This window comes from Polaribacter sp. ALD11 (assembly GCF_002831685.1).
In the GTDB taxonomy this organism is placed as follows: Bacteria; Bacteroidota; Bacteroidia; order Flavobacteriales; family Flavobacteriaceae; genus Polaribacter.
The window spans coordinates 265,687-323,357 of record NZ_CP025119.1 but is presented as its reverse complement, the minus strand read 5'-3'; the positions used below and the strand labels follow the sequence as shown (position 1 = coordinate 323,357).

Sequence of the window (57,671 nt, the reverse complement as noted above, 5' to 3'; positions counted from 1 at the left end):
CTGTAGTAGGTTTTCATGATTTCTTATCGGTTTTAATTTCTGGTCACTCCGTTTTGGTAAAACAATCTTCTAATGATAAACACTTGTTGCCTTTTTTAGCTAAATATTTAGAATATATAGATGAGTATTTTAAGGGAAAAATTACTTTTACTGAACAAAAAATAGAAAATTTTGATGCTGTAATTGCCACTGGAAGCGATAATACCGCGCGTTATTTTGAATATTATTTTAAAGACAAGCCTAATATCATCAGAAAAAGTAGAAATTCTGTTGCTGTTATTACAGGTAAAGAAACAGAAGAAGATTTACAGAAATTATCGGATGATGTTTTTACCTATTTCGGCTTGGGGTGTAGATCTGTTTCTAAAATCTATGTACCAAAAGAGTATGATTTTAACAATTTCTTTAATGGAATGTTCGTTAAGAAAGACATTATAAATAATGCAAAATATGCCAATAATTACGATTATAACAAGGCTGTTTATTTAATGAGTTTGTTCGATTTGTTGGAAAACGGATTTTTAATGATCAAAGAAGATGAGAGTTACTCCTCGCCTATTGCTACGATTTTTTATGAATATTATGACAATGAAATCGATTTAAAAATAAAATTACATCAAGACAAAGAAAAAATTCAATGTATTGTTGCCAAAAACTTTATAGAAAATGAAGTTGGTTTTGGTCAAACTCAAAATCCTAATTTATGGGATTATGCAGACGGAGTGAATACGTTGGAATTTTTATCAAAAATATAACCCTCGCAGCGGGATTTTTAAATTAATCGCGAAAACTCAATATTTTTCGCAAAGTTCACTAAGCTATTCAACGTTGAATTAAAATATTAAATTTTGAACTTAATACTATGAAAAAACATAATTTTAGTGCAGGACCTTGTATTCTTCCGCAAGAAGTGTTACAAAAAGCATCTGAAGCAATTCTTAATTTTAATAATGACGATTTATCTTTAATCGAAATTTCTCACAGAAGCGAATCTTTTGTGGCGGTTATAGAAAAGGCAAGATCTTTAGCGTTAGAGTTGTTAGGTTTAGAAAATAAAGGCTATCAAGCAATTTTTTTACAAGGTGGCGCAAGTTTACAGTTTTTAATGGTTGCTTATAATTTATTAAATAAAAAAGCAGCGTATTTAAACACTGGTACTTGGGCAGACAAAGCCATTAAAGAAGCAACAGCTTTTGGTGAAGTGCTAGAGGTTGGTGCTTCTAAAGACAAAGGGTACAATTACATTCCTAAAGGATATGCAATACCAAAAGACGTAGATTATTTTCACTGTACTAGTAACAATACCGTTGCAGGAACACAGATGAAAGAATTTCCAGAAACAACCGTTCCTTTGGTTTGCGACATGAGTTCAGATATTTTTTCTCGTCAGTTAGATTTCGAAAAGTTCGATTTAATTTACGCGGGTGCACAAAAAAACATGGGGCCTGCAGGAGCAACTTTAGTGATTATTAAAGAAGAAATTTTAGGAAAAGTAGAAAGACACATTCCTTCTATGTTGAATTATCAAATTCATATCGACAAAGACAGTATGTTTAATACACCTTCCGTTTTTGCTGTATATGTTTCTATGTTAACGCTACAGTGGTTAAAAGATACAGGCGGAATTCAATTTATTGAAGAAGTCAACAACAAAAAAGCGGCACTTTTATATGCAGAAATTGATAGAAATCCGCTTTTTAAAGGAATTGTAGCAAAAGAAGATAGAAGTATCATGAACGCTACTTTTACATTAACAGATGCTTCTTTAACAGAAACGTTTGATAAAATGTGGACTGCAGCAGGAATTAACGGTTTAAATGGCCACAGAAGTGTAGGTGGTTACAGAGCAAGTATGTACAATGCGCTACCTTTGTATAGTGTACAAACTTTGGTGGATGTAATGCAAGAATTAGAAAGAAAAAATTAAAATAATAATTTGAAGTTTTAAAAAATATACTATTTTTTTAAGGTTTCAATTTTTGAATGTATTGAACAGATGATGAAAATATTAGCAAACGATGGAATTTCTCAAAGCGGAATTGACGCTTTAGAAAAAGGAGGTTTTGAAGTAATTACAACAAAAGTTGCACAAAATCAGTTAGAAAATTATATCAATGAAAATAATATTGATGCAATTCTAGTAAGAAGTACAACACAAGTAAGACAAGAGTTAATTGATGCTTGCCCAAGCATAAAGTTAATTGGTTGTGGTAGCAATGATATGGATAATGTAGATGTAGATTATGCAGAAGACCAAGGTTTACACGTAATAAACACACCAACCGCTTCCTCTAATTCTGTTGCAGAATTGGTTTTTGCACACTTATTCGGAATGGCACGATTTTTACATTCTTCTAACAGAGAAATGCCTTTGGAAGGAGATTCTCGTTTTAAAGATTTGAAAAAAGCATATTCTCAAGGAATCGAATTAAGAGGTAAAACGCTAGGTATTCTTGGCTTTGGAAAAGTAGGACAAGAAGTCGCTAAAATTGGTTTAGGTTTAGGAATGAACGTAATTGCAACCGATAAAGTAATTACGAGTGCACCAATTGCTGTTGAATTTTTTAACGGACAAAAAATTACAATTAATATCGATACCGTTTCTAAAGAAGAATTATTAAAAGAAGCAGATTTTATAACATTACACGTATCTGAACAAGAAGATTACATTATTACAAAAGATGAAATCGACAAAATGAAAAATGGTGTAGGAATTGTAAATACTGCCAAGGGAGGAATTTTACATGAAGTAGATTTGGTAAAAGCCATTGAAACCGGAAAGGTACAATTTGCTGGTTTAGATGTTTTTGAAACAGAACCAACACCAGCCGTACAATTATTAATGAATCCAGAAATTTCTTTAACACCTCACATTGGCGCAGGTACAAAAGAAACAGAAGAAAGAATTGGTAAAGAATTAGCACAACAAATTATTCAGCTTTTAAGCTAAAATATGGCAATTGTAAAACCTTTTAAAGCAATTAGAGCAACAAGAGATAAAGTAGCGATGGTTTCCTCTAAATCATACGAAATTTATACTTCAGAAATGCTAAATTCTAAGTTAGCTTTTAACCCGTATACATTTTTACATGTAATTAACCCTGGTTATAAATATCATAAACAAGATGTTAGCGGAGAGTTGCGTTTTAAATTGGTACACAATCGGTATTTAGAGTTTAAAGAAAATGAAATTTTTACGCAAGACAAAATCCCTGCTTTTTATATTTATCAGAAAACAACACCAACAAATTCTTTCTGCGGAATAATTTCTGCAACTTCCGTTGAAGATTATCATAATAATATCATCAAAAAACACGAAGGAACACTTAAAGAGAGAGAATTATTATTTGAAAACTACTTAAAAAACACAGGTTTTAATGCAGAACCAGTGCTTTTAACGTATCCTGATAATAACGTAATTGCTTCCATAATTAAAAAATACAAAGCACAAAGAGCAGAGTACGAATTTTCTACAACAGATAAAGATTCTCATTTACTTTGGGTTGTAAATAATGCCGTTGATATTGAAAAAATTACAGTAGCATTTAAAGAAATTGATACGTTATACATTGCTGATGGCCATCATAGATCTACGTCTTCTTGTTTGTTAGCAGAAAGATTGGCAAAGGAAAACCCGAATCATACGGGTGAAGAAGATTATAACTTTTTTATGAGTTACTTGTTGCCAGAAAGTGAATTAAGCATTTATGAATTTAATCGATTTATAAAAGACCTTAATGGCCTGACTCCGCATGAATTTTTAATAGAATTAGATACTTTTTTCAGAATTGAAAATCGTAGACAAGAATTATATAAACCTAAAGAAAAATATCACTTTAGCATGTATTTAGATGGTGAATTTTATGCTTTATACTTACGTAAATCTAATTATAATTTTACAGATGCATTAAGTAAATTAGATGCTCAAATTTTGTACAGTACCGTTTTAAAACCAATATTAGGGATAGAAGATATTAGAAATGATTCTAAGATTGTTTATTCCCAGGATAAATCTGATAGTTTCGAATTAAAAACTAAAGTTGACTCTGGAGACTTTAAGGTTTCTTTCGGAATGTTACCAACAACCATAAACGAGCTAAAAGAAATTGTAGATGCAGATTTGTTAATGCCTCCAAAAACAACGTACATAGAACCAAAACTAAGAAGTGCTTTAACTATTTATGAATTTTAACACATCGTGTTATTTTTAACTTATTCTATAAGCTAATAAAAAACGTAATTAATGGAAATACAAAAAAAAATACAGGAAATAAAAAATTCAATTCCTGAAAATGTAACCTTAGTTGCAGTTTCTAAAACCAAACCAGTTTCTGATTTACAGGAAGCTTATAATGGCGGTCAGCGTGTTTTTGGTGAGAATAAAATTCAGGAAATGGTAGATAAGTTTGATGTTTTACCTAAGGACATACAATGGCACATGATTGGCCATTTACAAAGTAACAAGGTAAAATACATGGCTCATTTTGTTAATCTGATTCACGGAGTTGATAAATTTAAAACTTTGAAAGAAATAAACAAACAAGCAAAGAAACACAATCGCGTTATTAATTGTTTATTACAAGCAAAAATAGCTAAAGAAGATACAAAGTTTGGCTTGTCTTTTGAAGAAATTGAAAACATCTTACAATCGTCTGAATTAGAAGCATTAGAAAATATAAAGATTGTTGGTTTTATGGGGATGGCAACATTTACAGACAATGAAGAACAATTACAAGAAGAGTTTTTATCATTAAAAGACTTTTTTAACAGTCAACAATTAAAAGCTAAAACAGATAATTGTAAGTTAGAAACTCTTTCTATGGGAATGAGTGCAGATTACAACTTAGCAATAAAAAATGGAAGTACTATGATTCGAGTAGGAAGCTCTATCTTTGGTAATCGAAATTATAATTAATAAATTACTCCTTAAGAAAAAGAATTTGTACGTAATATTAGACATCGAAACTACCGGAGGAAAATTTAATGAAGAAGGCATCACAGAAATTGCCATCTATAAATTTGACGGACATACCGTAGTAGATCAATTCATTAGCTTAGTTAATCCCGAAAAAGAAATTCAAAAGTTTGTTATTCAACTTACTGGAATCAACAATAAAATGCTTCAGAATGCGCCTAAATTTTACGAAGTAGCCAAAAGAATTATAGAAATTACCAAAGATTGTACTTTAGTGGCTCATAATTCAGCTTTCGACTATAGAATTTTAAGCACAGAATTTGATCGATTAGGTTATGATTTCAACAGAAATACACTTTGTACAGTAGAATTAAGTCAGAAATTAATTTTAGACCAACCTTCTTACAGTTTAGGGAAACTTACTAAAGCACTAGGAATTCCTATGACAGATAGACATAGAGCTTCTGGAGATGCCTTAGCAACAGTACAATTATTCAAACTCCTTTTAGAGAAAGATATTGGTAAAACAATTATTCAGAATTCTGTAAAATATCATGATAGAAGAATTGAAAAAGAAAGACTTCAAAAATTATTAGATGCTGTACCTAAAGAGCTAGGTTTGTTTTATATTCATGACGCTGATGGTAAAGTTATTTATATAGGCCGTGGAAAAAACGCAAAATCTGAAGTAAATAAACTGTTTTTAAAACAAACAAGAAGAGCTTTAAAAATTCAAGATAGAGCCATTTCTATTACTTTTGAAAAAACAGGTAATGATTTGTTAACGCGTTTAAAATACTATATAGAGTTAGAAACTTTGTCTCCAAAATACAACCTAAAGAAAAGAAGAAAACCTTTCTTGCTAGATTTTAATAATGAAGATTTTATAATTTTCGACAAAGGAAGAGAAATTGAAGAACGTGCAGTAATCCTTATTGAAAATAGAGAAGTTTTTGGTTACGGTTTTACCAATTTAGCATTTCAAGAAAACAAAATAGATGTTCTTAAATCTATTTTAACACCAATAGAAGATAAAGACTTAGCAAAAGCAATTGTAAAAGATTACTTAAATAAAAACAAAGTCCAAAAAATTGTGAGGCTTTAATTATCTTAAATAAAGATTTTTAATTACCCTACAATAACTTAATTCTCTTTAATTTTTTCAATCATAAAAAAGTGTTTATATGCTTCAAATTGAATATTAAAATTATATTTTAGCATTAAATATGGATAAACTGGATCAATTAATTTTACAATTTCAACAAAAAGATGTAAAAGCCTATGAAAAACTTTACAATATGTATTGTAATAGTATTTCTGGTGTTGTAAACACAATTGTTAAAAATGATGGCGTTGCGCAGGAAATTACTCAAGATGTATTTATAAAGGCTTGGAATAAATCTGATTCTTACTCCGCAAAAAAAGGTCGTTTTTTCACGTGGATTCTAAATATAGCAAGAAATGCAGCTATAGATTATACGCGTTCTAAGAAGTTTAAACAGTCTAAACAAAACCTTAACTCAGATTTTTTCGTAGATATATTAGAAACAAGTGATAACCTAGATAATTCTACAGATGCAATTGGTATTAAAGAGTTTGTAAAAAACCTTGGTGAAAAATGTAAATCTGTAATAGAATTATTATTCTTTAAAGGATATACCCAAAAAGAAGCCTCAGAAGAATTAGACATACCACTTGGTACAATAAAAACACGCAATAGAAACTGTATTGCAGAATTAAGAACAATGGTTGGAGTTTAAAATGAATAAAAAAAAATACATAGAATCCGGAATTTTAGAACTGTACATTGCAGGTTCACTCTCAGAAAAGGAGAATGAAGAAGTGTATGTTGCAATTAAAGAAAACCCAGAATTACTTGCAGAAGTTTTATCGATAGAAAGTGCTATTGTAAAACTAACCGCTGCTGCTAAAAAAGATTCTGAATATTCTTTTGCATCTATAATAAAAGAAATAGATAAAACAAAAGTAATTTCTATTACAAAACCGAAAACAAATTGGTTACAATATTCTGGTTGGGCAGCAACACTACTTATAGGCAGTACTTTAATTTGGTCTCTTTCACAGAACAATAAATTAAAAGAACAAATTGCTTCAGAGAAACAACAATTAGAACAGCAAATACAAAATGCTTCTAATAATTTAGCCGAAGCAGAAAAATTAATAACTGTTTTTAGAGATAGAGATATAATTTCTGTTCCTTTAGCAGGACAACAAGTATCACCAAATTCTTATGCAAAGGTTTATTGGGACAAGAAAACGAAAAGTATTTATTTAGATGCAAAAGGTTTACCAGAACCACCAAAAGGAAAAGTATACCAAGTTTGGTCTTTAAAAATGAGTCCGTTAACACCTACAAGTTTAGGTACAATAGATACGTTTACAGCAGATACTAATAAGATTTTTACAATTGAAAATGCAAACGAGTCTGAAGCATTTGGTATTACTTTAGAGAATGAAGGCGGTAGTAAGTCTCCTACTTTAGAACAATTATATACACTAGGTGCAGTTGCTGCAACTCCATAAAAAATAAAATAAATTTAGCTAATATTTGACCAAATCTTAGACGATTTGGTCATTTTTATGTAGGCTTTTTTAATTGGTGAATTTTCTTCTCTAGACAAATTATTGTCTTCTTGTAAAATAGATATTGCCGTGTTTCTTGCAGCTACTAAAATTTTAGAATCTTTTACAACATCTGCAATTTTTAGATTTAAGACACCACTTTGCTGTGTTCCCATGATATTCCCAGGACCACGTAATTTTAAATCTACCTCAGCAATTTTAAATCCGTCTGTAGTTTCTACCATTGTTTTTAGGCGTGTTTTTGCCTCTGCAGACAACTTATAACTAGATAATAAAATACAATAACTTTGGTCTGCTCCTCGCCCAACTCTCCCTCTTAATTGATGCAATTGAGAAAGCCCGAAACGTTCTGAACTCTCTATAATCATTACACTTGCATTCGGCACATTTACTCCAACTTCAATTACGGTTGTAGCTACCATAATCTGAGTTTTGCCTTTTACAAAGCGTTGCATTTCAAATTCTTTGTCAGCAGGTTTCATTTTTCCATGTACAATACTTATTTGATATTTTGGCGTTGGAAATTCTCGAGAAACACTCTCATAACCATCCATTAAATCTTTATAATCCATTGCTTCAGATTCTTCGATTAGCGGATAAACCAAGTAGATTTGTCTTCCTTTATCAATTTCATCTCTAATAAATTTAAAAACAGATAATCGATTGCTATCAAAACGATGAACCGTTTTTACTTCTTTTCTTCCTGGAGGCAACTCATCTATCACAGAAATATCTAAATCACCATAAACAGACATTGCCAAAGTTCTAGGTATTGGTGTAGCTGTCATCACTAAAATATGTGGTGGAAGTTCATTTTTAGCCCATAATTTTGCTCTTTGTTTTACTCCGAATCTGTGTTGTTCATCAATAATTGCAATTCCTAAATTTTTAAACTGTACTTTATCTTCCAATAACGCATGGGTGCCAACTAAAATATGTAAAGTTCCGTCTTCTAAATTTTCATGAATTTCTCTACGTTTTTTTATTCTTACAGAACCGGTTAAAATATCAACTTTAATATTCATTCCTTCAACTAATTCTGAAACCGCAGCAAAATGTTGATTTGCTAAAATTTCTGTTGGAGCCATTATTGTGGCTTGAAAACCGTTATCTATTGCCAGAAGCATCGACAAAATAGCTACAATTGTTTTTCCTGAACCTACATCTCCTTGTAAAAGCCTGTTCATATGTGCACCAGAAACAACATCTTTTCGAACTTCTTTTAATACTCTTTTTTGGGCGTTTGTTAAATCGAAAGGAAGTTTTTCTGCATAAAATTCATTAAAAATAGCACCTACATTTTCAAAAACGTATCCTTTATTTTTTGTTTTATTGATGAGTTTTCTACGTAATAATTGCAATTGAATAAAAAACAATTCTTCAAACTTTAGACGGTACTCTGCTCTTGATAAGTTTTCTTGACTTTTAGGGAAATGCGCATTTAATAAGGCATCTCGTTTAGACATCAACTTAAAATCGGCTACAACTTCTAATGATAAACTTTCTGTAATAGTTTCAAAAAATTGTTGGAATACATTCTGAACATAACCACGTATTAACTTATTGGAAATGCCTGAGTTTATTAACTTTTCTGTGGAATGGTAAACAGGTTGCATTTTAGTTTGCAGCTTCTTTTTGTACTCGGTAACCAATTCTAATTCTGGGTGGGGAATGCTAAAATTACCGTTATAATGGTTCAGTTTACCATATACCACATACGGTTCATTAATTTTAAGCGCATCTTTAATCCATTTTTGCCCTTTAAACCAAACTAATTCCATCGTTCCTGTAGCATCTTGAAAAGTAGCAACTAACCTACTTCCTCTTTTTTGCGCAACCGATTTTACGCGTGTAATTTTTCCAACAATTTGAACTTCAGAAGAATTTGGTTGTAAGTCTTTTATAGCATAAAAAGCCGTTTTATCAATATATCTAAAAGGAAAAAAATTGAGCAAATCATTACACGTCTTTATACCCAATTCCGCATACAAAAGCGCCGCTTTTTGTACACTAACTCCGTTTATATATGTAATAGGATAATCTAAATTCAACTTGAAAAATATATGAATAACGAAAATACAAAATACCTTTTATTTAACGTATATTTGAACCCGATTATAATAAAAAAAATGAGATTACACAGAAATTTAACTTTTGCAGTTATAGATAGTATTAGAGACATATTTAATGAAGGCGTTTACGCAGATAAAGCTGTAGAAAAAGCTTTAAAACGTGATAAACGTTGGGGAGCTAGAGATCGTAAATTTGTTGCAGAAACAATTTATGATATTGTTCGTTGGAACCGTTTATACGCAGAAATTGCAGAAGTAAAAGCCCCCTATGATAGAGATAATATCTGGAGGTTATTTTCTGTGTGGTGTATTTTAAGAGGAATCGCTTTACCAGATTGGAACCAAATTGGTGATGTACCAGAAAGAAAAATTAAAGGCCGTTTTGCTGAACTTTCAAAAACGAGAAAATATAGAGAATCTATACCAGATTGGATGGACGAAATGTGTGTTAATGAATTAGGTGAAGAAATTTGGACTAAAGAAATTGCTGCTTTAAATGTACAAGCTAGTGTAATTTTAAGAACCAATACTTTAAACATTTCTAGAGAAATTTTACAAAAGAAACTAAAAGCAGAAGGTGTTATTACAGAATTTGTTCCTAATCATCCAGATGCTTTAATTTTACCAGAGAGAGCAAATGTTTTTAAAACAGAAGCTTTTCATAGTGGTTATTTTGAAGTTCAAGACGCCTCTTCTCAATTAGTAGCAGCGTATTTAGACGTAAAACCTGGTATGAAAGTAGTAGATACTTGTGCCGGTGCTGGTGGAAAAACCTTACATCTATCTGCTTTAATGGAAAATAAAGGGCAAATTATTGCCATGGATATTTATGAAAGTAAACTCCGTAAATTAAAAGTAAGAGCAAAAAGAAACAAAGCACACAATATAGACATGCGTGTAATCGACTCTACAAAACCAATTAAAAAGTTACAAGGAAAAGCAGATAGAGTTTTGATTGACGCACCTTGTTCTGGTTTAGGTGTTATCCGTAGAAACCCCGATTCTAAATGGAAATTACAACCAGAATTTATAGAAAATATTAAAAAAGTACAACAAGAGGTTTTACAACAATATTCTACAATGGTAAAACCTGGAGGGAAATTAGTGTATGCTACATGTTCTATTTTACCCTCAGAAAATCAAGATCAAGTTAATAATTTCTTAACATCTGAGTCAGGAAAAGATTTTACATTTGTATCCGATAAAAAAGTGTTAGCACATATTTCTGGTTTTGACGGATTTTATATGGCACTTTTAGAGAGGAAATAAAATTTATACTTTTTCAATAAAAAATTTCATTGCTAGAAAAAGAAAGTAACTATTTTATTTAATTTTTAATTAATATTATGATAAAAAAACTACTTCTTTTAATTGCAATGTCTACTTGTGCTTTTACATTTTCACAAGCGCAACAATACTATGACGATGTAAATTTACAATTGTCTGGAACCAATTTAAAAGATGCATTGGCTTCAAAAATTATAAGCACGCATTCTAACATGCTTAGTTATACACCCGGAGTTTGGGAAGCATCTAAAATTACAGACAAAGATTCAGATGCCTCTAGAGTTGTTTTAATTTATGGTTGGGAAAATGGTTCTGACCAAGATGATACTAATGATAGAACTAGGGATAATAGTTTACAAGATAGAGGTAATGGACTAAATTTTGTTTGGAACAGAGAACACGTTTTTTCTAAATCATTAGCAAGCCCTAAATTATTAACCAATGATCCTGGTGCAGGAACAGATGCTCATAATTTAAGACCAGCAGATAAAAATAGGAATTCAGAAAGAAATAACTTTAAATTTGCTTTAGGAAGCGGTAATTCTAGTCGTTCTTCTATTACCTATAACGGCCCCGATGGAGCAAACACAAGAGGTTGGTACCCTGGTGATGAGTGGAAAGGGGATGTTTCGAGAATTATAATGTACATGTATCTTCGTTACGGTAATCAATGTTTACCTACAGCTGTTGGTGTTGGTGATAATCAATTTACAGGTGATGACATGATAAACTTATTCCTAAAATGGAATGTAGAAGACCCTGTTTCTGCAATTGAAATAGCTAGGAATACATATCATGAAAACACAAATAATACCTACGCACAAGGAAACAGAAATCCGTTTATAGACAACCCATATTTAGCGACAAGAATTTGGGGAGGAAACTCAGCTGAAGACAAATGGGATCTTTACAAAAAAACAGATACTCAAGCTCCTACTGCTCCTACAAGTGTTACTGCCAGTAATATTAATTTAACTACAATAGATATTTCTTGGACTGCTTCTACAGACAATATAAATGTAGCAGGTTATAATATATATGTAGATGATATATTAACAGCACAAACCTCTAGTTCTACTACAAGTACAACAATTTCAAACTTAGACACTAATACTTCTTACAAATTTACAGTTATAGCAAAAGATCTTATAAATAATTTTTCTACTCAAAGTACACCTGTAACAGAAAAAACATTACAAGATAGCACACCGCCTTCTGTACCTCAAAATGTTACAATAACGAATATTACAGATAGTTCTTTTAGTGTAAATTGGTCAACTTCTTCAGATAATAATGAGGTTAAGGGCTATGATATTTTTGTTGACGGAGCTTTTAAAGCTTTTACTTCAACAACCACATATACAGTAATAGGTTTAACTTCTGCTACCACTTATAATGTAACTGTTTTAGCAAAGGATCTTGATGATAACAAATCTGAAAAAACAACTCCTTTAAGTCTTAAAACAAACGATGGATCTACTGGTGGAGTAGCTTCAGAATTATTTTTTTCTGAATATGTAGAAGGTAATGATGGGGGTACTAATAAAATATTAGAGATTGTTAACTTAACAGGCACTACAGTTAACCTTGCTGGTTACGAAATTAAAATAGAACGTAATGGCGCAGGAGAGTGGACAACACCACTTGCACTAGATAAAGGCACTGTTAAAAACATTGTTCCTGGTGATGTCTTTGTTATTGGTAATGGAGATAATAACAATCCTATATTACAACCTAATTCCGCTAGTAACACACTCGGGCAAGTAGATTTAGTTCAACCTAGTAATAATGATACTCGTTATGGACAACCGGTAAACTTTAATGGAAACGATGCTGTTGCCTTATTTAAAGATGGTGTATTAATTGATATTATTGGAGTTTTTAATAATGATGATAATTTTGCAGCAAATACAACAATAAGAAGAAATAGAGATATTGCATCACCAAATACTACCTATGATGCTAGTGAATGGAAATCATTTCCTGCTAACACTTACGATGGTGTTGGAAGTCACACAACAACTTTAAGTACGAAAGATTTTATATTTGAATCTTTTAAAATGTTTCCAAACCCTACAAATGGAGACAGAATTTATTTTAGTGTAACAGAAGATGCTACAATTAATGTTTACAATGTTTTAGGCGAGCTGGTTCAATCCTCAGAAGTTACTAAAAGCAAGAATAGCATTGATATATCTAATTTTACAAAAGGTATTTATCTACTAAAAATTAATTCTGACAAACAATTTATCACTAAAAAACTAATTAAAAATTAATTAATTAAATTATACTTTAACAAAAATGACTCGTAATTGAGTCGTTAATAAATCCTAAAAATGAAAAAAACAGTACTTTTATTCTCTCTACTTCTAACATGCGTAATTACAGCACAAGAATCTTATTATGACGACGTAGATTTATCTGCTGAAGGTTTAACTTTAAAAGAAAACTTAGCAGTAAAAACAATAGCAGCTCACACAAACATCTTATCTTATGGTTGGAATGCTTTAAAAGGTTCGGATTTAAACCCAGAAAATAGTTCAGAAGTTTTGTTAATTTACGGATATACTTCTTCAGGTAAAACGGCAAGAACAAGAAGTGTAAATAAAAACGGTGGCGGTTCTACTGATTGGAATAGAGAACATACATATGCAAAATCTTTAGGAACACCTAATCTAGGAACTTCTGGCCCTGGTGCAGATGCACATCATTTACGTCCATCAGATGTAGGCTACAATAGTAATCGTGGAAGTCTAAAATTTGCAGATGGAAACGGAAACTCAGGTCGTGTTTCTGGGGGTTGGTATCCTGGTGATGAATGGAAAGGAGATGTTGCAAGAATGATGATGTATATGTACATTCGTTACGGAGACCGATGTAAACCAAATGGAGTTGGTAATGGAGATACTTCTTCAACTCCTGATAAAATGATTGATTTATTTTTAGAATGGAATGCAGAAGATCCCGTTTCTGATTTTGAAAGACAAAGAAATAGATATCATGTATCTAGCGATAATTATGCGCAAGGAAATAGAAACCCTTTTATAGACAATGCATACTTAGCAACAAAAATTTGGGGAGGAACTCCTGCAGAAGATTATTGGGGTATCTATACCTCAAACGATGCTGAAGCTCCTACTACTCCAACAAGTGTTACTTTAAGTAATAGCACACCTTCATCAATAGATGTAACTTGGTCTGCTTCTACAGATAATGTAGCAGTTACTAAATATGAAATTTATGTTGATGGTACTTTACATGGAAATACAACAAATACAAATTATACAATTTCTGGATTAAGCGCTAACACATCTTATGCTGTTACAGTATTAGCGAAAGATATAGCTAATAATAAATCGGCTAAATCTACTGCTGTAAATGGATCTACAACAATCGACAGTGAAGCACCAACTGTACCAACAAATGTTATAATTACAAATCAAACGGGTACTAGTTTTAAAGCTAACTGGACAGCATCTACTGATAATGCAGCTGTTGTTGGTTACGATATTTTTGTTGATGGAACATATAAAACATCTACAGTAAATACAAGTTATACTATTAATGGTTTAACAGTTTCTACAACTTACAATGTTACAATTTTAGCAAAAGATGGAGCTGATAACAAATCTGCTCAATCTGCCGCAGTAAATGCAGTAACAACAGATGGAAGTAACAATGTTGTAGAGTTATTTTTCTCTGAATATGTAGAAGGAGCAAGTAATAATAAAGCTATCGAGATTGCTAACTTAACAGATAACTCAATAGATTTATCTACATATAGTATAAAAAAACAATCAAACGGAGCAGGAAGTTGGGTAAATGAATTAACTTTATCTGGGACTATTAATGTAAATGATGTTTTTGTAATTATACATTTTGAAGCAGATGATGAAAATTTAGTTCAACATGCAGATTTAGTTGCTCCTGAAGGTTCTAACTATGGAGCTCCAATAAACTTTAATGGAAATGATCCTATTGGATTATTTAATAATGGAGTTTTAATTGATATTATTGGAGTTTTAGGTGAAACTGCTAAGAATCTAGAAAACAAAACACTTAGAAGAAAACTAACAATAACTAGCCCAAACACAACCTATACAGCTAGTGAATGGGATGAGTATGCAGTAGGAACTTATGATGGCATTGGAATTTACGATCCTGCAACTGCAAGTGTAGATACTTCAGACTTTACTTCTTTTAAAATGTATCCAAATCCTACAAATGGAAACAACATCTTCTTTAACCTTACAAAAGATGTAAATGTAAATATTTACAATATTTTGGGCGAATTAATTATAACAGACAAAGTAAATACAACTCGCAATAGTATAGATGTTTCTAAACTTTCTAAAGGAATATACTTAGTAAAAATCAATTCTGAAAATCAATTTATTACAAAGAAATTAATAAAAAAATAACAATCTTTTTTTTAATTGTTAAAAAGACGACTATAAATTTAGTCGTCTTTTTTTTGTTTCATAAATAAGTGAATAACTATAAATTTTCAATTAAAATAATCTTACGTATTAAATTGAAAAAAAGTAAATTTGCATTTTTACAACAACACCCAAATAAAACACTATAATGATTCATTTCTTTGGAAATAAAGACAGTAAAGTATTCGCTGTTCAAACAACAAAAAAGTTAACTGCTAAAACAGTTTCTAAATTGACTTGGTTATTCGCCAATCAACCTAAAATAGAAGAAACAACAATCGATGCTTTTTTTGTTGGTCCAAGAGCAGCAATGATAACTCCTTGGAGCACGAATGCTGTAGAAATTACTCAGAACATGGGTATCTCTGACATCATTAGAATTGAAGAATTTATTACGAGTTCGGAAGAGTTTTCTGATTTTGATCCAATGATTTCTGAGAAGTATAATGGATTAAATCAAGATTCATTCACAATCGAAATTAAACCAGAAGCAGTTTTAGAAATTGAAGATATTGCTGCTTACAATAATAAAGAAGGTTTATCTTTAAGTGATGAAGAAGTTGAATACTTAGAGAGTGTTGCTACAAAAATAGGACGAAAATTAACAGATTCTGAAGTATTTGGTTTTAGTCAAGTAAACTCAGAACACTGTAGACATAAAATATTTAACGGAACTTTTGTTATTGATGGAGAAGAAATGCCAACCTCCTTATTCAAATTGATAAAAGAAACGTCTAAAGAAAATCCGAATGAGATTGTTTCTGCATATAAAGACAACGTTGCTTTTATAAAAGGACCAAGAGTGGAACAATTTGCTCCTAAAACAGCAGACAAGCCAGATTTTTATCAAAAAGAAGATTTCGATTCTGTTATCTCTATAAAAGCAGAAACGCACAATTTCCCTACTACAGTAGAGCCTTTTAACGGAGCAGCAACTGGTTCTGGAGGTGAAATTAGAGATAGACTTGCTGGCGGAAAAGGTTCTTTACCTTTAGCAGGAACAGCAGTTTACATGACTTCTTATTCTCGTTTAGACGAAAAAAGATATTGGGAGAAAAAATTTGAAGCAAGAGATTGGTTATATCAAACACCAATGGATATTTTAATAAAAGCATCTAATGGAGCTTCCGATTTTGGAAACAAATTTGGGCAACCCTTAATTACAGGTTCTGTATTAACTTTTGAGCATGAAGAAAATTCTTCTTCTAGTACTTCGAAACCTAGAAAATTAGGTTTTGATAAAGTGATTATGCAAGCTGGTGGAATTGGGTACGGGAAAGCGGCTCAAGCTTTAAAAGACACGCCTAAAGAAGGAGATAAAATTGTAATTCTTGGTGGTGAAAACTACAGAATAGGAATGGGTGGCGCTGCAGTTTCTTCGGCAGATACTGGTGAATTTGCTTCAGGTATTGAATTAAATGCAGTACAACGTTCGAATCCAGAAATGCAAAAGCGCGCTGCAAACGCAGTTCGTGGAATGGTAGAAAGCGAAGAGAACTTTATTGTTTCTATTCATGATCATGGTGCTGGTGGACATTTAAATTGTTTGTCGGAATTAGTAGAAGATACCGGTGGTAAAATCGATTTAGATAAATTACCAATTGGCGACCCTACATTATCAGCAAAAGAAATTATTGGTAACGAATCTCAAGAAAGAATGGGATTGGTTATTGCAGAAAAACATATCGATACTTTACAAAAAATTGCAGATCGTGAGCGTTCTCCAATGTATACCGTTGGTGAAGTTACAGGAAATAACCGTTTTACTTTTGAATCTAAAAAAACTGGTGAAAAACCAATGGATTTAGCTTTAGAAGACATGTTTGGTTCTTCTCCTAAAACTGTTTTAACAGATATTACTGTAGAAAGAAAATATAAGAATCCTCGTTATAAAACGAAGAATTTAGAAATCTATTTAAAACAAGTTTTACAGTTAGAAGCTGTTGCTTGTAAAGATTGGTTAACAAATAAAGTAGACAGATGTGTTGGTGGTAAAGTTGCCAAACAACAATGTGTAGGTCCGTTACAAATTCCGTTAAACAACGTTGGTGTAATGGCATTAGATTATAACGGTAAAGAAGGGGTTGCAACTTCAATTGGGCACGCTCCTATTTCTGGGTTAATTAATCCTGAAGCTGGAAGTAGAAATGCAATTACAGAATCTTTAACAAACCTTATTTGGGCACCTTTAAAAGACAATTTAAAAAGTGTTTCTCTTTCTGCAAATTGGATGTGGCCTTGTAAAAATGAAGGTGAAGACGCACGCTTATACAAAGCTGTACAAGCTGTTTCAGAGTTTTCTATCGATTTAGGAATCAATATTCCAACGGGAAAAGATTCTTTATCTATGAAACAAAAATATACCGATAGTGAAGTAATTTCTCCAGGAACTGTTATTATTTCTGCTGCAGGAAACTGTAATGAAATTAGTAAAGTTGTAGAACCTCTTTTACAGGTTGATGGAGGAAATATCTACTACATTAATATTTCTCAAGATGAATATAAGTTGGGAGGAAGTTCTTTTAACCAAACTTTAAACGCAATTGGTAGTGAAGCACCAGATGTTACAAATGCTTCTTATGTTAAGAAAACTTTTAATACGATTCAAAAATTAATAAAGGGAGATAAAATTAAAGCAGGACATGATATTGCTTCTGGTGGTTTTATTACAACTTTATTAGAAATGTGTTTTGCTGATGTAAATTTAGGAGCCGATTTTGATATTTCTGAATTAAATGAAGAAGATTCTATTAAAGTATTGTTTTCTGAAAATGCTGGAATCGTTTTTCAAGCAGATGCTTCTGTCGAAGAAAAGTTTGAAGAAATGGGAATTACCATTTTTAATATTGGAGCCGCAAACAATTCTGGAACAGTAAACATTAAAAATAATGAAGAGACTTTCTCTTTTGATGTTACTGAGATGAGAGATGTTTGGTACACAACTTCTTTCTTATTAGATCAAAAACAAACAGCTAATAATTTAGCACAAGACAGATTCGATAATTACAAAAAGCAGCCTTTAACCTATAAATTTCCTGAGAATTTTACTGGAAAAATTCCTGTAATTGAGAGCGGAACGAAGCAATCTCGTCCAAAAGCGGCTATCATCAGAGAAAAAGGTTCAAACTCCGAGCGTGAAATGGCAAATGCAATGTATTTAGCTGGTTTTGACGTAAAAGATGTACACATGACAGATTTAATTTCTGGGCGTGAAACTTTAGAAGATATTCAGTTTATTGGCGCTGTTGGTGGTTTTTCTAATAGTGATGTTTTAGGTTCTGCTAAAGGTTGGGCAGGAGCATTTTTATACAATGCTAAAGCTAAAAAAGCACTAAAAGATTTCTTTAAAAGAGAAGATACGTTGTCTGTTGGTATTTGTAATGGTGCTCAATTATGGATGGAATTAGACTTAATTAATCCAGACCATAAAGTACATGGTAAATTAGTTCATAATGATTCTAAGAAGCATGAAAGCTCTTTTACATCCGTAAAAATTCAAGAAAACAACTCTGTAATGTTATCTAGTTTAGCTGGAACAGAGTTAGGTGTTTGGATTTCTCATGGTGAAGGAAAATTCAACTTACCAGAAGCTGAAGAGAACTACAATATTGTTGCAAAATATGGTTATGAAGGCTACCCTAATAATCCGAATGGTTCTGACTTTAACACAGCAATGCTATCTGATAAAACCGGAAGACATTTAGTTACAATGCCGCATATAGAACGTTCTACGTTTCAATGGAACTGGGCAAACTATCCTACTGGAAGAAAAGACGAAGTTTCACCTTGGCTAGAAGCTTTTGTAAATGCTAAAAACTGGTTGACAAAATAATTTCAAAAAAAAGTATTTCAAAAAGGGCTTTTTCTAAAGCCCTTTTTTTTTTGCTCTAATAATTAATAAAATAGAACTTTTAAGAAATAGGAATGAAAATCCCAGAAAAATATCAATTTATAGTTGCATTAGGAAAGGCGTTGCACGTATACGGTATTCCTTCCTATAAAATTCAGGCTTATCTAACTGAAGTAGCTATAAAACAAGGAATTACTGGTAGTTTTATAGATTCTCCAACATGGATAAATTATGTTTTTTATGAAGATGAAAATTCTTATAATTATGTTGAATGTGTGCTTCCTGGTTCTTTAAACTTAGGTGCTTATTCTAGAATTGCAGAATTAACCAACAAGGTTATTGATTCTAAAATTAACAATAGTGAGATAAATGAAGAATTGAATAGTATTCATGCAAAAACCAAGGTTATAAATCACTACCGTTTAACTTTGGCATACACTTTTTCTGCGGGTTCTTTTAGTATATTAATTGGTACTAATTTGGTGTCTTTTGTATTTTCTTTATTATTAGGTGCATTTATTTATCTTTTGGTTTATTTAACAAGTAAATCTAAATATTTAGAAAACGTATTCGAATCTTTAAGTGCTTTAGTGGTAACTATTATCTGTTGCTTGTTAACATCAATTTTCCCAAACTTTAATCTAGGTTTAACCATATTATCTTCTATCATTATTTTTATTCCTGGGCTAGCAATTACAACTGCTTTAGAAGAGATAACTTCTAAAAGCTTGGTTTCTGGGGGCGCAAAACTTTTCGATTCAATTATCTTGCTTTTTAAACAGTTTTTTGGTGTATTACTTGGTTTAGCATTAATGACATCTTTAGTTGATATTGATTTAACCTATCATCTATCTGAAATGCCAAAATGGACCATCTTTTTTGCAATACCTATATTATCAATTTCGCTTTTACCAATATTTCAAGTACGTAAAAAAGACATGATTTTTGGTGTACTAACGGGTGTTATTGCTTTTTTAATGATCGTATTATTCTCTGGGTATGGCGTATTAGTAAGTACTTTTATTGGAACTTTGGTTGTCGTTGGAATAAGTCGATTATTTGGGCTAATTTCCAAAACCCCGAAAACAGTTTATTTAATTCAAGGTGTTATAATGCTTGTGCCTGGAAGTAAGTCTTTTATGGGGTTAAGTAACTCTTTTTTTAACCCATCTACTACAACAGGTTCTGCAAACTTATTTGAACAAGTTGCTTTTATACTTATGGGTATTATTGGTGGATTACTTTTTGCGGGTACATTTAGAGAAAGAAGTCCTAAAAAAAATAGGATGGCAACCAAAAAATAAATTCCTTATTTTTATAAAAAAAACAGCTTTTAGAAAAATCTAAAAGCTGTTTTTTTTTGCGTTAGGGATAGAACGGTTTGTTTGAGCTCTTTTTTGAGGAACGATAAAAAAGCGAGTAGTGAAAGCCCGACCTTGGTAACGCCCAAAACCTAAAAACTATAGTACTTTTCTTATTGTAGATTCTCCTATAATAATTCCTTTTTTTAATTTAGCAGCTCCTTTATAAGTTACCGTTGCTTCACCATAAGAAGTTACTTTAATTCTTTTAGATACATTAAATTGAAAAACTCCATCGCCATAAGCTGTAATCTTTGTTTCTTTTGAAAGAACATCTGAAGCCATTACTTTACTTGCCCCATATGCTGTTATTTTTTGTTTGTTAACTGTTCCTTTTCCCATATTTAAAAAACTATCTCCGTAAATAGAAATATTTAATTTATCAACTTTAATTTTATGAATACTTACTTCAGATTTTCCGTAGATACGTAATTTACATTCTTCTTGAATTAAGGGAGTTTGAAATGTGATTTTTTCTTCTCCTCTTAAAGAAAATATTTTTATATCTGTGTACGTAATGATTAGTTTCACTACCCTACCTTTATATAATGGAACTTTCCTTTCTGAATTTTTAACAACTATTTTTTTATTTTTAGTGTATGTTTTGGCCCCTTCTAAATACACTTGAAGTGTTCCCTTTTCTAGTTCATATTTAAACTTTTCTAGAGATACAGATATATCTTCAATTACAATACTTGCTTCATTTCCTTGTTTAAAGATTACTTCTATGTGTGGGCTTACAATTATTTTATCAAAACTCGCTTCGAGTTTTATTTTATTTTGTGCGTTTAAATTGCTATTTATAAATAGCAAAGACATCAAAAAAAAGGTTAGTTTTAGTTTCATTCTTTTTATTTTAAAATTAGTTTTTATTAGTAATAATATTTTTAAAGGAACTTATTTCTATACAAAAGACTCGATAATTTTTAATTTGTGACTGTTATTTATTTTTTATTCAAATTTTAGATATTTTATCAAGTCTATTTTTGTGGCATTAAAAGCTTTTAAACCTACCACTACAAATACTAAAATAGTTAGTACTATTGGTGTAATTATAAATGGAAATAATGGCATGTCTATTCTATAAACAAAATTATCTAACCAATTTTGCATAAAATAATAGGCGATAGGAATTAAAATTACAGAAGCTATTATTGTTATTTTTAGGAAACTTTTAATCAATTGAAACATAATTTCTTTTACAGAAGCCCCTAATGTTTTACGTATTGCAACCTCTTTTAATCTTTGCTGAATTGTTAGGGTTGCTAGCGCGAATAAACCTAATAAAGAAATGATGATAACCACAGAGGTTAAAATTAAAAAGAGTGTTTTTTGTTTCTGATATTTAGCATAAGTTCTAGCAAAACGTTTGTTTAAAAATTGTGCACTAAAAGGATACCCTTGTTCTATATTTTCTCCCCAATAATTTTCGATGTATTTTAAAGTTTCTTGCGTGTTGTTTGGTTTAATTTTGAATTGAATCCACCAAAAATTTTGCTTCATCCAGTTAAATGTATTCCAGTGTGTTACCATAGTTGGTAGAATTTTACTATCAAAACCATATGTATGATTATCTTTTACCATACCAATAATATTTAATACTTTAAGAACACCATTTTCATCATAAAAACCTGGCTTTATCTTTTTACCTATTGGGTCGTTATAAATATTGAATGCTTTTGCTAAAGTTTCGTTTATAATAACATTATTAATCGTATCTGATGTTCTATTTTCATCAAAAAAACGTCCTTTTAAAAGTTTCATTTTCATTGTTTGCAAATAATCGAAATCTACAGCATTTGCATACGTTTGCACTGTTACATTCTTATAATCTACATTTGTTGAGTTTGAACTTCCGCCACCAATAATATAAGAATTACTAGTTACCACTTCTATATTTGGGTGTTTGCTTAATTCCTTTTTTGCTAAAAGATATTTCTTATATCTATCTTTATATTCATTCATGGAAACTACTACTACTTGATCTCCGTTAAAACCTAGTTCTTTTTTCATCATATAATCTACTTGATTATAAATTATTAATGAACCTGTTAGAAAAAAACCTGAAATTAAAAACTGAATTCCTAACATAATATTTCTTGCAAAAACACCATGCTTACTTCTAGAAACATTTCCTTTTAATACTTCTACAGTTTTAAATTTTGACACATAAATAGCCGGAATAAAACCAATAATAAATGATACAATTATCGCTATAATTGCAACTCTTAAAAATAAATCGAAATTAAGAATAGAAATTTCTTTATTCATAAAACCATTAAATGATGGTAAAATAAGCTCTACTAATAGCATAGATAATAGAAAAGACACAAAACCCTGAAAAATAATTTCTAGTGCATATTGCATAGTTAAAGTGCTTTTAGAAAGCCCTAATATTTTCTTTACTCCAACTTCTTTAGCTCTCTGTGTTGCTGATGCAATAGATAAATTTATAAAATTGACACAAGAAATTAAGATTAGCAATATTGATAATGATAACATAATTAAAACTAACTGATAATTCCCTTTTCCTTGTGGACCAGAATTATCTGCAATCGTTTTTAACCGAATATCTTTTAAAGGTTCAAAAATAGGAGTTGTTCCGTACTTTTCTATAAATTCTTCTGGTGTTATACCATCTCTTTTAGAAGAAGGTAAAACCTCATTTTGATACCAAATAGCTAGCGCTTTTTTCTCTATACTTTCTATGTTTACTTCTTTTGTTGTTTTAATAAATAAATTATTAGAAAAATTACCCCAATGACCTTCAGGTTCTTTTTTGAATTGAATAACCATACTTGGCATAAAGTAATGCTTGCCAGTTATTTTATAAACAGTGGTAACAATAAAGCTTCTGCCATCGAATTCAATTGTTTTACCAATAGCTATTTTATTTCCAAATAAAATTTTAGCCTGTTTTTCTGAAATTGCTAAATGATTTCTACTCTTTTCAAAATTAGCAGAACTTCCTTCAATAATTTCAAAAGGAAAGAACTCAAAGAAATTAGAATTCCCCTCTAAAATATCTTCAATAAAAACTTGCTTACCTTCTAATTTTGCAACAGCACTTTCTTCCCAATTATTACTCAAATAAAAAGCGGTTATTTCTGGTATGTCTTCTTTATATTTTAAGCCTTCAACATTAGTACTGTTCGCCCAAATTTCTCCATCAGACATTTTATGAATTACTCTGTAAATTTCATTAAGATTTGCATTGTTAGCATTATAGCTTTGTTCATCTTTTAGGTACAATAGAACCAATAATAACCCTGCAAAACCAACTGTTAATCCGAATATATTAACAACAATATGTATCCAATTTTTCTTACTATTTCTGTAAAATATTTTAAACCAATTCTTTAACATAATTATTCGAATTTTAAGTATTTTATTAAATCGATTTTAGTTGCGTTATAAGCCTTTAAACCTACAACAGCAAAGACTAAAACAACTAAAACAATAGGTGTAATTATGTATGGAAGCATAGGCATCTCTATTCTATACACAAAGTTTTCTAGCCAATTTTGCATAAAAAAATACGCCACAGGAATTAATATAATAGAAGAGATTACTACAATTTTAAGAAAGTTTTTTAACAACTGAAACATAATTTCTTTTACAGATGCACCCAAAGTTTTTCTGATTGCAACTTCTTTTAAACGTTGTTGAATGGTTAAGGTTGCCAAAGCAAATAAACCTAATAATGAGATTAAAATTACCAACATAGATAAAATTAAAAACATCATTTGTTGTTTTTGATACTTCTTATATGTTTTTGCAAATTTTTGATCTAAAAACTCATAAGAAAAAGGATATTTAGCATCTATATTTTGCCTCCAATAAGTTTCTATTTCTGCAATTGTTTTGTCAATATTAGTTGGTTTTATTTTAAATTGAATAGCAGGAATCCAGCTATGTGTAAAACTCATACCGTCCCAAAGAACAAGAAACATGGGTGCAATTACATTATCAAAACCATCAAAATGATAATCTTGTACCATACCAATAACTTCAAAAGAATTTTTAGTATCATCCTCTTCCAACCAACCTAAAGTCAATTTTTCTCCCAAAGGTTTGTTATAAATTCCTAATTTTTTAGCGGCCGTTTCATTTATAATAATCTTACTAGCGCTATCTGAAGCAATTTTATCAGAAAAATTTCTTCCTTTTAATAATTTAATTTTCGCAAAATCTATATAATTATAATCTACTACGTTAGAAGCAGTATTTAAACTTTTGTCATTTATTTTATGTCTTAAATCAGTACCACTTACATAGCCATCTCCAGGAACAAACATACTTGACGTTACATCTATAATGTTATTATTTTTTGATAAAACCTCTTTTGCCAATTTATATTTTTTATACTTATTAGGCATACTATAAACATTAACAGAAAGTACTTGTTCTTTATCAAAACCTAAATCTTTTTCCATAATATAGGTAATTTGACTTCCAACAATTAACATGCTAATAATAAAAAATCCTGAAATTAAAAACTGCAACCCTAACATGATATTTCTTGCTAAATTTCCTTTTTTACTTTTAGAAACACTTCCTTTTAAAACTTCAATTGCTTTAAAATTTGAAAGATATAATGCAGGAATACTACCTACAAAAAGTGAAAGAAAAATTGCTGTAAAAAGCAATATCAATAATGAATTTGTATGCAATATTGAGATTTCTGTTTGAACAAACTCATTAAAAAAGGGCAATGATAACTCTACAATTACCAATGCAAAAACAAATGATATTAACCCTTGTAAAACAATTTCAGATATATATTGAAAGAGTAGTTGCTTTTTAGATAAACCCAATGTTTTCTTTACACCTACTTCTTTTGCTCTTTGACTTGCTATTGCAACAGATAAATTAATAAAATTTACACAAGAAATAACAATTAACAAAATAGACAAGCCTAATAATATCATTAATAATTGATAATTACCAGCACCACTTGGTCCAGCTCTTTTTGCTGTATTGTGTAAATACAACGTATCTAATTTATCTAAAAGAACTGTTGGAATTCCATACGTTTTATCAAATTCTTTAATAGTCATTCCATTTTCTTCTACATTTTTTCTATATGCTTTTTCAACAATAACTTGATTCATTTTTACCTTTAGACCTTCTAAATCTGTTCCTTTAGTTATTCTACAGAATACTTCGTTATTATGGTTTCCCCAATTGACTTCAAATTCTTCATCAAACTGAATTAATGCTTCTGGTTCTTGATGTGAGTTCTTCGGAATTTTATAAACACAACTTACAATATAATTTTCCCCATCAATTTTCACAGTATTTCCTACAGCTTTATCTCCTTTAAAAACTCTATCTGCATACGCTTTAGACAAAGCAATATTTGTTCTAGTTTCTGCAAATTTTTGTGCAGATCCTTCTAGAATTTCAAAAGGAAAAAAGTCAAAAAACTGTGGTTCTGTAAATATGGTTTTATCATTAAACTCAAACGCATCTTTATATTGAATTACCTTACTTCTATAAAATGGTTTTACCATTAAAGATGCTGTTACTTCTGGTAGTTCTTTTGGAAAAGTAAGGTACATACCCGCATTTACAGTAAACCAAACTTCATCATTTTTTGGCTGTTTTAGGTTTACCCTATAAACATCATCTTTATTAGGATTCCATTGATTATAGCTTTTTTCTTCGTTTAAATACAATAAAACGATTAATAAACCTGCCAAACCTAAAGTTAACCCGCTAATATTAATCAATGTGTTTAGCCAGTTTTTCTTACTATTTCTAAAAAATATTTTAAACCATGTTGTAAACATCTGTTCTAGTTTTTTTTTGGTTATTAATTACTGAACTAAAACATCTACTTTATGTTCATTTGTTTTTTCTGATATTACTTCTCCATCTTTTAAAGTGATAATTCTTGATGAAAATTGTGCATCATAAGACGAGTGTGTAACCATAACAATTGTTGCGCCTGTTGCATGCAATTCTGTTAATAATTCCATTACATCATTTCCACTTTTACTGTCTAGATTACCTGTTGGTTCATCTGCTAAAATTAATTTAGGATTTGTAACCAAAGCTCTAGCAACTGCAACTCTTTGTTGCTGACCACCAGATAATTGTAAAGGAAAATGTTTTGCTCTGTGTGCAATTCCAATTCTTTCAAGAATTTCTGTAACACGTTCTTTTCTGTCAGCAGACTTTACTTTATTGTAAATTAAAGGCAGTTCTACGTTTTCGTAAACCGTTAATTCATCAATTAAATTAAAATTTTGAAACACAAAACCAATATTAGATTTTCTTAAACCAGCACGTTGTTTTTCATTGAATTTTGCTACTTCAGTTTCATCAAAAAGGTAACTTCCATTATTTAGTGCATCTAACAACCCAATAATATTTAATAAGGTTGATTTACCACAACCAGAAGCTCCCATTATTGATACAAATTCTCCTTTCTTCACTTCTAAACTCAACCTATTTAAGGCTGTTGTTTCTACTTCTTCTGTTCTGTATACTTTTACTAAATCTGTTATTTTTATCATTTTATATGTTTTTAAATTTTAATTTTTTTTGGCTTTTATCTAATTTATATTTACTTCTTCTACTTCTTTATAATCATCATAATTAGAAGTTATTATTCTATCTCCTTCTTTTAAACCTTCTAAAACTTCGTAATAAAACGGATTTTCTCTACCAATTTTTATGCTTCTTTTTACGGCTTTATTATCTGAGTTTAAAACAAAAACCCATGTACCACTTGTACTTTGATAAAACATCCCTTTTGGTAACAACAACGCTTTTGTTTTACCAGATAAAAACATTTTCGTTTTTAAAGACATACCTCTTTTTACGGATGATGAAAGTGAATCTTGTTCAAAAGTTAATTCTAATTTAAATTGTCCGTTTACAATTTCTGAATACACTTTAGAAAGCTCTATTTTATAATTTTTAGCATTTACTGCAACGGTTCCTTTAATACCTTCTTGCAATTTAGAGATATAATATTCATCTACTTTTGCAACTAATTTATAACCATCTAAAACATCCATTTTTCCAATCGGTTGTCCTTGATTGTAGCTTTCTCCCAAAATAGGATTGAACGAAGACAACAAGCCATCTACAGGTGCCTTTACCATAAAATTTTCTTTATTTTTATTCAACAGTTCTAAGCTTTTTTCCATGTTTGTTAAAGATGTATTTATTCTTGATAATTGTATATCTCTACTTTTTTTCTCATTAAAAACACTCTTTTTAATTACGCCACTTCTTTCTTTTTGAAACGTGTACTCCTGATTCGTTTTTTGATAATCATTTCTGGCAATAACTTCTTTTTTGTATAAAGTTGAATCTAATAAATACTGTCTTTTAGCATTTCTAAAATCATTATCTATACTCAATAATTGCTGATCTAAACTTAATTGTTGATTTTTAATATTTACACGTAAGTTTCTTAAATTGTTAATCTGCTCAACCATGGCAGTTTCTTGCGTTAAATAATTTAACTCTGCATTCGGATTGTATACTTTTAAAAGTGGCGTTCCTTTTTTAATGGTTTGTCCGCTTTCTACAAAAATCTCTGAAACAGCACCACCTTGAATTACATTTACCAAAACAGACGTTTTAGGTTCTACCGTACTATTAAATAAAACAACATCTTCAAAATCTCCTTTAAGAACTTCTCGAATACTAATAGCATCTTTTTCTAAATTGACTTGTTTTTTTCTAGTAGCATTCATTAATATGATTACCAATAAAAAAGCAACTGGAATTCCCCATAACAACATTTTTTTTGTTTTTTTACTTTTAGGTGTAATCTGCTTATCCATAATTTCTGAGTTCGTTTGGTTATCCATATACCACAAATATGCCATCGAATAATAAAAGTTAAATTATTGATTTATAACTAAATAACGAATTTTACTTTTTAAAATATGTTCAAAAACGAACATTTATTTGTTCATATTCAAACAAAAGGGTAATTATGTACTATGAGAAAAACAGCTGCTTCCATTTTAATTGTAGATGATGATGATGATATTTTATTTTCTGCAAGAATTAGTTTGAAAAAATATTTTACGTCAATTGTAACAGAAAACAATCCGAAAAAAATAAACAATCATTTAACTAAAAACACCATCGACGTTGTTATTTTAGACATGAATTATCGAATTGGTTTTGAAGATGGTAAAGAAGGTTTGTATTGGTTAAAAAATATAAAAGAAGTGAGCCCGGAAACGACCATTCTTTTAATGACTGCTTTCGGAAGTGTAAATTTAGCCGTAGAAGCCATTAAAAAAGGCGCTACAGATTTTATTTTAAAACCTTGGACCACAGAAAAGCTCTATGCTGCTGTAAATGCTGGTGTAGAATTGGCGCGTTCTAAAAGAAAAAACACACAATTAGAAACCATACAAGAACATCAAGACAAAGAATTTCACAAAAAAACAGAACATATTATTGGAAATTCTTCGGCAATGAAATCTGCCACAAATCTGGTTAGTAAAGTAGCACCAACAGATGCAAATGTTTTAATTTTAGGCGAAAATGGAACTGGAAAATTTGTCTTTGCAAAAGAAATTCATTTGCAGTCTAGCAGAAAAAACTATCCTTTTATACATGTAGATTTAGGTTCTTTAAATGAAAATTTATTTGAAAGTGAATTGTTTGGGTATGCAAAAGGCGCTTTTACAGATGCACAAAAAGATACGTTAGGTAGATTTGAACTAGCCAAAGGCGGAACCATTTTCTTGGATGAAATTGGGAACCTTCCACTCCATTTACAATCCAAACTATTAACGGTTATTCAGAACCGAAAAGTAACACGTTTAGGCGAAGGAAAAGAAAGAGATTTAGATGTAAGAATTATTTGTGCTACAAATGCGCCCATTCATAAAATGGTAGATGAACAAACATTTAGACAAGATCTGTTATTCAGAATAAATACCATTGAACTAAATTTACCTGCACTTCGAGAAAGAGCAGATGATATTTCTTTATTAGCTGCTCATTTTTTACACAAACTAACTCAAAAATATCGAAAGAAAATTAATGGTTATAGTAATGAAGCTTTAAAAGCGATGGAAAATTATCATTGGCCAGGAAATATTAGAGAAATAGAACATATTGTAGAACGTGCTGTTATTATTACCGATAATCCTAAAATTGAAGTTTCGGACTTGCACTTTTCAACAAAAAAAATAGACGTAAATTTAGGAGGAAGTTTAAATTTAGAAGATTCAGAAAAAATATTAATTCAGCAAGCCATTCAAAAACATCAAGGCAATATTTCTAGAGCAGCAAAAGATTTAGGTTTAACAAGAGCAGCTTTGTACAGAAGATTAGAGAAACATCAATTGTAAATGGGAAAACCACAATACATTCAAATTATAATTAGAATATTATTATTAATAATTAATGGTGTAATCATAGTATTTAGCTTTAAAAAAGGCTTTTTTGTAAATACTATTGGGTTTTCATTAGTACTATTATTTCAATTTCACCTTTTTACAGAATATCTAAAAAAGTTATTTACAGATATAGAAAAATCTATAGATTGCTTGTTATTTAATGATTATTCGAATACAATCTCTGCGGAAAAAAGAAAAAATCCGTTACACAATAAAACTGCTTTATTATTAGAAAAACATCGCAAGCAAAGCCTTCAAAAATCTTCTGAACAACTCATTTTTACTAATATTATAGAAAGTTTAGGAATCGGGATTTTAATTCTTAAAAAAAATGCAAATAATGAGGTTTCTGTATTTCAGATTAACAAAGCGTTTGCTTCATTTTTAAAAATTCCGAAGTTTTACAACTGGAATCTACTCAATAAAAAAATTGGAACTTTAACAAGTTATATCAACGAGTGGAAAGAAAATAGACTCACAATTTCATTAACAATTAATGAAGAAAAGGAAGAATTTTTCTTAAAAACATCTGTTACACAAACCAATGAATTTGGGTATTTAGTAATTTCTTTAGAAACTATTCAGCAATTAATAGACAAAAAAGAAAAAGAAGCATGGTACAAATTAATGAATGTGATGTCTCATGAAATTATAAATACCATTACTCCTATTAGTAGTTTAGCCGAAAACTTACACACTTTATTGCAAGAAGAAAATACAGATGAAGACACAATTGATGAACTTTCGCAAGGTTTAAGTATTATTAAAAGACGCTCTCAACATCTAACTTCTTTTGTAGATACTTATAGAAAATTGGCTGAATTACCTTTGCCAATTAAAAAAGAAATCAATCTAACTGAAACAATCAAAAACACTTTAGAACTTTACAAACAAGACTTTTTAGCTAAGAAAATTACCATAATTTTTAATGTAGCTGAAGAACATCTTATTAATGCAGACAAACAACAAGTAGAACAAATTTTAATCAATTTAATATCGAATTGCTTGTATGCACTTACAGAAACTAAGAAACCAACAATAGAGGTTCAGCTTTCAAAAAACAAGAATCGTTTGTATCTAGAAATTTCAGATAATGGTGTTGGTATTCCTAAAGAAATAAAAGACACTGTATTTGTACCTTATTTTACAACGCGTAAAAACGGTTCTGGTATTGGTCTAACACTTACAAAAAGTATTGTTGAAGCCCATAAAGGAACGATTCATTTTACTTCGAAAAACAACAAAACTGCATTTACAATTACATTTATTTCTTAAAAACTGTCACAGGTTAACTTTTGGGTTGTCATTTAATAAAACACTTTAAAACTCAAAAAAATGAAATATAAAATTACACTTTTAGCTATTAGTTTCTTTTTAGTCAATTCAATTTCTTATGCTCAGAGAACAGTTAAAGCATCTGCTATAATGAAAGACATAAAAGCAGGTAAATCTATTTCTATAGAGAATACAACTATAGAAGGAGTCCTCGATTTTACATATATGGATGATGCGATGGAAAAACTACCAAGGAAGAGGAAGAGTAGCTGGTTTAACTGGAGTTCTAACAACTCTTCAAATGAAATTAAAAAAATGATAGATGTAAAAATTTCGTTTATAAACTGTACTTTTAAAGAGGATGTTCTAGCATATATACCAGATGAAGATTCTGGTTATACTTTTATTGCAAGTTTTGAAGATATCGCAATTTTTAAGAACTGTAACTTCGAACGTAAAGCCATGTTTAAATATTCTAGATTTGAAAGGGATTCAGACTTTTCTAATTCAACTTTTGATGATGAAAACACCTTTAAGTATGCTAAATTTGATAAAAACATCGATTTCTCAAACACCCTTTTTAATGAAGCTGCTACTTTTAAATATGCTAAGTTTAGTAAAAATGTAAGTTTTTCTAATGCTACTTTTAAAGATAGCGCAACCTTTAAATACACACAATTTAATGACGGAGTTTCTTTTAAAAACACAAAATTTGAAGAGGATTTAAATATCAAATACATGAAGGTTTCTGGCGACTTCAACATTTCTAATATGGATGTTGCCTATGAAATCGATTCAAAATATACAGAAATCAATGGAAGAAGCTTTAGCAAATACTTAATTGACAAAAAATAGGTATTTATACGTGTATCTGCCTAAAAAATTCATACTAAATTGCCCCCCAATGGGAACAGTTAGAGTTCGGGGGCTAACAAAGACCAGATTGCAACTAGCTTCTTTATTTAATAAAGGAGCTAGTTCTTTTTAAGATATATTCTTGCATACCCCGAAATTATCATTACAAGGTTTCCTAAAAACACTTTCATTTCAAACATCTAAAAACCTCATTCTTAATATGTTTAAAGTCATATTTCTTATGGTGTTATAAATTATAACTAAAACATATTATACTAAAGAATTAGAAATAATAATATCAAAAAAATAAAAAATTCGCAATTAATAAACTCTTATAATAAGTATTTGCTAAATAGCAGTAATTTTCCTAATTTGCAATACACAAATTAGAACTTATGGCGATAGAAATTACTAGATTATTTGATTTTCCTTACTACCAATTAGAAACTTATAATTTAAATAAAGCACTTACTACCAAATATAATAATAAATGGGAAAGTATTTCTACCCAAGAATATGTAGATAAAGCCAACCAGCTTAGTAGAGGCTTATTAAATTTAGGTATAAAACCAAATGATAAAATTGCTATAATCTCTTCTAATAACAGAACAGAATGGAATATTTGTGATATTGGAATTTTACAAACGGGTGCTCAGAATGTACCTATTTATCCAACAATTTCTAAAGAAGATTATGAATATGTTTTAAATCATTCAGAATCTATTTATTGTTTTGTTTCTGATGTTGACGTTTTAGAAAAAATTAATAAAATAAAAGGGAACACCAAATTAAAAGGCATTTTTACTTTTGATGATATTGCTGGTGAAAAATCTTGGAAAGAGGTTTTAGAGTTAGGAAAAGACCAAATCAATCAAAAAGAAGTAGAAGATAGAAAAGAGGCTGTAAAGCCCGAAGATTTAGCTACTTTAATTTATACTTCAGGAACTACAGGGAGACCAAAAGGTGTAATGCTATCACATAAAAACATCGTTTCAAATGTATTAGCTGCTAAAGAAAGAGTTCCTTTAGAAGACGGTAATGATGTTGGTTTAAGTTTTCTACCTATTTGCCACATTTTCGAAAGAATGATATTGTATTTATATCAATATTGTGGGGTTTCTATATACTTTGCAGAATCTATAGAAAAACTTTCTGAAAATGCTCAAGAAATAAAACCAAACGTAATGACTGCTGTACCACGTTTGTATGAAAAAATATATGATAAAATTATTCTAAAAGGAGAAACTTTATCTGGGGTTAAAAAAATACTATTCTTTTGGGCAGTAAATTTAGGTTTAAGATACAAGCCGTATGGCGAAAATGGTTGGTGGTATGAAAAACAATTAACATTAGCTAGAAAATTAATTTTTACTAAATGGCAAGCTGCTTTAGGTGGTGAATTAAAATTAATGGTTTCTGGTAGTGCTGCTTTACAACCTAGACTTACAAGAATTTTTGCAGCTGCAAATATGCCTATTATGGAAGGCTATGGACTTACAGAAACATCTCCCGTAATTACTGTAAACGATCAAAGAAACAAAGGTTTTAGAGTGGGTACTGTTGGTAAAGTTCTAAAGCATGTTGAGGTTAAAATTGCCGAAAGTGGAGAAATCTTGGTAAAAGGACCTAATGTAATGATGGGCTATTTTAAAGATGAAGCAAAATCTGCCGAAGTTTTAAAAGATGGTTATTTTTATACAGGTGATAAAGGTGAGCTTGATGATGAAGGTTTCTTAAAAATTACGGGGAGAACTAAAGAAATGTTTAAAACTTCTGGTGGTAAATATGTAGTTCCGCCATTACTAGAAGGTGAATTAAAACAATCTTTATTTATAGAGCAAGTAATGGTTGTTGGTGAAGGTGAAAAAATGCCAGCAGCAATTATTCAACCAAATTTCGATTTTATAAAAGACTGGATTGCTAAAAAAGGACATAAAATTGGCAATACAAATGAAGAAATTGTAAATTCTGAATTGGTTATAAATAGAATTCAAAAGGAAGTAGACAAATGTAATGTTCATTTTGGAAAATGGGAACGTATTAAACGTTTTGAACTAACACCAGATGTTTGGTCTATAGATGGTGGACACTTAACCCCAACTATGAAAATGAAACGAGCAATTATAAAAGATATCTACAAAGATTTATACGATAAAATTTATAGAAATTAATATTTTAAAACCTCACTGCTAATTAAAAGTGAGGTTTTTTTTATTTTGATCAATAGGTTTTTTCCCGTATCAATTTTCTCATTAAAAAACAACTTGGCAAACACTATTCTAAAACATTCAATAATCGTTTTAACGTTAGCGTATTAACCTGAGAGCACTAAACTCCAAACTGCGTTAAATGATGGTCTAAGTGTTTATAAAAAGAATTGTTCCATTCTTTGGCAGATAGTTTACCAAAAGAATGAGATTCTTTACCATCAAAATAGAGATCTCCTAATTCCTGAGTTTTTATCATAAAAGCTATCAAACGTTTTTTCTCTACTTCGAATTCACGTTCATCAGAAATTATAAATTGTGGTGCAGTTTTTCCGTTTTTTGTAAAAGGTTTTTCAGAAACAACAGCATTTTTAACAAATAATTTTAACAGCATTTTTACAAATGCGTTTGGTTTTGGATGTTTATCTGTGTAAATTATTTCATAGGTTACACAGCAATGCGCTAGCATTTGTGAAACAGACATTTTACCCCAATTTGCTTTCGCTTTTGGAGTTAAAAGATTAACTCTTTTAATTACTTCATTTGTAATTTCTTTGTCAAAAATATTTTTCATTTTTAATTTAATTTTAGTGTAAAATTTTAAACAATAGTTCTTTTAAAATATCTTCATTAGATTGGTTTGCACCAACACCTTTACTCTTTACATCTGCATCTCTTAAAAAAGCAATTACTTGCGCCACTTTACGCATCGGATAATTTCTTGCAGCTAAAAAATATTCATCTACAAAATACGGATTCACGCCTAAATTCTTAGCTACAGAACTTTTAGACTTATCTTTTAAACCATGAAACATTAGAAGTTGAGTAAAATAACCATTCAATAAAGAAATTGTCATAACCAACGGGTTATTCTTAGGATTTTCTGCAAAATAATTAATAATTCTATTTGCTTTTACAATGTCCTTCTCTCCTACTGCTTTTCTTAATTCAAAATTATTAAAGTCTTTAGAAATACCTATATTTTCTTCAATATGTTTGTCGTTAATAATGGTTTCTTTTGGTAGCACCAACATTAACTTATCTAATTCATTAGAAATCTTACTTAAATCTGTTCCTAGAAATTCAACAAGCATTAAAGATGCTTTGGGTTCAATTTGATATTTTTTTCCACTTAAAATCCTACGAATCCAGTCTGAAACCTGATTTTCATATAATTTTTTACTTTCAAAAATAAAACCCGTTTTTGCAATTGCTTTGTGCAACTTCTTACGTTTGTCTAATTTCTTGTATTTGTAATTTAAAACTAAAACTGTGGTTGGTTGCGGATTCTCTGCATAAGAAACCAACTTCTCTATATTTCTACTTAAATCTTGCGCTTCTTTAACAATTATAACTTGTCTTTCGGCCATCATTGGGTATCTTTTTGCTGCGGAAACAATATCTTCTATTGTTGCATCTCTACCATACATTACTTGCTGATTAAAGCCTCTTTCGGCTTCATCTAAGATATTATCTTCTATATAATCAGAAATTTTATCTATATAATAAGGCTCATCACCCATTAAAAAATAAATAGGTTTTATGTTACCGCTTTTAATATCGGAAACAATGGCTTTTATCTCGTTCATTTATTTTTTTATAATTATTGCGTTCTGTAACTCCTCTTTTGTAGGGGTTTCAAACCAACTTTCCATAAACTCAAAATTATCTTCGCTTACTTCAAATTCAAAAGTCTCTCCTTTTTCTAAGTTTCTTTTTAGAATTCTTTCTTTTCTAATTGTTCTTGAAACATCTAAGAAATGAGTTTTAACTTCTATCTTATTTTCTTTTGCAAACTTTCGATACTTTTCTCTGTGTGCAAATTTAGAAAGTCCTACATCTAGAATACTATCTACACCAGATTTTTCTAATTGCAAAATTAAATCTTGCATTAATAATTCTGCTCTTTCAATTCTATCTAAAAACCAATCTAAACCATCTTTTTCTGTTTTGTCTGGTAAAAACAATATTTTATTCCACTTATCTAGCGTAAAAACAACACCATTTATATCTACTTTTAATTTATTTGCAAACGTAGATTTTCCCGCGCCAGTATTACCAACTAATAAATGTATCATAACTGATTTTTATTTACTTTTGATTGATGCAAAAACTCAACCTACCAAACTATAAATTCAGACTCAAAAGTAACGAAAATAAGATGCTTATTTTTGATAATTTGAGAAAAAAATATATGGTTTTAACTCCAGAAGAATGGGTTCGTCAACATTACGTTCAGTTTTTAATTGAAGAAAAGAAATATCCAACCTCTTTAATTGCTTTAGAAAAACAGTTAACAATTAATAATCGTAAGAAAAGAACCGATATTTTAGTTTTTAATACTGAAGGAAAACCCGATATTATTGTAGAATGTAAAGCGCCACAAATTAAAATAACACAAGCTACTTTCGATCAAATTGCACGTTACAATTTAAAACTGAGAGCTAACTTCTTAATTGTTACCAATGGTTTAGAGCATTTTTATTGTAAAATGGATTTTGAAAATGAAACCTATATTTTCTTGAAAGAAATTCCAGATTATACAAAATAAACCTCAAGAAATATTTTCTTAAGGTTTATAATTAAATCATATATAATAAAAGATATTAACCCGTTACAGTAATTGTAGGATCCCATTGGAAATATCCAAATAAAATAGGATTTCCATTTTCGTCTCTTTTATAAAAAGCAAAAACTACTTTGTAATTTTCTGTACCCGCAATTATTACAGATGATTGATAAAACCAAAATTGCTGACTACCAATGTGTGCAGGTAATACATTTTGATTAGAAGGAGAAACTCCATTTTTGGTAAAAGTTAAACTCATAAAAGGGCTAAATACTTCTACCCCTCCAAAACGATCAATACCGTAAAGAAGTATCGCATCTTCAAAATTATTTGAAGCTGAATTCCCAAAAAACCTTACTGTGTCTCCAACTTGTGCGCTAAAATTAAGATCACCGGTTCCACTACCAGAAATAGTATTAGAAGTTGCAATCATATAAGAAAAATTGTGCCCAATTCCTGTTGGATTGTTAAAATCTTTACTAGGATTTGAATAAGCTTTTGCTAGGGCGATTGTGTCGATTGTTACATGAACATTTATTGTTTTACTCATCATTAAAAATTTAAAATAACGCTTACTCTTTTAGGATTTTCAGCTAACTCCTTTAATGATATATCATACTTCAAAGTTATTTAAGATTATAATTAAAATGAAGAGTATAAATACGCTTTAAATAAAAGGGTGTATAACACTTAAGTAGTTTTACCCTTTAGATTTTAACAAAATGATTTGTTTTTTTATTCTTGACAAAAGATTTTAAACTGTAAATTCGCATCCTTGAAAACAGCAATCATCATATTAAATTGGAACGGACAAAAACTTTTAGAACAGTTTTTACCTTCTGTGGTTAATTTCAGCTCTGAATTGGCTGAAATTTATATTGCTGACAATGCTTCTACAGACACTTCTATAAAATATGTAAAGGAGTTTTATCCTTCGATAAAAATCATAGAAAACACCACAAATGAAGGCTATGCAAAAGGTTATAATGATGCTTTAGCTAACGTTGACGCAGATATTTATTGTCTTTTAAACTCTGATGTTGAAGTTACTAAAGATTGGCTTCAACCTCTTTTAGAAGTTTTTAAAAGAGAAGAGAAAACAGCAATTATACAGCCAAAATTATTAGATTATAAAGACAAAAATAAATTTGAATATGCTGGTGCTGCCGGTGGTTTTTTAGATTTATATGGTTACCCTTATTGTAGAGGTCGCATTTTTAATAATTTAGAAACCGATAATGGGCAGTTTAACGATATTTCTGAAATTTTCTGGGCTACTGGTGCTTGTTTATTTATTCGTTCTAAAGTCTATCATCAATTAGGTGGTTTAGATGAAGATTACTTTGCGCATCAAGAAGAGATTGATTTATGTTGGAGAACCCAAAACATAGGTTACAAGGTAAAATATGTTGGTACTTCTACTGTTTTTCATGTTGGTGGCGCAACGCTACAGGAAACAAATCCGCATAAAACCTATTTGAATTTTAGAAATAGTTTATTAAATGTAGTTAAAAACGTTCCTAAAAAATGGTTTTTGTTCGTTATATTTTCTCGTTTAATTTTAGACGGAATTGCGGGTATAAAGTTTCTAATTGAATTAAGACCAGTTCATACACTTGCAATTTTAAAAGCACATATTAGTTTTTATAAAAACTTTTTTAAATTCTTAGGAAAACGAAAAAAACTTCAAAAAAAACAAGATTACAATTTACATACTAGCATTGTTTGGCAATATTTTGTTTTAGGTAGAAAGAAATTTAAGAATTTAAAGTAATTAGCTTTTTTTAAACTTAGTAATTTTAATTAGTTTACGATACTTTTTTTTATCTTTCAAAAAATCACTAGAGCTGATTAGTTTTCAACTTCGAAACTAATTCTACAAAATATCTAAACTTCCTTTTCCTTGTCTAACTACTGTTGGTTCATCTGTTAAATCGATTACTGTAGAAGGTTCATTATCTCCAGAACCACCGTCAATTACAAGATCAACTAAATTTTGCCATTTTTCAAAAATTAATTCAGGATCTGTAGTATATTCTAAAACATCATCATCATCTCTAATAGAAGTCGACATTATTGGGTTGCCCAGTTCTGCAACTAAAGTTCTTATAATATTGTTATCTGGAATTCTAATTCCTACCGTTTTTTTCTTTTTGAATACTTTTGGCAGATTATTACTACCAGGAAGAATAAACGTATAAGGTCCTGGCAATGCTCTTTTTAAAATTTTAAAAGTCGCGGAATCTATTTGCTTTACATAATCTGAAAGATGACTTAAATCGTTGCAAATAAATGAGAAGTTTGCTTTCTCTAAATTGATACCTTTTATTCTTGCAATTTTTTCTAAAGCTTTAGTTTTTGTAATATCGCAACCTAAACCATAGACAGTATCTGTTGGATAAATAACCAAACCGCCAGCTTGTAAAACTTTTACAACTTTGGCTATTTCTTTAGGATTGGGATTTTCGTTATATATTTTAATGAATTCTGCCATCCCATAAAAATACAAAAAACTCAGCTTGTTTTACGAACTGAGTTATTTTATTAGGGAAGTATTTTAAATTTAGATTTTATCTACTAATCTAAAGCCTTCTCCGTGGATATTTAAAATCTCTACTTTATCATCTACTTTTAAGTATTTACGCAATTTTGCAATATATACGTCCATACTTCTAGATGTAAAATAATTATCATCTCTCCATATTTTTGTTAATGCTAATTCTCTTGGCATTAAATCATTTTTATGAATTGCCAACATGCGTAACAATTTACTTTCTTTTGGAGACAATTTAATTGGCTCACCATCTTCACCAACAGTTAGATGACGTAATTTAGAATTAAACAAGAAACTACCTACTGTAAACTCAAATTGCTCGCTTTCTGGAGAATTGTCTATTTCCTTACGTTGTAATATTGCTTTAATCTTGTGTAATAAAACCTCCGAATCGAAAGGTTTATTTAAATAATCATCTGCACCAACGGCATACCCTCTTAAAACATCTTCTTTTAATGTCTTTGCTGTTAAAAAAATAATTGGCACTTCTTTATTTGTAACTCTAATATCTTGTGCTAAAGAAAAACCATCTTTTCTAGGCATCATTACGTCTAAAATACACAAATCATAATCGCTATTTTTAAACATAATAAGACCTTCTATTCCGTCTTTTGCATGTGTTACATTGTAATCGTTTAATGCTAAATAATCTTTTAGAACCGTTCCAAAATTAGGATCGTCTTCTACTAATAAAATTTTTTTACTTCCCATTGTTTTATACTTTTAAATTAAAGGTAATTTTACCGTGAACATGCTTCCTTTTCCTTTTTCACTTTCAACAAATACTGTTCCGTGGTGTTTTTCTACAATTTCTTTTACGTATGCTAATCCCAATCCATGACCTTTTATGTCATGAATATTTCCTTTTTGTTCTCTGTAAAACTTATTAAAAACTTGTTTTTGTACCGCTTTACTCATTCCTATTCCTGTATCTTTTATTTTGAAAATAAAAAACTTACTACTACTTTCTGTATATACATCTATTATTGGAGCGCCTTCTGAATACTTTATAGCATTTTCTAACATGTTCACCACAACATTTGTAAGGTGAAATTGATTTCCTGGTAATTCAGACACAACCGCTTCTAAGTGCGTATCTATTCTCCCCTTTCTATCTTCAACTAATAAACTTACATGCGTAATAGCATCTTCTATAGTGTCGTGCAGGTCTATGGTTTCCTTACTTAAATCAATCTGATTTTTTTCTAATCTAGAAATTCTTAATACATTCTCTACCTGAGAGTGCATTCTTTTATTCTCTTCTCTAATCATTTCTACATAACGCAAAACTTTTGCATCGTCTCCTAAAATTTTAGGATTTTTAATTGAATCTAAAGCCAAATTAATGGTTGCAATTGGTGTTTTAAATTCATGCGTCATATTATTGATAAAATCTGTTTTTATTTCAGAGATTTTTTTCTGTCTAATTAGTTGATATAAAGAGCTAGAAAAAGCAATAATAATGATGAAAATAAAAAATAATGACAGTAATAAAATACTTGAAATACCCGATAAAATATGATCATTTTTATCAGGAAAAGTAACGTGTAAATTATAGCTTATATTCCCTAAAGAGTCATAAAAAAGTGGGTATTTATAACTGTCTTTTGTATTTATAGTATAATAACCAGATTTTAATTTTGTTGCTAATTCATCAATACTATAGACACCATATTTAAAATCTAAATAAACATTTCTTTTGGCTAATTCCTCTTTAATAATTCTATTTAGCTCATTATTACTAATTCTCTCATGAATTAACTTCTTTCGATTAACATCATTCAATAAATCTATCGTTTGCAACCTATCAAATTCTGAATAGGATTTAATAAATGAATATCTTTCTTCATCTATTTTTGGAAAATAATTGTCTGGACTTTTTATTAAGGAAGATCTAAAAAAGTCTTTTTTTCCTGTTACCCTTTTATATATAATAGAATCGTTATTTAAAAAATCCGTTGGTAACTTAAAATTCTCTTCTAAAAAAGTACCTCCAAAGGTTATTTTTTCTTTAGTTGTAGTATCTATTTGCTGTATTAAATAACTTTTTAATTCGGCTTTATCAGCTAAACCTTTCTGAGCAATAAGACCTTCTATTTTCTTTTGAAACTCTGCTTGTTCTTTTTCGTTAATTCTTTCAGTTGCTGCTCCTAAAGATTTTTGAACATCATTTTTAAATTGTGCCTTTTTACTTTCTAACGCATTGTTTATCCAATATAGCTGTACAGTTATAATTCCTATCAAGGAAGTACTCATTAAAACAACAATAAGAATAAACATTTTTTTACGCATAAATCAAATTTACTACTTTCATAAGTTGTAATTATTGATTTTAACCTAAATTAACAAGTTTGTTGGAATTTTAAGAGTTATTTAACAATATAAATATATTTTACGAAAAAGTAGCTGCCTTTTTTGTTAAAATATTATGAATTTTTTTAACAGAAGATTCGGTTTCTTGAAGTGCGTAATTATTAATTACATAATTAGATAAGAGTAGCTTTTTATCTTCTTTCCATTGACTATTAATTCGACTTAAAACTTCTTGTCTTGTAGAATTATCTCTATCTAAAACTCTTCTAATTCTTTCTTCTAAATCTACAAAAACAGAAATAACAAAATCAAATTGATGTTGACTATTGCTTTCAAATAGAATAGCACTTTCATAAACAATATATGCTTTATTGGTGTTGTTCTCAATAAATTTCTGAAAATGCTTTTTTACTTCAGGATGCACAATACTGTTTAAAATGTGAAGTTTTTCTTTATTATTAAAAACAATACTTGCTAAAAATGGCCTGTTTAGTTGATGCTTTTGATAGGTTTTTTCGCCAAATGCTTCTATCAGTTTTTTTCGAATTATATCCGAAGAATTCATCAGTTTTTTGGCCTCAACATCTGCTATATAAACTGCTACTGTATTAAAGTTGTGAAACAGTTTAGCAACTGTTGTCTTTCCGCTTCCGATTCCACCTGTTAAACCAATTACCATATTAATGCTGAATTAAAAAATCGATCTTATTGGGTATAATTTTATAACTTTTTATTTCTGATGGTTTGTAAACCAATTTAGGAATCAAATACCCTAAATTATTAGATTCAGACATACTATAATCACACTCTATTTGAAGTGAGTTTTTATTTATTTTATTAAAACTAGATAACCCCACAATAAAAGTAACTTGTACTTCCTTAGATAAAGTATTAATTACAATGCCTTCTGGCACATTTATAATGGTATACCTTACATCTAAAGTACCTTCTGTAAACTTTTCTACTTTTCCAGAAATAGTTATTTCTTTGGTTTCAAATTTTAAGTTCTTAATTCCTTTTGGTATTTTAATTGCAGCTTTCTTTGCAAAATCTGCTTTTACACCTTCTAATTCTAAAGGTAAAAGTTCTATGTTTTTAATTTCTGAAATATAGTTTTCAGGCCCAGAAACTAAAATACTGTCTGGTTTTACACTAATTTCTTCAGAAAGATCATAACCAATATGATACTTTATTTTTAAATTTGGTTTTAAAGGAAGTTTCTTTGTCACCAAACTACCAACATCTAAAAACAATGTATCTTTAATAATCTCCTCTAAAACAACCCCAGAAGGTAATTGTTTTTGAATCCTTAACTTTTGATTCTTAACCAGTAAATAATGTGTTGTTCCCTTTTTTTTGATTAATGCATTTGCCTTAATTGTAATACTTTTGGTGTTTACTCTTGTTCTTAAAATCTTAAATCCGTTTGTTTTAACAACAATTTCTAATTCATTTACTGGCGCGGATAATAACAGTTTATTTTGAGAAATATTGCTGTAGTTTATTGGAAAATAAATACTAGTAACATACTCTTTAGATAATGTTATTAACAACCAAATAAGTACAGAGGCTAATAAAAAACTAACAAACGTTTTAGGTATTTTCTTTTTAGGTTTCAAAAGTGATTTTTAGAATATGCAATTTACATAAAAGCTTAGAAAGAAAAAAGTGAGTATTATCTAAAAAAGACAATACCCACTTTAAATATGTATTAATGAAGTAAAATTATTTTTTAACCGGAGCTAAATATTTTTTACTTAATTCCATAGAAATTGCAGAACGTTCAAATTTAATTTTACCTGCTCCTGTTTCTATTGTAATAGTATTATCTGTATTATTCACATCAGTAATTTTACCGTGAATACCACTAGAAGTTATTACTTTAGATCCTGTTTTTATTTCAGCTTGAAAAGCTTTTTCTTTCTTTTGACGATTCATTTGTGGTCTTATCATAAAAAAATATAAGACTAAAATCATTGCAGCAAAAGGCAACATACTAGCTAAACTACTTGAATCGAATTGTAAAAAAATTGTGTTGAACATTATTATAATTTTGCTTTAGGTGTTACAGAACCTCTAAGTGTTAATACTTCTCTACCAGATTCTGTATTGGTAGTTAAAGTAACTGTTTTCATTTGTCTATTTGGTTTCCCAGAAGTATTAAACTTTACACCTACTTCACCAGTTTGTCCTGGTTTAATTGGTGCTTTTGGCCACACAGGAACAGTACAACCACAAGAACCTGTAGCATTTGTTATTACTAAATCTGTTTTTCCAGAATTGGTAACTTTAAATATAGTTTCTACAATATCACCTTCATTTACAGTACCAAAATCGTACTCTTTTTTATCTAATGATATAGAAGCAACTCCTTTTTTAATTTCTGCATCTCTAGATTTTGCAGTATTTAAATTACTTTTATTAATTTTAGTTGACGCACTTCCGTTTCCACAAGAAACCATAAATGTTGTTCCGACTAAAAAAGCGAATAAGAATGTTATTTTTTTCATTGTTAAATCTATTTTTGTAAAAATAATAAATTTTTTTAGTTTAAATAAGTCCTCTACCTATTTTAACTATTTTTTCGTTGGCAATAAATTCTTTAGAAATCTTATCTAAAACTCCGTTTATAAAATAACTACTTTTTGAAGTTGAGTAATCTTTCGAGATTTCTATATATTCATTAATAGTTACTCTTGTTGGTATAGACGGAAAGTTCATAAACTCTGTAATAGACATTTTAATTAATATCATGTCTATTTCTGCAATCCTATCAGATTCCCAGTTTGGTGTTTTGTCTTCAACGTATTGTTCGTATTCAGCTTGTTTTAAGACTGTTTTTCTAAATAATTTAGAAACAAAATCTTCATCATCTTTGTCTTTATATAAAGAACCTAAGACAAACAACCCAGTTGCTTTTTGTTTACTCAACGTCTTTACAATCCAAGTATTTACAAAAGGAATATCATCTACCCAAGAAATCATCTTGTCTTCATAATATTCTGCTAACTTTTCATTAGGTGCAATAATTTCTTTAAAGAAATCTACTACAAAAGCCTTATCAAGCTTAAAAGAGTCTTCTTCTGTGGATAAATATTTTTTGTACAAATCGCTTTGTTGCAATTCTTCAAAAATAATTTTCACATACTCATCATTTTCTTCCCAATTATTTAAATTATTTAACTCAATATAACCTTCTACACTTACACTTTCTGCAATGGTATTAATTACTTTGTTGTCAATAAATTTTGTGTTGGGTTTTAAATCTGCTGCTGTAGCAAGAATTTTCTTTTTAGAAAGTGCCATTTTTTTGGTAGCTAATTTCTGAACTTCTACCAGCAATTGAATGTTTAATACATATAAATCAAACATTTTTAAGACACTATGTTTTAAGAATTTTTCTTCTCTAATGATATCATCATTATGAGACTGCAACATAGCGTACACAGATTGCATTACTTTAACTCGAATATGTCTTCTGTTAATCATTTTCTAAAGAACTTTTATTAAATAAAATCATGATGATTTCGTTTCTAACGAACCACAAAAATAATATTATTTTACTTCTAAATGCACAACTATTTTAAATTCTTTTTGCATTTTATTTTAATGATTTCCTCTTGGCTAAAAAGTAATCATATTATTTATAAAAATGTATCTTCGTACTTCAAATAAATACTACTTACTTCATTTATTTTAACAGAAAATAAAGAAAGATAGGTGGTATAAATTGTAATTTTATTTTTTAAATTTCGTATCTGAATTGAAGGCTCTAAAATATATAAATAAATACTTTGTAAAATATAAATGGCGATTATTAATTGGTATTTTAATCACCATTTTATCAAAGTTATTAGCACTTAAAGTTCCGCAAATTGTTGGTGACTCTTTAAACATTGTTGAAGATTACCAAAACGGTACCATAACCGACATAGAAGCTGTAGAACACGAGCTTTTAATGAATGTGTTAATTATTATAGGTGTTGCAATTTTAGCTGGTTTTTTCACTTTTTTAATGAGACAAACTATTATTGTTACTTCTCGCTTAATCGAGTTCGATTTAAAGAACGAAATCTATCAACAATACCAAAGATTATCTCTTAATTTCTATAAAAAAAATAGAACAGGAGATTTAATGAATCGTATTTCTGAAGACGTTTCTAAAGTAAGAATGTACGTTGGGCCTGCTGTAATGTATAGTATGAATATGATTGTACTTTTAGTTGTTGGTTTTACACAAATGATGAATATCGATGTAAAATTAACGATGTATACCTTACTTCCTTTTCCTATTTTATCAATTTCAATTTTCACTTTAAGTAAAGTAATTCATAAAAGAAGTAGTATTGTTCAAGAATACTTATCAAAATTAACAACTTTTAATCAAGAATTCTTCTCTGGAATTAGTGTTGTAAAATCTTACGGAATCGAAAATTCTATTATTAACGATTTTGATGCTATTGCAGACAAAAGCAAAGAAAAAAACATTCATCTTCAGCAGGCAAACGCATTATTTTTTCCTTTAATGATTTTATTAATTGGTCTAAGTAATCTTATTGTAATTTATATTGGTGGCCAACAATATATTAATGATGAAATTCAAATAGGAACCATAATAGAGTTTATGCTGTATGTAAATATTTTAACATGGCCCGTTGCAGTTGTAGGTTGGGTTACTTCTATGGTACAACAAGCAGAAGCTTCCCAGGTTAGAATTAATGAATTTTTAGAGCAAGTTCCAGAAATTCAAAACAAGAATACAAAACCTACGTTATTAAAAGGAAAAATAGCTTTTAAAAATGTTACTTTTACTTATGACGATACAAATATTACTGCTTTAAAAAACGTTACATTTACTGCAGAAGCTGGCGAAACGATTGCCATATTAGGTAAAACGGGTTCTGGGAAATCTACTATTATAGAATTAATTGCAAGATTATACGACATAAAAGAAGGAACTATTCTTTTAGATGACACCTCCATTGAAACGACCAATTTAAACGATATTAGAAACCAAATTGGTTTTGTTCCTCAAGATCCATTTTTGTTTTCGGAAAGTATTGGTAACAATATAAAATTCGGAAAAGAAGATGCTACTCAAGAAGAAATTATACAAGCAGCCAAAAATGCCGTTGTGCATGAAAATATTATCGATTTCCCTAACGGGTATCAAACCATTTTAGGTGAACGTGGTGTTACTCTTTCTGGCGGACAAAAGCAGCGTGTATCTATTGCAAGGGCAATTATTAAGAACCCCAAAATATTAATTTTTGATGATTGTTTATCTGCTGTTGACACAGAAACTGAGGAAAGAATTTTAGCGAATCTAAAGAATGTTTCTAAAAATAAAACTACTTTTATTATTAGCCACAGAGTTTCGTCTGCAAAAAATGCAGATAAAATTATTATCTTAGACAAGGGCAAAATAATACAACAAGGCACTCATAATCAACTAATAACACAAGAAGGCTATTATAAATATTTGTACGAACAGCAACTTTTAGAAAAAGAAAATTAATCTTTAACATTGCTACGTAAAATATTTTGTTAGATTTGTTACTATAAATATAATTACATAACTACTATTTTTAAAGAACATGGCAGAGAGAGTTGAACAGGAAGAAATTTTTTCACAAGTATTAAGAGCTGGAAGAAGAACGTATTTTTTTGATGTAAGAGCAACAAAAGCAGACGATTATTATTTAACAGTTACAGAAAGTAAAAAATTTACACACGATGATGGTACTTTTCACTATCAAAAACATAAAATTTACTTGTATAAAGAAGATTTTACAGACTTTCATGAAATGTTAAAAAAAGCTACTGACTACATTATCAACGAAAAAGGTGATGAAGTAATTAGTGAGCGTCATCAAAAAGATTTTAAGAAAGAAGAAATTAAAACAGATGCAGAAGAAACAACTACTTCTACAGAAAGTTTTACAGACATTTCTTTTGACGATATATAACAGTCGTAGATTATTTTTGTATAAATTGATTTGTGAATAAAGAAAATTCATAAAAAAACTTTATACAGAAAACAATTTCAATTCAAATTCAATTTTACACACAAGGAAAAAACCGCAAATTTACTATTTGCGGTTTTTTATGTTAAATTTAGAAAATAAATATTTAAATATTATAAAACACGTTTCATCGTTTTAGCCTTAGAAACAGTTTCCTCCCACTCATTTTCTGCATTACTGTCTTTTGTAATTCCGCCACCAACAAATATAGAAGCGGTATTATTTTCAATTTTCATACAACGTAGATTCACAAATAGAGAAGAACAATTTTCAGATTCTTTTGTGCCTCGAAGATTTAATTCTCCTAAAAAGCCTGAATAAAAGCTTCTATGGTAGTTTTCATTAGTAGTAATAAAATCTTTGGCATTTCCTCTAGGCAGACCACAAACTGCTGGTGTTGGGTGTAACGCTCTAATCATTTTTTTTAAATTTGAAGAGTTTTGTAGTTCTCCAGAAACCTTTGTTCTTAGGTGTAGCAGATTCCCCGCTCTTACAGTCTCTGTTTTATCTATTTCTAAATTAGTTGCAATGGTTACTAACTTATTCTCTATAAAATTAGTCACCAATTGTTGTTCTTCTAATTCTTTAGATTTCCAAACTACCGTTTCATTCTCTTTATAAAGTTGTGTTCCTGCCAGAGACATGGTATTAAACTTAGTTCCTTCTATATTTAACAACGTTTCTGGTGTAGCTCCGAGCCACAAGCCTACTTTAGGATGAAACCAAATATAAACAAAGGCATTCTTATAAGTAGAAAGTAACTTCTTATAAATTTCAAGTAAATCGAAATCGCTAATAAAAATCAGTTCTTCTCTAGAAATTACAACTTTTTGTAAATCACCCGCCTTAATTTTTTCAATTGCTTTTTCAACAGTTCTTACATGTTTTTCTTTGGATGAATTATCTACTTTAAAAACAATATCGTCTAAACTATATGTATCTACTTGTACTTCCTCAAACAAAAAAAGAGCTTTTTTTTCTGGAAATAAAATAGCTTTTTCTTCACTATCAAAAGGGGCAAAAACAAACCCTTCTTCTTCGAAACTTGAAACAAAACTTAACTTAGCATTCGGCATAAAAAAAGCAGCAATATTTTTCTCATTTGGCTTCCTATATGTTACAAAAGGCATTTTTTTACTGTATTGAGCAGTAATTTTATCAAACAAACTATTCAAAACTAAAAATTATTTTTTTCTGATTTCTAAAACAATATTGGTCATTTTTGCAACCGAAATTAACTGATTGTCTTCATCTACAATTCTAACTTCCCATAAATGCGTGCTTTTACCTTTGTGAATATTCTTTGCTGTAGCAAAAACAACGCCTTCTCGTTTACTTTTTATATGATTTATAGACAATTGAATTCCGTTTATAAATTGCGTTTTACTATCAATAAAAAAGTTTGATGCTGCACTACCAACACTTTCGGCTAAAGCCGCAGTTGCGCCACCGTGTAATTGCCCATAAGGTTGATGAACTCTAGAATTTACGGGCATTTTTGCTGTTAAAAAGTCATCTCCAATAGCAACATATTCAATATCAAGAGTTTCCATTAGCGTATTTTTAGAACGCTCGTTAAATGCTTTTAAAATACTAGTTTTATCCATAATCGATTATTTAATATGTAAAAATACGTATAAAAAATTGTATTTTTGCAACTGAAAAGCTAAAGCATTCTATGTACAAAATACGCGTAATTTTAGACACTAAAGAAGATGTAATTAGAACAATTTTAGTTGAAGACAACTTAAATTTAGAAGATTTACACCTAACAATTGCAAAATCATTTGGTTTTGGAGGTAGAGAAATGGCCTCTTTTTACAGAACTGATGAAGAGTGGAATCAAGGTGAAGAAATTCCGTTATTTAATATGGAAGAAGTTGGCGAAGGTATTTCTATGCAAAAGTGTGTTTTAAATGATACATTACCAGAAGAAAATGACAAATTAATTTATGTGTACGATTTCTTAAAAATGTGGACTTTCTATGTAGATGTTATTGAGGTTTCTTCAGAAAAAAAAGAAGGTTTACCTCAAATTATTCTTACCGTTGGAGAAATTCCTAATGAAGCTCCTGAGAAAGAATTTATTGCAGAAAAATTAGATGATGGTTTTGGAGATGAGGAAGATATTGATGACGAATTTGGTCATTTCGATGATGATTTCGACTATACTGAATATTAATACACGTTTAAATCTTAATCTTCTTATTTCTAAATTTACTACCCTTTATTTATTTCAATTAAACATTTACACAATTCAATAATTAAACAGTTTTTAAGTAACAAAATTGTAAATTAGTCGTCTTACATTTATAATCGACTAAACACAATTTCTTTGGAAACTATCTTATCACTTAAAAACCTCGATAAAAAATACGGAACTATTCATGCAGTAAACAATCTTTCTTTTGATATTAAAAAAGGAAATGTTTACGGAATTTTAGGTCCAAACGGAAGTGGGAAATCGACCACTTTAGGAATTATCTTAAATGTTGTAAACAGAACTTCTGGCGAATTTTCTTGGTTTAATGGAAAACTATCTACACATGAAGCCTTAAAAAAGGTAGGTGCAATTATAGAAAGACCTAACTTTTACCCTTACATGACTGCTGTACAAAACCTAAAACTGATTTGTACAATCAAAGGAATATCTGCAGATAAAATTGATGAGAAATTAAAAACTGTAAATCTTTACGATAGAAAAAACAGCAAGTTTAAAACCTTCTCTTTAGGTATGAAGCAACGTTTGGCAATTGCTTCTGCTTTGTTAAATGATCCTGAAATTCTAATTTTAGATGAACCTACTAATGGTTTAGATCCTCAAGGAATTCATGAAATTAGACAAATTATTAATGAAATTGCAAGTAGAGGAACTACTATTTTATTAGCTTCTCACCTATTAGATGAAGTTGAAAAAGTGTGTTCTCATGTGGTTGTTATTAGAAAAGGAGTAAAATTATACAGCGGTAGAGTCGATGAAATGACTGCCTCTAATGGTTTATTTGAGTTGAAAGTAGATGAAAATGAAGAAAAGTTATTGGCTGAATTAGAAAAACACCCATCAATAAATAAAGTAACCAAAGATCATGAAACGATTATTGCTACTTTAAATGATGCTCTATCCCCCAAAGAAATGAACACCTTTTTATTTAACAAAGGCATTGTTTTAAGTCATTTGGTAAAACGTAAACCAAGCTTAGAACAACAATTCTTAGATTTAACAAACAACAACTAATTATAAAATGTTCGTTCGAGCGCAGTCGAGAACTATTTCAATAAAACACAAAACATCATGTTAAGATTATTAACGATAGAATTTCATAAATTAAAATACAACAAAGCAAGTAAAGTTTTGTCGCTAATTTATTTTGGCTTATTAACTTGTATTGCCCTAATAGCAGCAATAAAGTTCGATGTTGGTCCAATTAAATTTCATTTAGCAGAGATAGGAATCTTTAACTTCCCTTACATCTGGCATTTTAACACGTATATGGCTGCTATTTTAAAATTCTTTCTACTCTTAGTTATTGTTTCTATGATGGCGAATGAATATAGCTACAAAACATTAAAACAAAACTTAATTGACGGTTTAAGTAAAAAAGAATTTATTCTTTCTAAATTTTATACCGTAGTTGTTTTTGCTCTAGTATCTACAGTTTTTGTTTTTGTAATTTCATTAATTTTAGGTTTATGCTATTCAGATTACAATGAGTTTGCCATTATAACTTCAGATTTACAATATCTTTTAGCATTCTTTATTAAATTAGTTGCTTTCTTTTCTATGGGTTTATTCTTCGGTATTTTAGTAAAAAGATCTGCTTTTGCCGTTGGAGCAATGGTGGTTTGGTTCTTTGCTGAAAGTATTTTTAAGGGCTACTTATTTTGGAGTTTCAAAGATTCTGAAAACATCAGTGAAAAAGTAGATGCTATAATGCAATTTCTTCCTTTTGAAGCAATGTCTAACTTAATAAAAGAGCCTTTTACAAGATTAGGCGCCGTTAGATCTGTCGCAAACCAAATAGGAGAAACATTTACAAAAAGCTACGCTGTAGATTTCTCAACAATCATAATTGTTTCTGTTTGGACATTTATATTCATCTACTTGTCTTTCGCACTGTTAAAAAAGAGAGATTTATAATACTTTTTAAATATATTTGGTGTTAAGAAAAGAAATACCATCAAATGAAAAATATATTAACTCTATTTTTACTTTTTATTGCATTAAATACATTTTCTCAAAAAGAAGCTAATTTTTGGTATTTTGGCGAGAATGCTGGTTTAGATTTCACTAGTTTTCCTCCAAAAGCAATTAGAGGAGCACTTTCTACAGATGAAGGTTCTGCATCTATTTCAAATTCTGAGGGTGTTTTACAGTTTTACACTGATGGTCAAACTGTCTACAGTAATACTGGTACAATTATGTCTAACGGAAGAGGGCTTCTTGGTAATTCATCTAGTACACAATCGGCCATCATTGTTCCAAAACCATTAAATAATAATATTTATTATATTTTTACAGTTACTGACGGTAATAACATAGACGGAGTTAATTATTCCACAGTAGATATTTCTAGAAATGATGGTTTAGGTGAAGTTACAGATAAAAATATTTATTTACCTACAGCAATTAATGCAATCGCAAACGAAAAAATAACTGCAGTTAAAGGTAAGTTATGTAACACCTTTTGGGTTGTTACTTCAGATAGCAATAAATTTTACGCTTACCTCATAGATAGCAACGGAGTAAATAGAACGGCGGTAATATCAGATCATAGCTTTATATCAAACTTAAGAGGAGCTTTAAAAGTTTCTCCAGATGGTAAAACCCTTGTAAGTGCATCTCAAGGAGACGGAGCCACTTACTTGTACGATTTTGATCCTGCTACAGGTGAAATATCCAATGAAAAAAACTTAGATATTCATGGCTTAAGCAGCTATGGTGTAGGGTTCTCTAGAAGTAGTAAAAAATTATACATATCTACAGGAGCCCACAGTCAGCTTAATAATCGTACTGGTTTAATAAACGCCCCAAGTAATGCTAGTATTGTTCAATATGATTTAAGTAGCAGTGATATAACAGCTATAAATGCTAGTTCTAAAGAGATATATAGAACTTCAACAGGGTACAGAGGTGCATTGCAACTAGCTTCCGATGGAAAAATATATTATGCTAGAAGTCGTCAAAGTTTTTTAGGTATCATTAATTTCCCAGAGAAAGATGGTAGTGCTATTAATTTTGTAGAAGATGGCTTGCCTCTAAATGGTCAAAATTCCACAGAAGGCTTACCTCCATTTATTCAATCTTTCTTCTTAGATGTAGGTATTAAAGACGAAGACACAGATGAAGTTGTTAACTTTGAAAATTTACAGGTTTGCATTGGAGAAAGTAAAACCATTATCCCAGAAACTATTACAGGTACTAATTTAAACTATACATGGACTTTTGATAACGGAACTACTAAAGTAGAACTACCTTCTTCTGCTCCAGCATATAAACTAGAGTTAACCAACCTACAAACTACAAATTCTGGTAGTTATAGTTTAGTTATTACACTAGAGGATTCATGCACTAATACTATCGAATATAATGCTACATTTAATTTGACAGTAAACACTTTACCTCAAGTAAATTCAATTGACACCTATAATCAATGTGATTTTGATAGTGTTTCTACCGATGGTATTACATCCTTCAATTTAGAGTCTAAAGAAACAGAATTGTCTGAAGGTGCTACTGACGTAAATGTAGATTTCTTTGAACCGGGAGATACTAATTATACAACTCCTATTATTAATAAGGTTGGGTACAGAAACCCATCAATAAATCCCTTTAACCATAAATTATTAGTAAAAGTTACGAATAATATTACAGGCTGTTATAGCACAGGAGAAATCGACTTAAAAATAACGGCAACCTCTTTAGATACTTATACTGATATATATGAGAGTGAATTAGATGAAAATATAAATAGCCTCAATGCAAGAAATAGTAAAGGTTCTGGAGATACTATTTTTAATTTTGACGCTAAGATTGACGATATTACACTTAAAAACAGCTCTTTTAATAAGACAGATTTTCAGTTTTATTTCTACTTAAATAAACTTGATGCAGAAAAAGAAATAAATAAAATAGAAACCTATACTCAAAATAATTTTACAGACAGCACAGTAATATACGTTCGAATATCTAAAGGAAATACATGTGCTGGGGTAGGTAAGTTTAACTTTTATGTAAATGAACGCCCAACACCAAAAGGCAACACAACTCCCATAATTCTTTGTGTAAGCAATCCTATTGATTCTCCACAGCCATTTACAGAAAACTTAGATGCAGATACAGGTGTTCCTACCGATAGCTATATCTGGTATTTAAACGGAAGTTTATTATCTGGTGAAACAAATGCTATTTTAGAAGCAAATAAAGAGGGAACATATAGAGTTGAAGCTTCTAGAGGTTATGAAAATGATACGAGCATAACAACAGATAATTCTTTTACCACAGGCTACAATACATTTACCGTATTAGAATCTAATGAAGCACTTTTAGAACCTGAATCAATTACCTTTATAGACGATCAAGAAAACCCTACAGACAATACAATTACAGTTAAAGTTACTGGTAAAGGCGATTATGAATATGCTCTTAATGATGATTCACTTACAAATTTTGTAAAAGGCTCAGAAAACTTATCTTATACTTTTAAAAATGTTCCCGCTGGTTTAAACAAGGTTTTTATTAGAGATCGAAATAATTGTGGCCGTATTATAAATACAAAAAAAGTTTCTTTTCTCTTTTTCCAAAGACATTTCTCTCCAAATGAAGACGGTGTTCTTGATAAATGGAAAATACTAGGAGTAGATAATACTTTTTATAACGAAGTAAAACTCCAAGTTTTTGACAGATTTGGCAAAATTCTAAAGAATATAGATCTAAAAACAAATGATGGTTGGAATGGTACTTATAACGGAAAGTTACTTCCTTCCAATGATTATTGGTACAGTGCTACTTTAATTGACCTGAACGGTAATGTCAGAAAAAAGACAGGTCATTTTTCGCTAATAAGAAAATAATATTAGGTTTATTTTTTTATGAAAGAAGTATACGTATTTTTACAGTATGGAATTCAAATTAGTCTCAGAATTTTCTCCAACAGGAGATCAACCACAAGCAATTAAAGAACTTTCTGAAGGTATTATTGCTGGTGAAAAGTTTCAAACATTATTAGGTGTAACAGGTTCTGGTAAAACTTTTACAGTAGCAAATGTTGTAAAAGAAGTTAAAAAACCGACCTTAGTTTTAGCGCATAATAAAACGTTGGCAGCACAATTATATTCAGAGTTTAAGCAGTTTTTTCCAGAAAACGCCGTTGAGTATTTTGTTTCTTACTATGATTATTACCAACCAGAAGCATATATTCCAGTAACAGGAACCTATATAGAGAAAGATTTATCTATTAATGAAGATATAGAGCGTCTACGTTTAAGCACTACCTCTTCCCTCCTTTCTGGTAGAAGAGATGTTTTGGTGGTTGCTTCGGTTTCTTGCCTATATGGTATTGGAAACCCTGTAGAATTTAAGAAAAATGTAATTCCTGTTCAAGTTGGTCAATTAATATCTAGAACAAAATTTTTACATCAATTGGTGCAAAGTTTATATTCTAGAACAGAACATGAAATAAAAAGCGGAACATTTAAAGTAAAAGGAGATGTTGTAACTATTTATCCTTCTTATGGAGATAATGGGTATCGAATTCACTTTTTTGGTGATGAAATTGAAGAAATAGAATTATTCGATTTAGAAAGTAACGCAGTAATAAATACTTTCGAAGAATTAAGTATTTATCCTGCAAATTTATTCGTGACTTCTCCTGATGTTTTACAAAATGCAATCCATCAGATTCAAGATGATATGATGAAACAAGTTGCTTTTTTCAATGAAATAGGAAAACACTTAGAAGCAAAACGAATTAAAGAACGCACAGAATTCGATTTAGAAATGATTCGTGAATTGGGCTATTGTTCTGGAATTGAAAATTATTCGAGATATTTAGACGGAAGATTGCCAGGAACAAGACCTTTCTGCTTGTTAGATTATTTTCCGGATGATTATTTAATGATTATTGATGAAAGCCATGTTACCGTACCACAAACACATGCAATGTATGGTGGCGATAGAAGTAGAAAAGAAAATTTAGTAGAATACGGATTCAGATTACCCGCAGCAATGGACAATCGTCCTTTAAAATTTGATGAGTTTGAAGCAATTCAGAATCAGACCATTTTTGTTTCTGCAACGCCTGCAGACTATGAATTAGAAAAAACAGAAGGTGTTTTTGTTGAACAAATTATTAGACCAACAGGTTTATTAGATCCGATTATAGAAGTACGCCCAAGTTTAAATCAAATAGATGATTTAATTGAAGAAATACAAATTCGAGTAGAGAAAGACGAACGTACTTTAGTAACCACACTTACTAAAAGAATGGCAGAAGAATTAACAAAATATCTAACAAGAGTAAATATACGTTGTAGATATATTCATTCAGATGTAGATACTTTAGAGCGTGTAGAAATTATGCAAGATCTTCGTAAAGGTTTGTTTGACGTTCTAATTGGTGTAAACTTATTGCGTGAAGGTTTAGATTTACCAGAAGTTTCTTTGGTTGCCATTTTAGATGCAGATAAAGAAGGTTTTTTAAGAAATGTAAAATCACTTACACAAACTATTGGAAGAGCCGCTAGAAATGTAAATGGATTGGCTATTTTGTATGCTGATAAAATGACAAAAAGTATGCAAAAAACCATTGATGAAACAGATAGAAGAAGAGAAAAACAAATTGCATACAATACCAAACACAACATTACACCTACTCAGATTAACAAAAAAATAGATGATACTTTAACAAAATCTGCTGTTTCCAGCTACCATTATGACAATGCAAAGCAGGTGGCTGCAGAACAAGATTTACAATATTTACCTAAAGAAGAAATAGAAAAAAGAATTAGAGAAAAACGCAAGCAAATGGAAGCCGCTGCTAAAAATTTAGACTTTATTGTTGCTGCTAAATTACGTGATGAAATTGCTGTTTTAAAAGAAAGTTTGTAATTAGAACGAAATGCAATATCGAAAATTACTCTTTCTTTATTCTCAATTTAATAATACTATCAATTAAAATACTGGCTTTTTTCTCATAAATTGAATCGTCTTTTATTGTCCAAATTTCTTTTGCATTTTTGTTTACTCTAGCATTATTAAGAAACTTTAATTGTTTTTGAAGCTTTTTTATAACCTCATCTGCGTCTAGTTTTTTTGTTGAACTTTCCCCTAATTCTTCTAAACTATCTCTTAGTTTATTAATTTTAAGGAGATAGTTATTTTCATTAGAATCAGACCATTTTTTCAAAACCATTAATCGTTCACGTTTTTTTTCTAAAGCATTTAGTTTCGCTTTTATCTTTTTAATCAATATTCTATTGTCTTGATAATTGTATTCAATGAAAGATGAATAATTAGGTGTAACTTCCATATTTAAGGCTTTTATGGAAGGTAAAAAGAAAAATCCGAAGAAAAATAAGTAAAAATATTTTTTATTCATTTTTTAAAAATACAAAATTAATCCTAAAAAATAAGCATAGACCGCTTAGTAGAAAAAAAGTACGTAAAGTTATTCCCTCTTTTATTTCATTTTTGAATAATAAAAAACAGGATAAATTAAAATTTACCCTGTTTTTTTACCTGCAACAAAAAACTTATTCAAATAACCAAGTTCCTTCGCTAATTTTATCGCCAGAAGAAAATTGTCTTTTAATAGCCTCTGATAAATTTATTGGATTATCAATAGATTCTTCATTAGGGTACATCCATCTTCTAGGTACAGAAACACCTGCTGTTCCTGCTCCTGAAACATCTAATACAGGATATCCTGTTCTTAAGAAATCAAAAAATGACACCCAA

Annotated in this window: 48 protein-coding genes (2 of these 48 only partly in view); 26 read left to right on the top strand and 22 right to left on the bottom strand. The window is 29.8% G+C overall.

Going from position 1 to position 57,671, the window contains the following annotated elements; genetic code table 11:
* The 8 genes from CW731_RS01280 to CW731_RS01245 all read left to right on the top strand — a co-directional run.
* A protein-coding gene (locus tag CW731_RS01280; protein ID WP_100945015.1) for an acyl-CoA reductase crosses the window boundary here: on the top strand, positions 1-755 show its 3' portion. 307 nt of this gene lie to the left of the window's left edge; the window shows 755 of its 1,062 coding nt (coding positions 308-1,062); its start codon lies beyond the left edge, outside the window; its stop codon occupies positions 753-755.
* 107 nt (positions 756-862) lie between these two features.
* The gene (gene serC / locus CW731_RS01275; RefSeq protein WP_100945014.1) at positions 863-1,927 is read left to right on the top strand and encodes a 3-phosphoserine/phosphohydroxythreonine transaminase; all 1,065 of its coding nucleotides are present in this window, start codon (positions 863-865) and stop codon (positions 1,925-1,927) included.
* A 72-nt stretch (positions 1,928-1,999) separates the two neighbouring features.
* The gene (locus CW731_RS01270; protein WP_100945013.1) at positions 2,000-2,950 is read left to right on the top strand and encodes a D-2-hydroxyacid dehydrogenase; all 951 of its coding nucleotides are present in this window, start codon (positions 2,000-2,002) and stop codon (positions 2,948-2,950) included.
* A gap of 3 nt (positions 2,951-2,953) precedes the next feature.
* Complete coding sequence (locus tag CW731_RS01265; RefSeq protein WP_100945012.1) at positions 2,954-4,192, top strand: DUF1015 domain-containing protein; 1,239 nt, start codon at positions 2,954-2,956, stop codon at positions 4,190-4,192.
* Between the two features lie 51 nt (positions 4,193-4,243).
* On the top strand, positions 4,244-4,915 hold the full coding sequence (locus CW731_RS01260; RefSeq protein ID WP_100945011.1) for a YggS family pyridoxal phosphate-dependent enzyme: 672 nt from the start codon (positions 4,244-4,246) through the stop codon (positions 4,913-4,915).
* Between the two features lie 25 nt (positions 4,916-4,940).
* The gene (locus CW731_RS01255; protein ID WP_100947589.1) at positions 4,941-6,020 is read left to right on the top strand and encodes a PolC-type DNA polymerase III; all 1,080 of its coding nucleotides are present in this window, start codon (positions 4,941-4,943) and stop codon (positions 6,018-6,020) included.
* Between the two features lie 121 nt (positions 6,021-6,141).
* On the top strand, positions 6,142-6,675 hold the full coding sequence (locus tag CW731_RS01250) for an RNA polymerase sigma factor (RefSeq protein ID WP_100945010.1): 534 nt from the start codon (positions 6,142-6,144) through the stop codon (positions 6,673-6,675).
* A gap of 1 nt (position 6,676) precedes the next feature.
* Complete coding sequence (locus tag CW731_RS01245; RefSeq protein WP_100945009.1) at positions 6,677-7,459, top strand: anti-sigma factor; 783 nt, start codon at positions 6,677-6,679, stop codon at positions 7,457-7,459.
* 14 nt (positions 7,460-7,473) lie between these two features.
* On the opposite strand, the gene recG is transcribed toward CW731_RS01245, so the two are convergent.
* Complete coding sequence (gene recG, locus CW731_RS01240) at positions 7,474-9,570, bottom strand: ATP-dependent DNA helicase RecG (protein WP_100945008.1); 2,097 nt, start codon at positions 9,568-9,570, stop codon at positions 7,474-7,476.
* A gap of 78 nt (positions 9,571-9,648) precedes the next feature.
* Between recG and CW731_RS01235 the strand changes: the two genes are divergently transcribed.
* From CW731_RS01235 to CW731_RS01215, 5 genes are all read left to right on the top strand, one after another.
* The gene (locus tag CW731_RS01235; protein WP_100945007.1) at positions 9,649-10,860 is read left to right on the top strand and encodes an RsmB/NOP family class I SAM-dependent RNA methyltransferase; all 1,212 of its coding nucleotides are present in this window, start codon (positions 9,649-9,651) and stop codon (positions 10,858-10,860) included.
* Positions 10,861-10,937: 77 nt separating this feature from the next.
* Complete coding sequence (locus tag CW731_RS01230) at positions 10,938-13,154, top strand: endonuclease (protein ID WP_100945006.1); 2,217 nt, start codon at positions 10,938-10,940, stop codon at positions 13,152-13,154.
* A 60-nt stretch (positions 13,155-13,214) separates the two neighbouring features.
* Complete coding sequence (locus CW731_RS01225; protein ID WP_100945005.1) at positions 13,215-15,299, top strand: endonuclease; 2,085 nt, start codon at positions 13,215-13,217, stop codon at positions 15,297-15,299.
* Between the two features lie 166 nt (positions 15,300-15,465).
* A complete protein-coding gene (gene purL, locus CW731_RS01220; protein ID WP_100945004.1) occupies positions 15,466-19,149 on the top strand; it encodes a phosphoribosylformylglycinamidine synthase in 3,684 nt (1,227 codons plus the stop codon).
* A gap of 92 nt (positions 19,150-19,241) precedes the next feature.
* Positions 19,242-20,471, top strand: coding sequence for a threonine/serine exporter ThrE family protein (locus CW731_RS01215; RefSeq protein WP_100945003.1), 1,230 nt, complete (start codon positions 19,242-19,244; stop codon positions 20,469-20,471).
* A 156-nt stretch (positions 20,472-20,627) separates the two neighbouring features.
* Here the strand turns inward: CW731_RS01215 and CW731_RS01210 are convergent, their stop codons facing one another.
* The 5 genes from CW731_RS01210 to CW731_RS01190 form a co-directional block, all read right to left on the bottom strand.
* Complete coding sequence (locus CW731_RS01210) at positions 20,628-21,374, bottom strand: head GIN domain-containing protein (RefSeq protein WP_100945002.1); 747 nt, start codon at positions 21,372-21,374, stop codon at positions 20,628-20,630.
* A 105-nt stretch (positions 21,375-21,479) separates the two neighbouring features.
* Positions 21,480-23,894, bottom strand: coding sequence for an ABC transporter permease (locus tag CW731_RS01205; RefSeq protein WP_100945001.1), 2,415 nt, complete (start codon positions 23,892-23,894; stop codon positions 21,480-21,482).
* A gap of 2 nt (positions 23,895-23,896) precedes the next feature.
* Positions 23,897-26,323, bottom strand: coding sequence for an ABC transporter permease (locus CW731_RS01200; RefSeq protein WP_100945000.1), 2,427 nt, complete (start codon positions 26,321-26,323; stop codon positions 23,897-23,899).
* Between the two features lie 27 nt (positions 26,324-26,350).
* Positions 26,351-27,052 carry an ABC transporter ATP-binding protein gene (locus tag CW731_RS01195; RefSeq protein ID WP_100944999.1) on the bottom strand — a complete coding sequence of 234 codons (702 nt, stop codon included), beginning with the start codon at positions 27,050-27,052 and terminating at the stop codon, positions 26,351-26,353.
* A 39-nt stretch (positions 27,053-27,091) separates the two neighbouring features.
* Positions 27,092-28,381, bottom strand: a complete 1,290-nt coding sequence (locus CW731_RS01190; protein ID WP_100944998.1) for an efflux RND transporter periplasmic adaptor subunit — start codon at positions 28,379-28,381, stop codon at positions 27,092-27,094.
* A 117-nt stretch (positions 28,382-28,498) separates the two neighbouring features.
* On the opposite strand from CW731_RS01190, the gene CW731_RS01185 reads away from it, so the two are divergent.
* The 4 genes from CW731_RS01185 (at position 28,499) to CW731_RS01170 (ending at position 34,218) form a co-directional block, all read left to right on the top strand.
* On the top strand, positions 28,499-29,869 hold the full coding sequence (locus CW731_RS01185) for a sigma-54 dependent transcriptional regulator (RefSeq protein ID WP_100944997.1): 1,371 nt from the start codon (positions 28,499-28,501) through the stop codon (positions 29,867-29,869).
* Positions 29,870-31,192, top strand: coding sequence for a PAS domain-containing sensor histidine kinase (locus CW731_RS01180; protein ID WP_100944996.1), 1,323 nt, complete (start codon positions 29,870-29,872; stop codon positions 31,190-31,192).
* A 60-nt stretch (positions 31,193-31,252) separates the two neighbouring features.
* Positions 31,253-32,047, top strand: coding sequence for a pentapeptide repeat-containing protein (locus tag CW731_RS01175; protein ID WP_100944995.1), 795 nt, complete (start codon positions 31,253-31,255; stop codon positions 32,045-32,047).
* A gap of 395 nt (positions 32,048-32,442) precedes the next feature.
* Entirely contained in the window at positions 32,443-34,218 is a 1,776-nt protein-coding gene (locus CW731_RS01170) for a long-chain fatty acid--CoA ligase (protein WP_100944994.1), read from the top strand.
* Positions 34,219-34,375: 157 nt separating this feature from the next.
* Here CW731_RS01170 and CW731_RS01165 read toward each other — a convergent pair whose 3' ends face one another.
* From CW731_RS01165 to CW731_RS01155, 3 genes are read right to left on the bottom strand one after another with little or no spacing between them, the layout of a single operon-like run.
* Positions 34,376-34,828 (bottom strand): DUF1569 domain-containing protein, encoded by a 453-nt coding sequence (locus CW731_RS01165; RefSeq protein WP_100944993.1) that lies wholly within the window; start codon positions 34,826-34,828, stop codon positions 34,376-34,378.
* Positions 34,829-34,841: 13 nt separating this feature from the next.
* Complete coding sequence (gene holA, locus CW731_RS01160) at positions 34,842-35,843, bottom strand: DNA polymerase III subunit delta (RefSeq protein WP_100944992.1); 1,002 nt, start codon at positions 35,841-35,843, stop codon at positions 34,842-34,844.
* Positions 35,844-36,332 (bottom strand): ATP-binding protein, encoded by a 489-nt coding sequence (locus CW731_RS01155; protein WP_100944991.1) that lies wholly within the window; start codon positions 36,330-36,332, stop codon positions 35,844-35,846.
* Positions 36,333-36,358: 26 nt separating this feature from the next.
* On the opposite strand from CW731_RS01155, the gene CW731_RS01150 reads away from it, so the two are divergent.
* A complete protein-coding gene (locus CW731_RS01150) occupies positions 36,359-36,805 on the top strand; it encodes a type I restriction enzyme HsdR N-terminal domain-containing protein (protein ID WP_100944990.1) in 447 nt (148 codons plus the stop codon).
* Positions 36,806-36,860: 55 nt separating this feature from the next.
* Here the strand turns inward: CW731_RS01150 and CW731_RS01145 are convergent, their stop codons facing one another.
* Positions 36,861-37,373 carry an inclusion body family protein gene (locus CW731_RS01145; protein WP_157812163.1) on the bottom strand — a complete coding sequence of 171 codons (513 nt, stop codon included), beginning with the start codon at positions 37,371-37,373 and terminating at the stop codon, positions 36,861-36,863.
* A gap of 225 nt (positions 37,374-37,598) precedes the next feature.
* On the opposite strand from CW731_RS01145, the gene CW731_RS01140 reads away from it, so the two are divergent.
* Positions 37,599-38,597, top strand: coding sequence for a glycosyltransferase family 2 protein (locus CW731_RS01140; RefSeq protein WP_100944988.1), 999 nt, complete (start codon positions 37,599-37,601; stop codon positions 38,595-38,597).
* A gap of 102 nt (positions 38,598-38,699) precedes the next feature.
* Here the strand turns inward: CW731_RS01140 and CW731_RS01135 are convergent, their stop codons facing one another.
* The 8 genes from CW731_RS01135 to nusB form a co-directional block, all read right to left on the bottom strand.
* Complete coding sequence (locus CW731_RS01135) at positions 38,700-39,317, bottom strand: L-threonylcarbamoyladenylate synthase (RefSeq protein ID WP_100944987.1); 618 nt, start codon at positions 39,315-39,317, stop codon at positions 38,700-38,702.
* Between the two features lie 69 nt (positions 39,318-39,386).
* Positions 39,387-40,088, bottom strand: coding sequence for a response regulator transcription factor (locus CW731_RS01130; RefSeq protein ID WP_100944986.1), 702 nt, complete (start codon positions 40,086-40,088; stop codon positions 39,387-39,389).
* Between the two features lie 12 nt (positions 40,089-40,100).
* Positions 40,101-41,669, bottom strand: coding sequence for a sensor histidine kinase KdpD (locus tag CW731_RS01125; protein ID WP_100944985.1), 1,569 nt, complete (start codon positions 41,667-41,669; stop codon positions 40,101-40,103).
* A gap of 100 nt (positions 41,670-41,769) precedes the next feature.
* Entirely contained in the window at positions 41,770-42,369 is a 600-nt protein-coding gene (coaE, locus tag CW731_RS01120) for a dephospho-CoA kinase (RefSeq protein WP_100944984.1), read from the bottom strand.
* Position 42,370: 1 nt separating this feature from the next.
* Positions 42,371-43,309 (bottom strand): CdaR family protein, encoded by a 939-nt coding sequence (locus tag CW731_RS01115; protein WP_100944983.1) that lies wholly within the window; start codon positions 43,307-43,309, stop codon positions 42,371-42,373.
* A 106-nt stretch (positions 43,310-43,415) separates the two neighbouring features.
* A complete protein-coding gene (gene yajC, locus CW731_RS01110; RefSeq protein WP_100944982.1) occupies positions 43,416-43,733 on the bottom strand; it encodes a preprotein translocase subunit YajC in 318 nt (105 codons plus the stop codon).
* Between the two features lie 2 nt (positions 43,734-43,735).
* Positions 43,736-44,200 (bottom strand): DUF1573 domain-containing protein, encoded by a 465-nt coding sequence (locus CW731_RS01105; RefSeq protein WP_100944981.1) that lies wholly within the window; start codon positions 44,198-44,200, stop codon positions 43,736-43,738.
* A 40-nt stretch (positions 44,201-44,240) separates the two neighbouring features.
* Positions 44,241-45,179 (bottom strand): transcription antitermination factor NusB, encoded by a 939-nt coding sequence (nusB, locus tag CW731_RS01100; protein ID WP_100944980.1) that lies wholly within the window; start codon positions 45,177-45,179, stop codon positions 44,241-44,243.
* Positions 45,180-45,453: 274 nt separating this feature from the next.
* Between nusB and CW731_RS01095 the strand changes: the two genes are divergently transcribed.
* Both CW731_RS01095 and CW731_RS01090 read left to right on the top strand, forming a co-directional pair.
* Positions 45,454-47,208 (top strand): ABC transporter ATP-binding protein, encoded by a 1,755-nt coding sequence (locus tag CW731_RS01095; RefSeq protein WP_100944979.1) that lies wholly within the window; start codon positions 45,454-45,456, stop codon positions 47,206-47,208.
* Between the two features lie 79 nt (positions 47,209-47,287).
* A complete protein-coding gene (locus CW731_RS01090; RefSeq protein ID WP_100944978.1) occupies positions 47,288-47,659 on the top strand; it encodes a PUR family DNA/RNA-binding protein in 372 nt (123 codons plus the stop codon).
* A gap of 170 nt (positions 47,660-47,829) precedes the next feature.
* On the opposite strand, the gene CW731_RS01085 is transcribed toward CW731_RS01090, so the two are convergent.
* Entirely contained in the window at positions 47,830-48,846 is a 1,017-nt protein-coding gene (locus CW731_RS01085; protein WP_232734700.1) for a chorismate-binding protein, read from the bottom strand.
* Positions 48,847-48,900: 54 nt separating this feature from the next.
* Complete coding sequence (locus tag CW731_RS01080; protein ID WP_100944977.1) at positions 48,901-49,323, bottom strand: PaaI family thioesterase; 423 nt, start codon at positions 49,321-49,323, stop codon at positions 48,901-48,903.
* 71 nt (positions 49,324-49,394) lie between these two features.
* Here CW731_RS01080 and CW731_RS01075 point away from each other — a divergent pair, with 71 nt between their 5' ends.
* From CW731_RS01075 to uvrB, 5 genes are all read left to right on the top strand, one after another.
* Positions 49,395-49,898, top strand: coding sequence for a hypothetical protein (locus tag CW731_RS01075; protein WP_100944976.1), 504 nt, complete (start codon positions 49,395-49,397; stop codon positions 49,896-49,898).
* Between the two features lie 153 nt (positions 49,899-50,051).
* The gene (locus CW731_RS01070; RefSeq protein WP_100944975.1) at positions 50,052-50,951 is read left to right on the top strand and encodes an ABC transporter ATP-binding protein; all 900 of its coding nucleotides are present in this window, start codon (positions 50,052-50,054) and stop codon (positions 50,949-50,951) included.
* A 57-nt stretch (positions 50,952-51,008) separates the two neighbouring features.
* The gene (locus tag CW731_RS01065; protein WP_100944974.1) at positions 51,009-51,854 is read left to right on the top strand and encodes an ABC transporter permease; all 846 of its coding nucleotides are present in this window, start codon (positions 51,009-51,011) and stop codon (positions 51,852-51,854) included.
* A gap of 44 nt (positions 51,855-51,898) precedes the next feature.
* Positions 51,899-54,787: a T9SS type B sorting domain-containing protein gene (locus CW731_RS01060; protein WP_100944973.1), complete on the top strand. Its 2,889-nt coding sequence runs from the start codon at positions 51,899-51,901 to the stop codon at positions 54,785-54,787.
* Between the two features lie 46 nt (positions 54,788-54,833).
* Positions 54,834-56,822, top strand: coding sequence for an excinuclease ABC subunit UvrB (uvrB, locus tag CW731_RS01055; protein ID WP_100944972.1), 1,989 nt, complete (start codon positions 54,834-54,836; stop codon positions 56,820-56,822).
* A 25-nt stretch (positions 56,823-56,847) separates the two neighbouring features.
* Here the strand turns inward: uvrB and CW731_RS01050 are convergent, their stop codons facing one another.
* Both CW731_RS01050 and CW731_RS01045 read right to left on the bottom strand, forming a co-directional pair.
* On the bottom strand, positions 56,848-57,312 hold the full coding sequence (locus tag CW731_RS01050) for a hypothetical protein (protein WP_100944971.1): 465 nt from the start codon (positions 57,310-57,312) through the stop codon (positions 56,848-56,850).
* A gap of 154 nt (positions 57,313-57,466) precedes the next feature.
* Positions 57,467-57,671 carry the 3' portion of a SusD/RagB family nutrient-binding outer membrane lipoprotein gene (locus CW731_RS01045; protein WP_232734699.1) on the bottom strand. Its footprint extends 1,202 nt past the window's final position, so 205 of the gene's 1,407 nt are visible here — the last part of the coding sequence; its start codon lies beyond the right edge, outside the window; its stop codon occupies positions 57,467-57,469.

Bases quoted from the DNA above. Each gene is read 5' to 3' on its own strand.
- serC (WP_100945014.1), top strand. From the start codon at position 863: ATGAAAAAACATAATTTTAGTGCAGGACCTTGTATTCTTCCGCAAGAA.
- CW731_RS01270 (WP_100945013.1), top strand. From the start codon at position 2,000: ATGAAAATATTAGCAAACGATGGAATTTCTCAAAGCGGAATTGACGCT.
- CW731_RS01265 (WP_100945012.1), top strand. From the start codon at position 2,954: ATGGCAATTGTAAAACCTTTTAAAGCAATTAGAGCAACAAGAGATAAA.
- CW731_RS01260 (WP_100945011.1), top strand. From the start codon at position 4,244: ATGGAAATACAAAAAAAAATACAGGAAATAAAAAATTCAATTCCTGAA.
- CW731_RS01250 (WP_100945010.1), top strand. From the start codon at position 6,142: ATGGATAAACTGGATCAATTAATTTTACAATTTCAACAAAAAGATGTA.
- CW731_RS01245 (WP_100945009.1), top strand. From the start codon at position 6,677: ATGAATAAAAAAAAATACATAGAATCCGGAATTTTAGAACTGTACATT.
- CW731_RS01235 (WP_100945007.1), top strand. From the start codon at position 9,649: ATGAGATTACACAGAAATTTAACTTTTGCAGTTATAGATAGTATTAGA.
- CW731_RS01230 (WP_100945006.1), top strand. From the start codon at position 10,938: ATGATAAAAAAACTACTTCTTTTAATTGCAATGTCTACTTGTGCTTTT.
- CW731_RS01225 (WP_100945005.1), top strand. From the start codon at position 13,215: ATGAAAAAAACAGTACTTTTATTCTCTCTACTTCTAACATGCGTAATT.
- purL (WP_100945004.1), top strand. From the start codon at position 15,466: ATGATTCATTTCTTTGGAAATAAAGACAGTAAAGTATTCGCTGTTCAA.
- CW731_RS01215 (WP_100945003.1), top strand. From the start codon at position 19,242: ATGAAAATCCCAGAAAAATATCAATTTATAGTTGCATTAGGAAAGGCG.
- CW731_RS01210 (WP_100945002.1), bottom strand. From the start codon at position 21,374: ATGAAACTAAAACTAACCTTTTTTTTGATGTCTTTGCTATTTATAAAT.
- CW731_RS01205 (WP_100945001.1), bottom strand. From the start codon at position 23,894: ATGTTAAAGAATTGGTTTAAAATATTTTACAGAAATAGTAAGAAAAAT.
- CW731_RS01200 (WP_100945000.1), bottom strand. From the start codon at position 26,323: ATGTTTACAACATGGTTTAAAATATTTTTTAGAAATAGTAAGAAAAAC.
- CW731_RS01195 (WP_100944999.1), bottom strand. From the start codon at position 27,052: ATGATAAAAATAACAGATTTAGTAAAAGTATACAGAACAGAAGAAGTA.
- CW731_RS01190 (WP_100944998.1), bottom strand. From the start codon at position 28,381: ATGGCATATTTGTGGTATATGGATAACCAAACGAACTCAGAAATTATG.
- CW731_RS01185 (WP_100944997.1), top strand. From the start codon at position 28,499: ATGAGAAAAACAGCTGCTTCCATTTTAATTGTAGATGATGATGATGAT.
- CW731_RS01180 (WP_100944996.1), top strand. From the start codon at position 29,870: ATGGGAAAACCACAATACATTCAAATTATAATTAGAATATTATTATTA.
- CW731_RS01175 (WP_100944995.1), top strand. From the start codon at position 31,253: ATGAAATATAAAATTACACTTTTAGCTATTAGTTTCTTTTTAGTCAAT.
- CW731_RS01170 (WP_100944994.1), top strand. From the start codon at position 32,443: ATGGCGATAGAAATTACTAGATTATTTGATTTTCCTTACTACCAATTA.
- CW731_RS01165 (WP_100944993.1), bottom strand. From the start codon at position 34,828: ATGAAAAATATTTTTGACAAAGAAATTACAAATGAAGTAATTAAAAGA.
- holA (WP_100944992.1), bottom strand. From the start codon at position 35,843: ATGAACGAGATAAAAGCCATTGTTTCCGATATTAAAAGCGGTAACATA.
- CW731_RS01155 (WP_100944991.1), bottom strand. From the start codon at position 36,332: ATGATACATTTATTAGTTGGTAATACTGGCGCGGGAAAATCTACGTTT.
- CW731_RS01150 (WP_100944990.1), top strand. From the start codon at position 36,359: ATGCAAAAACTCAACCTACCAAACTATAAATTCAGACTCAAAAGTAAC.
- CW731_RS01145 (WP_157812163.1), bottom strand. From the start codon at position 37,373: ATGAGTAAAACAATAAATGTTCATGTAACAATCGACACAATCGCCCTA.
- CW731_RS01135 (WP_100944987.1), bottom strand. From the start codon at position 39,317: ATGGCAGAATTCATTAAAATATATAACGAAAATCCCAATCCTAAAGAA.
- CW731_RS01130 (WP_100944986.1), bottom strand. From the start codon at position 40,088: ATGGGAAGTAAAAAAATTTTATTAGTAGAAGACGATCCTAATTTTGGA.
- CW731_RS01125 (WP_100944985.1), bottom strand. From the start codon at position 41,669: ATGCGTAAAAAAATGTTTATTCTTATTGTTGTTTTAATGAGTACTTCC.
- coaE (WP_100944984.1), bottom strand. From the start codon at position 42,369: ATGGTAATTGGTTTAACAGGTGGAATCGGAAGCGGAAAGACAACAGTT.
- yajC (WP_100944982.1), bottom strand. From the start codon at position 43,733: ATGTTCAACACAATTTTTTTACAATTCGATTCAAGTAGTTTAGCTAGT.
- CW731_RS01105 (WP_100944981.1), bottom strand. From the start codon at position 44,200: ATGAAAAAAATAACATTCTTATTCGCTTTTTTAGTCGGAACAACATTT.
- nusB (WP_100944980.1), bottom strand. From the start codon at position 45,179: ATGATTAACAGAAGACATATTCGAGTTAAAGTAATGCAATCTGTGTAC.
- CW731_RS01090 (WP_100944978.1), top strand. From the start codon at position 47,288: ATGGCAGAGAGAGTTGAACAGGAAGAAATTTTTTCACAAGTATTAAGA.
- CW731_RS01085 (WP_232734700.1), bottom strand. From the start codon at position 48,846: ATGCCTTTTGTAACATATAGGAAGCCAAATGAGAAAAATATTGCTGCT.
- CW731_RS01080 (WP_100944977.1), bottom strand. From the start codon at position 49,323: ATGGATAAAACTAGTATTTTAAAAGCATTTAACGAGCGTTCTAAAAAT.
- CW731_RS01075 (WP_100944976.1), top strand. From the start codon at position 49,395: ATGTACAAAATACGCGTAATTTTAGACACTAAAGAAGATGTAATTAGA.
- CW731_RS01065 (WP_100944974.1), top strand. From the start codon at position 51,009: ATGTTAAGATTATTAACGATAGAATTTCATAAATTAAAATACAACAAA.
- CW731_RS01060 (WP_100944973.1), top strand. From the start codon at position 51,899: ATGAAAAATATATTAACTCTATTTTTACTTTTTATTGCATTAAATACA.
- uvrB (WP_100944972.1), top strand. From the start codon at position 54,834: ATGGAATTCAAATTAGTCTCAGAATTTTCTCCAACAGGAGATCAACCA.
- CW731_RS01050 (WP_100944971.1), bottom strand. From the start codon at position 57,312: ATGAATAAAAAATATTTTTACTTATTTTTCTTCGGATTTTTCTTTTTA.